Here is a 57,671-nt window from a genome sequence, read left to right as displayed (position 1 = left end):
ATGTGCTCATGGAGCACTTAAAAGAACATCAGTTCTGGCAAGGTGAGTTATGGAACCGTCGTAAAAATGGAGAATTTTATCCACAAATGATCACCGTGACTGCCATCACCGATAGTCGTAATGAGATCACAAATTACGTTGGATCGTTCACCGATATTAGCCGCCATAAAGGCTATGAAGCAGAAATCCGCAATCTGGCTTTTTACGATCCACTCACCCAATTACCGAACCGCCGCTTGCTGATGGACCGGCTGCAACATCTAATTAGCATTAGCAAACGCAATGAAAGTCACAGCGCGATTTTGTTCATCGATCTGGATAATTTTAAAACGCTGAATGACACCCGCGGCCACGATGCCGGGGATATTTTGTTGGTAGAAACTGCCCGCCGGTTACAAACTTGTATGCGTAAATGCGATACCGTGGCACGTCTTGGCGGTGATGAATTTGTGGTGGTGCTGGAAGAACTGAGCCATACACGCGATGAAGCAATCCAGCAAACCGATCGTATTGCAGAAAAAATCCGGCAAGTATTAAGTCAGCCTTACGCAATTATGGATTTTGAACATCACGGATCAAGCAGCATCGGTGCTTGTCTGTTCCAAGGAAATGACGTCACCGTCAAAGACTTATTCAAACGTGCCGATACCGCGATGTACGAGGCAAAAACTTCTGGGCGTAATGCCGTACGTTTCTTTGATCCAGCCATGCAAGCAATCCTAGTCGTGCGCATGATGCTGGAGTCTAATTTACGTCTGGCATTGGCGCAAAACCAGTTCCAGTTGTATTACCAGGTACAAGTCAATTCCGATGGCAAATTGATCGGTGCCGAAGCACTGCTCCGCTGGATACATCCTGACCGCGGCTTTATATCGCCAGCCGATTTTATTCCACTGGCAGAAGAAACCGGATTAATTATTCCGATTGGTCTTTGGGTGATGGAAACCGCCTGTGCCCAAATCAAACTATGGGAGGCACATGAAGATAGTCGCCACCTTAGCCTCGCCGTTAACGTCAGTGCTAAACAATTTAAACAGGCCGATTTCGTCGAGGCTTTTACCGAGATAGTCCATCGGCACGGGATCGATCCGACACGTTTAAAAATTGAACTGACCGAAAGCACGGTGCTGGATAATGTTGATGCCACGACCGAGAAAATGCATCAACTTAAAAAACTAGGTATTTCTTTTTCTATGGATGATTTTGGTACTGGCTATTCTTCACTCGCTTACTTGCAACGCCTGCCGCTCAATCAACTCAAAATCGATCAATCATTTGTACGTGATTTAAGCGACGACGAGAACGACGCAACCATCGTGCGTGCGATCATTTCGCTGGGTGTCAATCTTGGCTTAAACGTGATTGCAGAGGGGGTAGAAACCGACGCACAACGTAGCTTTTTGATACAGCATAATTGTCTCGCCTTCCAAGGTTATTTGTTCTCTAAACCCTTGCCGCTGGACGGATTTTTAAAATTGCTGGCGTTAGACAGTTCTAAAAATCCTACGTAAAAATAGGTTGAAGTATGACAGGATTTTAGTCCGAATACGAACGATAACAAGTTAGGGCGGTTTTTCGTAAGTACTAATTTATATCAAATTGAAAAATCAGAAATATAAGGATCAAATGTGGCTAGTCTGATGGCTTGGATCAAACAAATTTTTATCCGAACGACACCAACATCTGTTCGGACTCCGCTCAGCTCAACAGACACGTCTTACGGCAATAACGGACAAATAAATCTAACAGAGTCAGTGGAAAAATCGGCAGCGTCATTAATGCCAATAGACGACCTCACCGCTAACAATACCACCATCAGTAGCGACATCGATTGGCAGGCAGAATATCTGCTTTGGCTGTTAGAAGATTTGCTGGTTGACGCAGGTTTTAGCTCACCCACTGCTGCCTCCAATCTCAGTGCACTGCAATTACTGCAACAACTACAAGAATTAAGCCGGAGTAAATTTGCAGGCCAAGATTTAATTCCACGCGTGCCCGCGGTGCTGCCGCAACTCTTCAAAAGTTTGCGCGATGAAAACGCCTCAGGCAAGAGCCTTGCCGACATCATCGCAAAAGATGTGGTGCTCGTCGCCGAGGTACTGAATGAAGCGAATAGCTCTTTCTACGGCACCAGTAACAAAATCAATAATCTGGAAAGCGCACTGCTACTGCTAGGACAAAACGGCTTGCGGATGTTATTGGCAAAAGTCTCTTTCCGCCCCATCATACAATTACAATCGGGCAGCCTGAGCAAACTCTTGGCGCCCATTATCTGGGAACAATCCGAAGCCTGCGCCAACGCTGCCCGCCTATTCGCCATAGAGCAAGGCGAAGATCCCTTCCCCGCATTTTTAGCCGGCCTATTGCAAAGCGTCGGCATGATCGTCGCGTTGCGGATCGCCGACCGCACCGGCAAGCGGCAAAGGTTTCCAGACGATGCACGGTTCAGGGCAAGGTTAGTAAAAGATGCCCACCACCTCGCAGCGAGAATCGGAGAGCATTGGGGATTTCCGGCAAACGTCATTAGCGCCATTGATGAGCAACATAACCACAATGCCCAAAATACCAAAGACAAAATCAATAACAGCGACAAAACCCCACGCAGCGCGATGGGGCAAATTCTGCATCAAGCCAGCCAAGTCAGTCAGATTTGCCTGTTACAAAAAGCAGGGCAACTGGCAGAAGACGACGAAGCTCTAATGCTAACCCTGACCACCAGCAGCAAACGCTGCCTGCGTGCGATTAAAAAACGAAATATTGCGAATAACAATCCCACGGATTGAATGTTGATGCGTGGCTATCTGTTGTATATAAAAAGAAGTTCGCTCAACATAATGTAGCTTTTTTTAGTTCGAATGAAGCATTTAATGCGACGCTATATTCTCTATTATTTCAAGCGAGCCTCTGCAGTTCGATTGAGATTATTTAAATATGGCGAGAGTCTGCGGTGAATTACTGCAGAAAAGTTTTTTTGAATCATAGATAGTGAGTTCCATAGCAAGTGTATTAGGATAAAAAGTAAAAACCAAGTAAGCAGCAATTGATCGTACCCATATTGGGTGCTATCATACCCAATATGGGTACTTATTCAGATGCATTATTTTCTAAAACACAACAACGAGTCTTGGCGGTCTTATTTGGCCAGCCAGATCGCTCCTTTTATGCCAACGAAATCATTGCATTGGCCGACTCAGGGTCAGGTGCAGTACAGCGCGAATTAGCACGCCTCGGAGCCTCGGCATTAATCACCATGCAAAAAATAGGTAATCAAAAGCACTACCAGGCTAACCGAGAAGCCCCCATCTTTGAAGAGTTGCGCAGCATCGTCTTAAAAACCTTTGGTGTAGCCGATGTGCTGCGCACAGCTTTACAACCAGTATGGCCGCAAATAGAATTAGCATTCGTCTATGGATCAATCGCAAAGGGCAGCGAACATGCTGGCAGCGATATTGATTTGATGGTGATAGGTGATTTGTCGTCCAATACGCAACTGCTGACAGCCCTGCTACCCGCCCAGACCCAACTGGGACATGTAATTAATCCAACGCTATATACTCAAGCCGAATTCACCCAACGAGTTAGTGAAGGCAGATCATTTATCATGCGTGTACTAGAGCAGCCCAAAATTTTTGTGAAAGGAGCAGAGCATGACATCGCCCGACTCACCGCAGTTAGACAATCTAGCAAAAATAGGTAAGCTCAAGGCTGAACCACCAGATGCACGCGAATTGGCGGGTTTATAACGCCTACGTAAAACATGACTATACCCATGATATACATTTTGTCGAATCTCTTGACAAGTGGTAAGCTAATAGACCTCAATAAGCTGTTTGCAAAAATATTTCCAAATATTCCATTGGATGTTGGAAGGGAAGGTACATATGACAAGTGCAACACTTTCAAGAAAGAAGCCAGAACAATATCGCGCAGAGCCATCTTCGGCACAGATGCGTAAAGATGCTCTCGCCTTCGCTGCAAAATTGCGCAGTGACCCAGTAAAAGCAAAAGAATTCTTTCAGCGTGCGGGTATCTTGAATGCGAAAGGCCAGTTAACTGATCCTTATAAATGACGATTAAAACCACTGAAAAGTGGGCGCTGTATGACACGCAACCCGCGTTTGTTTTAGGGTTTCATGGTTGCGATCAGTCTGTTGGTGAGCGCATCCTTGCGGGAGAAGATCCACATCTTATTCCAAGCGAAAATGACTATGATTGGCTCGGTCATGGTATCTATTTTTGGGAGGCAAATCCGCAACGTGCGCTTGAGTTTGCTCACGATGCTGCAAAAAATGGCAAAGTAAGCAAAGGAAAAATCAACAATCCGTTTGTTCTAGGCGCAATTATCAATCTGGGCGCATGCTTGAATCTGACCAATAGTGCCTCTCTACACCAAGTGAAAGTCGCCTACGAGGTACTCGATATCCTCTGCACTCTTATCGACGACACCGTCATACCGAAAAATAGCGGCGATTTATTAAGAAGAAAATTGGATTGCGCAGTATTTGAAACACTACATCAGCAGCGTGAAGAAGGTAAATTACTCCCCTATAGGAGCGTGCGCGGCGTGTTTTGGGAGGGTGAGGACTTATATCCGGGTGCAGGATTTAAGGAGAAAAATCACCTCCAATTATGTGTTAGGGATACGTCCTGTATTCTGGGATACTTTAGACCGATAGAATTAAGTTAGATTTACTCTATTAATTTTTTGGTGCATAATTTGCAACATTATCAACTGCAATCACGTGCTGTATCCACCTGATCGTGGTTGATATGAAAAAATGTCACTAACTACATCATCGCCCTCGCAGTCAAATCTTGCACTACGTCCCGCATACTAGTCGCCACTGAATAATCCACACCTATGGCGGCAAAGTGCTTTTCGCCGCAGAAGATTTTGTCGTTTTCTTCCTGTCGGCGCTTGGCCGCATTCAAGGTGCTCTTGGTTTCACATACCAGATAGACGCGAGAATTTTTTTCAAACACGATCGCCCAATCCGGGTTGTATGGGCCGACTGGTGTATCAACTTTGAACCAGCTTGGCAGCTTCACAAAAAATTTCACACGCTCATCATCATCAAGTTCCCTCGCAAAGATTTTTTCTGTTTCAGACTGATATTCCACGTAGTCAAATAAGGCCTTGTCTTGATGCGTCACTTGGTACAGATTATCCAGATAGCGCTCTAGTTGCTGTTCTGCCGCGTCTTCCAGCTTATGCATTTCCCATTGCTGACCGGCGATTTTGATGTATTCAATTCCACGCAGCATCAGCGCGTGCAGTGTGTGGTTAAGCTGAGTTGCTACCTGGGTTATAAAAGTTTGCGGATTGATGCGAAACTCGTTTAAGCGTCCTGATCGTTGCAAAATCTCGGCCAGGGTTTGCCTTGTCAGATCGGTCTCGTTTTGTAAATACGCCAGAATATCCGGCAAACTGTGTGGCGCGTTGGCATAGGTGATCTCGGATTGCATGATGCCAGTGGTGGCTATGCCTGCTTGCGTCATCTGTAAACCTACCCGCTCCAGATGCATTTGCAAAGGTAAGATCTTGGGTAGTGCTTGTATCTTGATGACCGCAGTATTGATTAATTCTTCAGTCGAGAAATTCACACGGTAGCGCGTATGCTGGCTGATCTGCTCCCATAAGGCCTTAAAGGTCGGGTCTAATAACATACTCTTACGCAGTTTGACTGGCCCGCGCTTTCTGGCATTGCCGATGCGATTCTTAAAGACAAAACCCTGCATGAGATCGACTACCTGAGCGCGTAATGGCGCAAATTCTTCCGGCACATTTAGTTCAAAATGGGGATACGACGGGTCAAATTTTGCCTGTATCACACCATCGGCATCTAAATAGCCTTGCCGTTGTAAATGCTGATGCAAAGCTTTCGCATGTTCTGGCGTTTCAAGTAACTTGGCAAATGCCTCGACAGTAACGACACCGAATTTCATGTCCAGATCACGCTCGTATTCTTTCTGCAAATTCTCCGCAAAGCTCTCGTACGATTCTTGCGCGATCACCGTCAAACGGTTGATGCTGGCATCATGAATGCGGTCACCGTTTTGATCTACTGGCAAACGTAAGCCGCGCCCTATGGTTTGGCGACGCTCAGTTTCTGAACCGATTTCGCGCAATACGCAAATCTGAAATACATTCGGGTTATCCCAACCTTCGCGTAATGCCGTGTGCGAGAAAATAAAGCGCAGCGGTTGGCTAAGTTCCAGCAATTTTTCTTTGTCACGCATGATCAGGCTATAGGTATCTTCATCATCCTTGGTGCCACCGCTAGTATCTTTATAGCCGCCTTTTTTGTCTTTTGAAAAATAGCCGTTATGAACTTTATCTACCGGATCGCTCAATAAACCTCGATATTCTTCGCTTGCCGTCAGCTCGGTGTACGCTTCCTCAAACCAGCGTCCCAACTTACCCAGATTAGTGCTGCCATCCTCGTTATACACACGATAATTCGCTACCACATCGATGAAGAATAAGGACAATACCTTAATACCTTTGCCGCGTACTTCCCGTTCTTTCTTGAGATGCAGTTCTACCGTGGCGCGTACTTGCAGCTTGAGCAAATCATCATCCATGCCACCCAAAGCCTTGCCCAGTTTCAGGGTGACGCCGTTAGAGAAGCGTACATGCTCAATACCCACTTCAAAATTGATACTTTGAACGATGTAGCCGTTGCGGTATTCTTGCCGATTATTCGATTTCAGCCACAGGTCTTCACCTGCCTTTATCCATACTGTTTTTTGTTTTACCTTGATACCGTCGGCAGAGCTTTCGGCAACATTGATCTTGACTTGTGCGCGTAAGCTTTTCTTGTTATCAACGGCTAACAAAGCGACATACGCATCATTCAGATTGGCCTCACCACGCGCACTGGCGACCTCTATGCGTTTGACCAGACGCTGATCGTAGGCTGCAATCGGATCTAGTTTGTATAGCAAATTGTGGGGATTACGATGTGTGGCTGAATAGCGCAAGGTGCATAGCGGATGTAAGCGTTCTATGGCACGGCTAGACAGCGTCGCACCCGGCCGCGTATCGCCTTCTACGCTTTGTGGCTCGTCGATAATCACGATAGGACGAGTCGCCTGAATAAAGCTGATTGGCTTATGACCGGATAACATATCCGATTCACGATTGATTACGTTCAGTTTTTTCAATTGCTCGGTCGTCATAGCAGCAATATCTTCATCCTCTTTTACATCTTTTTGAAAGGATTGAATATTCATCACCATGATCTGTATCGTATTAGCAGTCGCAAACTGGCGCACCTTCGACAGATTTTTGGAGTCGTACAACACCGCATCAAACGATACCCCATACAGCGCAGTAAAATGCTCGCGCATCTGGTTGATACTGGCAATCGCGCCTTCACGGATAGGCACACTCGGCACCACAATGATGAACTTGCAAAAGCCATACAATTTATTCAGCTCAAATATCGACCGCAAATAGACATAGGTTTTACCCGTTCCGGTTTCCATCTCGATAGAAAAATGCCGTCCTCGCAAAGCCGCATCTTGTGTAAGCTGATTGGCGACCTGCGTTTTTCTCACATTGGCATGCAGCCATTGATTAATACGTGCCTCGCCTTCTGGCGTACCGTCCTCTAATACCAGACGGTTACCCAGACCCAATTCGGTATGCGCCATCCCCATCACGGTGCTTGATGACAGCGAAATAGATAAACCCGATTCAGCCAAAGGTTGACCTTCAAACACCTGAGTGACCGCATCAATCGCAGTTTTTTGATACGCCAACGCGGCGTCGAAATGGAATTTCATTACACCACCTTCAAGCTCATGCTGCTCTGGCGATTACGGTTATGCGCCCGCACGGTTTGCATTGCATTTGCCTTCAACTGATCTTGTCCACTGAATCCCGCATCCAGACAAAGTATCAGCCCGGGGTCAAGCGCTACCATCGCTTCAATCACCTCCAACGAAAGCGCATGCTCAAGACAAATCAACAATGCACCTTCGGCGGCACGAAACACTTGCTTACCCGCTAGCGTCAAGCTGCTTAAAGGCGTAGTCAGAGGGAAGCCAGTCTTCAGCAATAGCTCGTACAAAATATCTTCCGACGTCCGTCCAGGCAGCACATGCTCGGCAAAGAGTTTTAGCGTAGCTCCTACGTCCGTTACTTGGTCAGCGCGGCCATCCCATACTTTGAAATTACTCGAAGTCAGCCGCATGGCCTTGAAGCCTAGATCGGGTGCGGTCTTGTCGCTTGCATCATTCAATAAATCCGGTACAGCTTTTGCGGCTTTTAGCTTGGCGCTGACGCGACGCACCCGTTCGCGCGTGATGTCGGCGATGGTCGGGTAGGCTGGATTGTCTGTGGGTTCCGGGAGTTGGACTAGGATGAATTTTCGGTTACCGTTGTCTGTTTGGTTCAAATCCAAGACCGCTTGTGCGGTCGTACCTGAACCACCAAAAAAGTCCAGACACACATCATTATTTTTACAATTAGAAATACGAATTAACCCTTGAAGCAATTCTTTAGGCTTTGGGTTACTGAACACATTTTTTTCTCCAAATAATTCAGTCATGTCGTCATTTGCGGCCTGATTATGTCCAAAATCTTCATGCGTCCACCAATTAGTTGCTGATTGCCCTTCAGCTTCACGTTCGTGTTTGAAGTATTTTTTTCGAGGCAAGCCTTCTCCGCCTCTTGACCAAATTATTCGTTTATCAGCTAGCAAACTTAGAAAAGTCTTCTCTTCCCCCATCCATTCTTCGATCAAAACTTTTCCAGAAGGATTAACAATTGAATATTTTGACCCACTTTGATCTGAACCTACTTTCCAAGCTTTACTCGCCCAATCACCTCTGACGTCATTATCTGGGTTGGAAAATTCACCCGTTAAAGCAATTTTCCCGACTCCTGACTCTTTGAATTTTTCTTTATTTTTTGAAAACGCCAAAATATGTTCTGCTACCAATCCGATCATCTTATTTGGATCATTCGGTTGATTATGTCTTCGTCTCCAATGTATGTGTCCTTCAAAATTTTCTTCGCCAAATACTTCATTCATTAACAAGCGAAGATGATGCACTTCGATATCATCAATACTCACAAAAATGACGCCATCTTCTCGTAACAGATTCTTTGCCAAAAATAGTCTTGGAAACATTAAATCCAACCACTGACTATGATAGCGACCACTTTTTTCTGTGTCTGAGAAGAGCTTCTTACCATTAACATCAACCTGTTTTGATTTTTCAAAATATTCTGGTAAACCTTCGTGAAAATTATCGGCATAGATAAAATCATTAGTAGTGTTATAAGGCGGATCGATATAAATCATTTTGACTTTACCGTAATAACTCTTTTGCAGCAGTTTTAACACTTCCAGATTGTCGCCTTCGATAATCAGGTTTTCAGTGCTGTCAAAATCCACCGATTGCTCGCGCATCGGTAGTAAGGTGCCGACCGAGGCTTGTTGTATCAGTTTGGAACAGGCCGCCTTGCCCGGCCAGTTCAGACCAAACCTCTCTTTGCCAGGATCAACCCATTCACCCAAGGCGCGTTGCAACGCTTCAAAATCGATTTTGTCTTCACGGAAAACCTCAGGAAAATTCTTGCGCAGTAATGCTTTACGGTCTTCGGCTATGTCTAGCGAAGTCAGAGGTAGATGTTCTGGAGTTGTCATGGTGATTGAATGTTAGTTGGCGCTTTGCTCCCTTCTCCCGCAAGCGGGAGAAGGGCTGGGGATGAGGGAGCTTGAATCGCCCTTGGTTACATTGGCGTGACGGTGCGTGGATGTTAAAAAATTGGCGCTTGTGGCAATTGGATTGTTATTTATATTCCACCCGCCCTCACCCCCAGCCCCTCTCCCGCTTGCGGGCGAGGGGAGTTGGGCGGTTTGCTGTATTGGTCGGTTTATTGCCAGCGAAGCGTAAATAGTGTTTCGGTTTGCCTGTACTGCGCCATACGCTACCGCAATGATCGCGTAGCGCTTAGATACGATCGCCAATTTTCGATCGATTATTTCGACCAAAACATTGCCCTTGCCGCAGGCAGGTTCCAAAAATCTAGAATCAATGCGCTCGGTTTCTGATTTGACGAGATCGAGCATGGCGTTGACTTCGCGTGAACTGGTATAAACCTCGCCGTGGTCGGCGACACGCTGTTTGGAGACGACTTGCCTATTTAATTCGGTCTGTAATACATCTCTATCCTGTGTCTCGCTCAGATTTGACGAGGGAATACGTTGTCGGCCTTCGGTATTTTTTAAAATTTCTGCTGCCTTTTGGTAACCAATAGTGACGGTTTTAAATGGTTGCTTACGCAGGCTATTAGACATTTTTATCGGGACATTAATTTACGTAACCAATAGTTTAGTTTATAACGTAACTTTAATGTTAGTTACGTAACTAAAATCTACAACCAGTAACGTAACTGGATGGATAACAAAAAAGAAAAATTTGCTGGTAGATTAGCCGAAGCTATGAGGGCGCAAGGCTACAATGCAGAGCCTGCTGTACTAGAGAGAGAATTTAATTTACGCCATTATGGTCAACCAATGACGCTACACGGGGTACGTAAGTGGCTGATTGGCGCATCAATTCCACCTTACGAAAAGATTATTACGCTGGCGACATGGTTAAACGTACCGCCAGATGATTTAACTTTTGGATTGGAAGTAAAGCAAAAAATCAAACAAAAAAATGCCAACTGGAAGGAGGCTATTTCGTACAACGAACGAGAAACCTTCGAGGCATTTCTTAATTTGCCAGCACCTCAGCGCAAAATCGTGCGTGAAGTTATCCTTGCCTTTGCTGCGGCTTACCCAGTATCGAGCTGATACCGCAACCGCCGCTTTCTCTTTTTAAATTTTATTTGTCTTGTTTGTCTTCTATCGTAGACAAATCAATCCGCCCATCCTTCATCGGCGGGCACCAGAAATAACTGCCTGTGACTGGTTGGCTGAATTTGAAGATCGCGTCGGCGATGCCGTCTTCTGCTCCGGACATGCGGCGCAATTGTGCGGCGAATGGGTAAAACGTGCTGCCGAAGGAGACAAAATATAAACCTGCTTTGCCTTGTTCTGCCCATGGCATGGAACGGCGCAGCGAGAATGCTTCGGGGTCGAAATCTTCTTGTGCTGTGCGTTTGACGTGAGCAGATTCCGGTGCATCTTCCAGCTCTTCGTTATCGCTTCTGCGACGGCCAACGGCGTTGTCTTGGTCTTGGCTGGACATGGCGTCAAATTGATCGAAATAGTGTAACCATTGCTGGACGGCGACCATGCTGCTGCCGTCGAAGCCTGCGCCTTGTCCTTGTACGATGGCGGCGCTGAATGCGGCTTGGTCTTTCGGGTTTTCGGTGCCGTCTTCATAGCCGGTGAGATCGCGATCCGTATCGTACTTAAAGCCATCAATTGCCTGTTGCAAATCGAAGGCGGGATTTAATGCGAGTCGCACGCGGCGAGTCTGGTGCGCCAGTTCGCCACGCTCGGTTTCTCGCAACCAGCACCATACGGCGGCGGGTGTCGCAGGCAAGCCGACACGGCTGCCTTCAATGCCGACAAATTCATATAGCCCGTCGATCGTCTTGCCTAAAGCGGTGACTAGGGACGCGCCTAAACCTAGCACGACACGCTCACCATCGACTAGCGAAGACAATGCAATGAGCGCGCTGCGGATAGCTGCGATATCGGCTGCGGGTTTGATCGTAAAGCTGAGATACGTCGCGTGCGGAGTGATGTGTTGCAGGATACCGTTTTGCATTTGAGTGACCGAAAGATTTGAATTGGATAATGAAGACGGCAAAGAAGAATTTTAATCAGGATTGACTGAGCTTGCTAACAGTTTTGCGTCAGTAGAAATACTCAATTTTGCAGGCGTGGCGGACGTACATAGTAGATATCCCATTCCGTCTCGTGACTAAGCACAAACCCATGTTTCAGATAAAACAAGCTAGCGTCGCTTTGACGTAAAGCACCTACATATAAGCTCAACCCACGCTGATCTGTTTCGCTAAAAATTTGTTGTAATACCTGGCTGCCAATACCTTGGCCGTGATGAAGAGGATCAAGATATAAATGGTCTAGCATCAACCCGGCATCATAGGGTTTGACCGCCACAAAACCGATGCGCTGATCGCCATCAATCACAATATGGCGTGTTAGCGCAGGGTCATAACTGGCACGTAATCGCTCACGCGCACGTTGCGGGTCAAACCTGCCTATGCGCTCCAGACTGGCTTGCATAGCGCGGATACGCAGTGCTAACAGAGCCTCAAAATCGGCTTCTGTTGCGGGGATCAGCTCTATTGTTTGCATCGTTAGCGGACTGACATTGCGTGTTACTTATTACTCACTTTTTGTAATTACTTTGCTTACTCTTCTGGCCAGGCAGCCATCACGACTTCTTCAATATCGTCAGGATTATTAACTTTTTTTAATACGCTTTGCCATTCTTTAGGAGAAGGCTTGGCACGGGTAGTGAATTTGGGCATTTCATTAGCGCGTTTAAAATCAAACATTTTGGGGGTGTCGATATTCATCTTGATACCAAATACGACCAAACCCCGATCAACAGAAAACGGACCGATTTTTTTGACCGCTTCAATAATTTCATTCTCATAAAATTCATGTAGAGCAGGTTCCATATCCAGCCAGGTCGCTACCTTGCCATCGGAGCGCACGGCGATCACTAGATAACCGCTGGTGGAGGGGATCGATGCTTTTTTTAAGGCTTTCCAAATCTGCGACTGCACTTTGTTAGAGAAGCGAGCTATCTCGTCGGGTTTGATTTGTTTGGACTTCAATACGTCTTCAGACTGGAAGAAATACAGGCTGTCAAAGCGCGTTTCTGCCGCCTGACCTGGGCTGGCCAGCACCGACAATAACAGCAAGAAAATTGATAGCAGTAGTTTCATGTTTGAGCCAATCAATACGCTACATCAGTTGGTTACAAAAACGCCGGCAGCACGATTTTTTTGTACATTATTCCAGTTAAACACCTGACCATTCATGGCAACGTAGACACCTGCTGGCAATAGCTGTGCTACACCGCAGGCAAAGCCGAGATTAAATAAGGCGTCTGAATTGGCGATTTCGTAAGGGATCATCGCACCAGTAAAAACGATGGCTTTATCCAAATTGGCTGCGCCCAATACCTCAGCGGTTTCGCGCATGGTGTCTGTGCCGTGGATGATCACAATCGCATGCTCCTGTGCTTGCTGACACGAGGCCAAAATCCGCTGACGATCCGCGTCCACCATATCGAGTGAGTCCATTAAGTGATCCGCTTCCAAAGCTACAGGCACAGTGATGCGCGCGCGCTTGAGAACATCGGGTAAATGGCTGTCTGCAAAACTTAACTTACCCGCCAGTTCATCATAATGTTTATCGAAAGTGCCGCCGGTGCCAATGATGCGTAATGTCATAATGGTTTTGTCATGAGAAGGTTGATCTGGTGGGTATATTGTAGCGCTGAAGTTTACTCGCAGCGAAATTGGATTAGACTTCTCACTACTTTTGTACTAACTTTGTTGATTAGTCCGGCGGCGGCAACGTCGCTGGTACCTTTAAAACAGACCTCTAAAACAAACCTCTAACACAGACACATATCAGCATGAAACCGATCGCTCCCGGCACCGTCATTTTCCATCGTCATCGCGGCTATGGCGTGCTGACGTCCGTTAATTTACTCACGGGTTGGGTGGCAGCACGGTTTGGCGATGAATCGCGTACGCTGGATTTAAATTTATCTACTGATGATGTGCAACATGCCGATGGCGAAGCGATTTTATTCCGCCGCCAGCCGCCAGAACGCATGCCACATGCGCGCCTGATGGCGATGGTGCGTGACTTACATCAGGCTGGCTACCAAAAATTGTATTTGTACAGCTGGCCGAAACCCTCTGGCCTGCATTGGCGCTGGCAATTATTCACAGGACCGCGGCAATGGATGCAAAGACCGTGGCGCGAGGGCTGGTATGGCTCTGGCGCGGATTACAACTTCAATCCGGTCATGGGGTGGGGCGATGCTCCGGGCGCGAGCACGACAGAATTAATCGACGCTTTCGCCCGGTTTGACCCCGCCGGACTAGCGCAAGCCTTGGGCCGCGACGAAGACCATACGAACTGGTTTGCCCAAATCTGTGAAGTCTTACTCCCTGACTATGCGTACAGTCTGGGAGCCGATACGGCCGACAATCCGCTACCACTGTACCTGCCAACCATGCCGGTACGTCAACGTTTGCCAGAACGCGCCGACCTGCGACTCAGTTACCCACCGGGCTGGGAACAAACCTGGAGCGCCGACAGCTTAAGCCGCCGCCATCAAATGCACGCCGTGGTGCGACATGACGTGATTCCAAGCAGCTTTAACTTATCGCTAACGCCTTAGCAAAAATCACATACTCCCCTTTTAAATATGTAAATATGGTCTATTGCCCAGAATTTTATTGGGCAGTTAAAATGTACCTATAATGAGTATAATTTTCACCCAAGAAAACCGAGCGATAAAAATACGCGGAGAACCTACTCTAGCCTGAGTATTCTTTATCAATACGGCGTCCGAGACCCTGTTCAAGCACGCTACATAAAATTAAGACTTAGGCAAAACTACCCGGCTGCGGGCTCCCTTTGCTGTCACAATTTTGCATAAGTTCTAAAACCATCTTGTTACATCATATACAAGGTTCTCATGTCTTTTTTCGCTGTTAATGCGTTTTCGAAATGTAACATAAGCAACTGATTAAACCTGAGCGGGCTAACAAAATTGCAGCGCTTTTTTGCCACCTTTTTTGTCCGCCTCCGCGCACTTAATTCAGACGAATTGTTACCTCTATATTCACATTCTCCAGAGGTAAAAAATGAAAAAAATGGTCGCTTTTCTATTACTCGTTTCACTCGGTTTGGTCGGCAATGCAAACGCTCAAGGTGGTACACATTTAACCATCCGCAATGAACTTGGCGGTGATCGTTTATGTATGGATGCTAGTATGGATCATAGTATAGGCGATGGGGCGCCGGTGTATGTGTATCGCTGCCATGGTCGTGAAAACCAACGCTGGACAGTGACCCAAAGTATGTACGGTCAAAGTACGATCGTAGGTGTCGATGGTTTTTGCCTAGACGTACGTGGCGCGTCACGCCAGCCAGGTACGCCAGTTGAGCTTTATCAATGCCATTTTGGTAGTAACCAAAAATTTGTAGTGCAGCAAGATGGTCATATTAAAGAAGTAGAAAGCGGTAAGTGTCTGGCATCTTTGGGAACCAGAGACCGGTCACCGATCGTCCTGGATTTCTGTCAAAACTCGCCAAACCAGATCTGGCTGTTTGAAAAATAACACTATAGTAAGTGCATCACTCATTACGCCTTAGCGCAATCTTAACGAAGCTTTAATGCGATTTGATCAGTAACGCCGATTCTGCTGACTTTGACAGATCCAGCGGAATCGGCAATCATCCTTGCCTGTTATTACCGACATGAGCTTCGGTAAATAAACCGTAACCAGGCGCAACCAACATGTATTCCACCCGCAGCAAAATCACTATCGCCACGGCATGGCTGTTGTTTTCTTTGCTGATGGTCTGGGTTGCCGTACAGGACTTCCAGCGCGACGGTGGCAGACTAATCTGGCAGCCGATCTTGTGGGAAAGTTCGTCCGCAATCACTGGTCTGTTTATCTTGCTAATACAACGGCGCCTGACAAAACCGTATGACTACTTGCTCGCAACGCCGTGGCGCTGGTTTGCGCTGCAAATGATGTGCTTGCCAATACAATGGATTTGTTTTGTTTCGATTACATTCGGCATACGACATGGCGTATATGCACTCATGGGTATGCATTACTATCACCGTGACTGGCCAGAATTGTTTTTATACGAATCGAGCAAGCTATCCATATTTTTGAGTATGTTTATGGTGATTTTGTTTGGCCTGCTGTCTTACTTTGAGCTGGTCAAACAAAAACTTCATGCTGAACAATCGAATGCCTTGTTACGGCAGGCGCAGTTGCAAAGAATGACGCAGCAGATGCAGCCGCATTTTTTATTTAATGCACTCAACACGATTTCTTCCCTGATGCATACCGATGTCGACAAAGCCGATGCCACGTTAATTCAGCTAGCAGATGTTCTGCGTGCCACCTTAGAAGTCAGCGAACAGCATGAAGCGCCACTCAGCACCGAGTTGCGCCTAGTGCGCGGTTATGCCAGCGTCATGGCAGAGCGCTATGCTGATCGAGTGACATTGGACTGGCAAATCGATCCCGACACTTTGACCTGCACCATGCCAGTCATGAGCCTGCAACCGCTGCTGGAAAACATCTTTAAGCATACGGTCGAACAGTGCCGTCAAACCACGCATATCCAGATCAGCGCGAAACGTGAGAAGAGACAGTCAGGTGAAGCAGACGGCAACGGCAAGTCCGATATCTTGTTACTGCGCCTGAGCGATGATCAGGGCAAACTTCAGATCAAAAACGCCGATGCCGGCAGCCATTCAGGCATCGGTCTGCGCAACATCCGCGAACGCCTTGCTCTGCAATACCGCGACGACACCGCCAGCCTAACGCTCACTCAACTGAGTCCCGCTGGCGTTCTGGCAGAAATGCGTTTGCCTTGGAGAACCGCATGCGCGTCCTGATCGTCGATGATGAACGCCCTGCACGCGATAAGTTGCGCCGCCTGTTGTCGCAAGAACCGGATATTAGCGCGACGGAAGAAGCGCGGGATGCAATTGAGGCTTTACAGACAATAGCTGAGTTCAAACCGGATGTCGCCTTCTTCGATATCCAGATGCCAGAAGTCAGCGGACTGGAGCTGGCGGCCTCATTGCCCCACCATCTTGATGGTCCTGCACCGCTGATCGTCTTCGTCACTGCCTACGATCACTATGCGATTCAGGCGTTTGACGCCAATGCGATTGACTATTTGCTGAAGCCGTTTGATCAGAGCCGTTTGCAACGCGCGCTGGAGCGAGTGCGGGCTAGATTCAAAGACCGCAGCCAGACGCCAACCTTGCCAGCGATGGTGCCAGTGGCTGGCACTGGTCATGCGGTTCAGCAGCTGTTAATTACCGAGCGTGGCGTCACCCGCATCGTCCGTGTTGAACATATCGAATGGATAGAAACTGCCGATAATTACGTCGTACTGCATACCGCCAGTGAGCATCCCCTGATGCGCCAGACCTTGAGCGGATTAGTGGATCAGCTTGGCGCGCAATTCATCCGTTGCCATCGCCGCGCGGCAGTGCAGTTGAGTTGGATAGACAGCATCGTTACTCTGGAGAAGGGCGACTGCGAACTGTTGCTGCGAGGCGGCGCACGAGTGCCGTGCAGCCGCCAATATCGAGCGGAAGTGATGGAAAAATTACAGACAATTCCGACTCGCCCCGGCTAAATCCCATCTCGCCACATTCCGCTGGCCTCTGCTTGTACATCGATTTAACCTGAAATTGTTCAACCCAGATTTTCCATTTGACAGCGATAAGTGTGCCTTTGGCGAACTGACTGGCTAGACGCGACGACGACGCAAGCTGCATCTTGCTAGGAGGAGCAACAACGCTAGGCAGTTCGCCAAAGGTGCAATTGTCACAGTAACGTTCCCACTCAAATCGCGGTGGTGCTATCCCTCTGAAGACCGCACGCCGTCTGCGTTTTTTGCGAAGTGGTAGCGGTCTAATGGAAAATCTGGGTTCAATCTAAACAACTTCAGAGATCGCTGCCATGAACCCACACGCTGCCAATGCTAATGTTAGCTCCCGCCTGTTTTTTTTGGATTGGGTACGTATTTTCGCCTTCATGCTCTTGATCGTGTATCACACCGGCATGTATTACGTGACCTGGGGTTTTCATATTAAAAGTCCCTTTGCCAGTGACGCGATTGAACCGCTGATGATGCTGTCATCGCCATGGCGGCTGAGTTTGCTGTTTATGATTTCAGGTGTCGCCTCGGCATTTATGTTGAAAAAACTCAGTGCGACGCAATTCATGCGTCAGCGCAGCAGCCGTCTGCTGATACCGCTGCTATTTGGCATGCTGGTGATCGTGCCACCACAATCATATTTTGAGGTGGTCGAAAAAGTCGCCTATCAAGGCAGCTATTTCGACTTTATGCAGCTGTATTTGAAAGCCTACCACGGCTTTTGCGACAAAGACGGTTGCCTGCGTTTGCCGACCTGGAATCACCTTTGGTTTGTCAGTTATCTCTGGGTTTACAGCGTCGTACTTGGTTGTCTGATACTCGCCTTTGGCAAACGCTTTAACGCGATCTCTGACTGGCTGGCGAATTTGCTGACGGGCTGGAAGATCATCGCTCTGCCTGTGGCTATTTTTGCGATCGAACGTATCTGCCTGTTCAGCCGTTTTCCCCAAACCCATGCACTGGTGGATGACTGGTATAACCACGCCAACTATTTCGTCCTGTTTTTATTGGGCGCGCTGTTAGCAACGCAAGCGAACTTCTGGGCAAGGCTGAATCCGCAACGCTGGCTCAATCTGGGCATCGCCATCACATGCTGGGGTTCGTTGATTGTGTATTACGCCATGGGTGAAACAGTGATACCAGCGTCGCAGGTTGAATTTTGGCGTCACTTGCAACGTGTGGTGTATGCCTTGTGCCAATGGAGCGCCATCCTTGCCGTCTGCGGTTTTGCCCATCGCCACCTGCAATTTGACAGCAGCCAGCGACGTTATCTGACACAAGCGGTGTTCCCTGTGTATATCGTCCACCAAACACTGATCATCGTCATGGCTCACTATTTCAAACCAGCTAAACTCACACCAGCGGTCGAAGGTCCTATTTTGATTTTACTTACCTTGACGGTCAGCTTTGGGATTTTTGAAATAGTTCGTCGAGTAGCGGTATTGCGACCCTTGTTTGGGATAGCCGCAGAAATAAAAACCGGCAACGCTAAGGAAGAACCGCAAGCGACCTCAACCGAGAAAATCGGTCCTGGCAACATCACCCAGCAAGTGAATACTCAGGCGGCTATTTAAGCAAGATTTACAGCAAATAAATGGGGAGTATAGGAAAAAAATAATCATATTCCCCATATTTTAATTGGTTTTTTAAATATACCACTAACGAGTATAATTTTCTACATTGCACATCAGGCAAACACTCGGCGTGATTTTAGCTATATTTCTAGCGATACTTCTGGCTACACTTCTGACCGTATTTCTAACTGCCGCCACTGCATTTTTATTCTGGCTGCCGCACCCGCAAAAAACTAGCAAACTTTGGCAAACCCGTTGAGGTTACATCGCGGTAACGGTAAGTCACCGTGCTGCCCACCGCTGGCGGATTGCGCCTTTGCTCATCACTAAAACCCGTGCCTAGCCGGAAACGCACGCCCTCCGGTGTTTGCAGTACCAGCGCACCGAGCATGCCCTGATATTTGCCCTTTCCTGGTTCGTGGCTGACGACGACGGCTTCGGCATCTAACTGCGGTTTTAGTTTGAGCAATACGTCTGATCGTCCGGTCTGCCATGGCGCATCGGCGCGATGGAGCATCAAGCCCTCGCCGCCATCACGTACCACTTGATTGAGTTTTTGTTGCAATGCTGCCTTATCAGCGACCCGCACTTGTGGCAGCACCTGCAACCAGGCAACGCCCACCTGCGCTACGCTGGCTTGCAGGCTAGCGTAACGTTGAGCAAAATCACCCTCACCGTTTGGCAACTCATACAGCTGATAGCTGATTTTCTGCCACTCGGCGTCAACCGGCTCTTGACGCCGCACCGCGGCAGATAGCCGGTCAAAACTATGCCGCTCCATCCACAATTCGCCATCAACTGCATGCTTGGGTAAAGCCGCGATAAACCAGGCAGGTGCGTGGATAGCTTTGCCACTGCGAAAACGTAACTGCTTACCGTCCCACAAGGCGCGTACACCATCGAGTTTTTCGCTCACCAGATACAGTGCGGGATCAAATTTATCTGAAAAATTTTGCGCCAGTAAAATGTCCATCCTAGCGGCACCAGAATCGGTACTAGCGGTCATATGATCTGCAGCCGACGTCTGCGCAAACGGCTGCAAAACACCACTGAGCAGTAACAGCGCCATTACCCGGCGTAAGGGTGGTAATTGGGATGGATTCATATTAGCCTAGGGTGAGATTGATAGAGATCGGCTGATGTTTAGTCAATACAGACATAAGCCTAGGTTATTATAAAGTTAATTTTTTATCCAGCATTTGTCACTACTGTGTTTAATTAATGCGGGACACTACCAACTCCCAAAAGTTTTTTGAAAGAAATATAATGCAATCCCTGTTCAGATTGATCGCCAAATCATCAATTCGAAGCTTCATTCTTCAGTTTAGCGCTGCGCTACTGATCGGTTTTATGCTGCGTTTTGTAGTCAATTTAACGCCTGTCTGGTGGCTGGTATGGATTGCGCCAGTACCTTTGTTGGTCATCGCTTTGCTCTCCAATAAGCGGGATACTTTCTGGATAAGTACCGTAGCCATTTTGTTTGGTCTAAGCAGTAACCTGCACTACTACCAGTTGGTTATGCCAGCGCCAATTGCTCTGCTGGTGATATTGGCACAAAGCTGGCTTTGGGTATTCGTCATCATGACCACGCGGCGTCTTGTGCTGCGTTACCAATCATGGTGGACGGTGCTGGTCTATCCCGTGGTGTGGTCTGCCGTAGATACCTTAATGGCGCATTTTTTACCCGATGGTAATTGGGGCAGTCTTGCTTATTCGCAGGCAGAATTTTTACCAATACTGCAAGTGACTTCCTTGTTTGGTGTGGCAGGCTTATTGTTTTTGCTGGCATTATTTCCATCCGCCATTGCGCTTGCTTTTGTGTATGGCAGGCGTTTGCACCATGCGCCTTGGGCATATGGGTTAACGACCTTGCTCTTGATCACCACTTTTACATATGGCGAATTCCGCTTGCAAGCTCCGTCCGGCACGCAGCAAGTTGTGTTTGGATTGGTCAGTATTGACGATGCCATCGGCCTGCAAGCAAGTGCGACCTATGCCGCCCACATTTGGCAACAATACGACCAGCATGTCGCAACGCTGGCAGCACAGGGCGCGACGATTATCGTTTTACCAGAGAAAATCGCGATGCTGACGCCCGCCAATGCAGAACAATTAAAACGCCATTTAAGTTCGCTCGCTAAAGAACACCACGTCTGGATAACAGCAGGCAGTGCGATTGACAACGGATCAACACGTAGCAATCTGGCCTGGATGTTTTCACCATTAGGCATACTCACTAATAGCTACCAAAAACATCACATGGCACCACCAGAACGTGATTACGCCACCGGAGTCGACTATGAGACGAAGGTGATCGACGCTACGTTATACGGCCTCGCTATTTGCAAAGACATGCATTTTGCAAGTCTGGGTCGCGCCTATGCGGAGAGAAACGTTGGCGTAATGTTAGTACCCGCCTGGGACTTTTACTTTGACCAATGGATCGCGTCCAGAATGACGCTCACCCGCGGGGTAGAAAGTGGCTACGTCGTTGTGCGCTCTGCACGCGACGGCTTGATAACAGTAAGTGATGCCTATGGTCGGGTGCTTGCAGAAAAACCTAGTAGCGGCATGCCGGGACAAACACTGTTCGTCAAAACAAACATAGCTGCGCGCTTAACTACTTTATATTCGACTATCGGTGATCTGTTTGGCTGGCTCTGTGTGCTTTGTGCCGTGGTTGCAGGTACCGTATTAATCTGGGATCGCCAATCAGGCAGCAAAAAATCAAACTAGCATATTTAGTTGATTTGCCGGATGATGCCGTTTAGCAAAAACTAAATGGCGTTTTCTGCACCAGTTCTCTTCTATGCAGGACTTACGCAGATTTATCTGGGCAAGACGCAAGGGGAAAGGTTTTACCTAAGTCTTACTATGAATTTTTGTTATCTTTTTTAAACCGAGAATTTCCATTACGATTTGAGCTGATGGCGGAGGCAGTTTTGATGCGAGTTTGTTATAAATAAGACGCTCATAACGAGCCATGAGCAACGAAGAGCGTCAAAAATGACCGAAAATGCGCCGTCAGCACTCAAGTAGCAACTCTTGTGCACATAATGGAAAATCTCGGTTAACCTAAATACAAACTACCTCAATGACAAATATCCCCGACTTTCCAGAACATGCCTGGGTTTCCTTAGAAACACCGCAAGATGTGGAGGCATGGATGGATTTGCAAAATCGTGAATTACAAGAAGCCATAGGAACAATTTCTACCTATTCCACAAGTAGCGGTCAGGGTATTGCCTTACGTTTGGCTTTGGGCGGCGATGTGTTTATTCACACTAACTCAGACGGAGATGTTTTATTGGACGTGACGCCAGAAGCTGATTGGGTCATTCCGGTGATCAGCGCGGTGACACAGATCAGCACTCCACGGGGGCAAGTCTGGATTTTGCCAGCACATGTACTGACGCAACTGATACTGGGCTTGAATAGTTTGATTGCCTCAAGCTGGCTGGTGCTGGGGCATAAGTTCAGAATGAAATAGCCATTGGTCTGAGCTAAGTAAAAAATAAAGGGTGTAGTTTTTATGACTGCACCCTTTTGACTTTTTGCTGCGTTGTTACTGCATTACTAATCTAGTGTTAGCGCACTACGCCATCTTTATCAACCTTAACAATACGTGAATTGCTACTGTCGCTGCTGCCGTTAGCGGCGTTTTGCTTCACATTCACCTCTGCCACACCGGTACCGCTGGCGCTGATCTTGGCGCGTTCTACTAACAAACTGCTGGCGTTTAAATCACCGCTGCCATGCAATTTGGCGCTGAGCAATTTGCCTTGACCAGATAGTTCTACGCTACCGGTGCCGTCCATGACAATTTCAATCTGCTGTGTTTTTATGTCGCTAGCCTCCAGATCGCCAGAACCGAGTAAGTCTATTTTTAATGTATCCGAAACGCTGTTTGATCGCATATTGCCTGTACCATGACCAGTGAATTGCGCTTTGTCGGATCGTAAATTACTAGCGTCAAAATCACCCGAGCCGTTGACCACAACATCCAGATCGGTGGTTGTGCCATCTAAGGTCAAGCTACCACTGCCGCCCATACGGACTTTGGTACCAGCGGCTTTTAATCCACGAACTTCCATATCGCCAGAGCCATTAATTTCGGCCGAGAACTGCTTGATATCGCCAGTAATAGAAACATCGCCCGATCCCCGGATCGTGGCATTAACCGCAGCCACCTTCAGGTCGTTCGCGTCCAGATCACCGGAACCATTGGTCTGTGACTGCAATTCTTCTGTGACGGTACCTAGTTTTAAGTTGCCAGAACCATTGATCTGGGCATGTGCTTTAGCGACCTGTAATTGACTTACGTCCATATCACCGCTGCCATTAATATTGGCTTGCAGCTCGCCGACAGTACCGTTGGCACGTACATCGCCAGAACCATTAATCGCCAATTCTAATTTGTCGCCTTTAAATCGATCTAGAACCAGATCACCGCTACCGTTGACTTTAATGCGGTTAAGTTTGCTCGCGGCGACCTTAACGGTCAACTGAGTCGGCGTAAAGTTGGTCGATAAATGAATAATCGTTTTACTCTTTGAGCGTATATATAAAGTATTGCCAGTGACGACGGTTTCAACTTCCTTAACGAGTTTTTCGTTACCGACGATCTCTAAGGCTGGCCCGCCCTCTGCGGTGACGACAACATCATAAGGACCTGTCATATCGATTTCAGTAAATTCAGCGACATCGCGCTTTTCCTGAATGACCGGCCCATTGTTAGCAGCGTTGGTGTTGTCACTAAATTCCACATTGCAGCCACCCAGAGCGAGTAGCAAAATTAAACTTGTGCGCTTTAACATGATGTCTCTTTGGTAGAAAGATGGAAAGATGCCAGCATACGGCAGCTATTTGATAAAAGAAAACTTCTTGAGACAGAATGCGTATGGGCAGGGATAAAATGCCAATCAAGCAGACCTGTGGAAACTCGGTTGATATTATTACCCGGCCAAGCGCCTTCTTCAACAGCAGACTAAACACCGGTACTAGCATCAGCGATGCTACACTTAATGGTATCAACGAATCAAAACCCTGAGAACTTACAACAAGCATTCGATCAATATGCAGGGTCACATTGTGCTCAGATATGTTTTTTTAGAAGTTCCACTTACCCTTATTTAGATGAAATACAAGCTCATACACGGTAAAGAACTTGATGCAGCATTAATTGCACGCTGGCTGCAAATACGAGATGGCTCGACTCAAGATCAAAATTCAAGCCAAAACCAGGCTCAAAGCACCTACCAAAGTCCCTATTATCATCCGACATTTACACAGATTGCCGCAGGCATCAGGGACGATACGCGGATTGTGGTTTGTGAAGATGCGGGACAAATCGTTGGCGTGTTGCCATTCCATCGTCTATCAAAATATCAGGCGCGCTCCGTCGGCTTGTTCTTAGCCGATTATCAAGGGCCAATCACAGATAACGGTATCCAGCTTTCGCCAAAAACGTTATTGCAAGCGATGGGCGTGCGCTATATGGGCTTTGACCACATGCCGCAAAGCCGGACGGATTTTAAGCCCTATGCCTGGGCGCATAGCCGCTCGCAAGTGCTGGACCTCGAGGGTGGATTTGAAGTATATGCCGACAAACTGGCGTTGCTGCAAAACGTGAAACAAGCGGGCGTCCTAAAAACCATCAAGCAGATGGAACGAAAAGTAGCGCGTGAAAAAGGTGAGTTGCGTTTTACCATGCAAAGCACAAGCGACCATGATTTTGCCCAGCTTTTACAAGGTAAATCCGAGCAATTTAATCGCACTTTAGGCGAAGGGCACGATACCTTTGCGATCCCTTGGGTGCGGCAAATGCTGGATTCTCTCCGCGCTCACGACGGCTCTGATTTCGGCGGACTACTCTCTACCTTGCATGTCGGTGATGAGCTTGTCGCAGCGCATTTTGGGCTGCGCTCCGGCGGGGTTTTACACTTCTGGTTCCCTTGGTACCGAGTGGATTATGCCGTCTACTCAGTCGGTCTGATCTTACTAAAAGAATGTGCCAGCCATGTACAAAGTTTAGGCATTTCAAGCATAGATCTGGGACGTGGAGAACAAGCCTACAAAACCCGGTTTGCGACCAGTAGCGTTGCTTTATGCGAAGGCGCGATTGCCAATCCCGATCTGATACGGAAAGCGCGCATCAGCTACCTGCGCACCCGCTGGGCAGTGCGCGACTCCTGGCTAGGACATAAACTCAAAGCACTCAAAAGTGCCGCTAAAACCAGTAAGCAAAGCGACTAAGATCGCTCAGATGCTGAGGGTGCGTCATACGCACCAATGATGAAAAAACGATGAGCTTAAAAAGAAACATTACCATATGAATCGGTGCGCATAGCGCACCCTTGCTGTTGATAAGCTGTAATGCTTAAAGCGTTCACGCACTTGGTCAAATAAACGCGATTTTACAGGCGTGATGTTTTTGTCCATTTGGTTATACTGTGTATTTAATCAGTATAACCAAATATAGCTAATGCTCATCAGCGTTTCAAGGGATGTAGAGCAAGCTTGTTATTTTTCTTCCGTCGGTTATTATTGCAAAATGAAAATTAAATCACGTTAGGCTTCCAAAAGCATGGCACTATCGATACGTCGTAAACGCATCAACACCGTTCTCGGTCTTCTGCTTCTCGGCGGCCTCGTCTACATGTTCTGGCCTTTCGTTGTGGGGCGCGGCCAGATGCAAACCTTCTGTGCATCGCTTCCAAACGGTGCCTCTCTGGCTCAGGTTCAAGAGCTAGTATCTGCCCGTGGCTATCGCGTCACATCGCTCATTGATGGTCACGCGTTCGTTTACGACACGCGGTAAATGGCACGGTTCAATTGAGCGTTGCAGTTTGGTAGCAATGGTCTCGTGTCAGCGCTATATGCTGACAATCCGTAGGCCTAACATCTCGTTCAAGGCGGACGGCTTCGCCGCCGCTTAACTCCAGCGTTAGGCTGAACAGAAGGGGGCATCGTGGTCTGTACTGAACCCGCTAACACGAACCATTTTGCAGAAGTTCTCGCATGGCTCAAGACTGAAAAGGAGCTAGGCGGAACGGGGTTCTACTGCAACGGGAACGTTATTGAAAAATCGTTTGCTTCCGGCGAGGGGCTTTGCGCCATCGCAGAAGGAAAAGTCATCGGCTTTGCTGTCTTCCAAATGTCCACAGATGGCGGCGGTGAAGTTCACATTATTGAAGTGGAACCATCCGCTAGAGGTCAAGGGTTTGGCTCTAAGTTGCTGCTTGCGGCGGTGGAAACGCTGCGTGGGCTCGGAGCCAAGTACGTCCACGTTGAGTGCACGTCCGCCAAAGGAGAGGCTCTTTGTCGTCGTCACGGATTTGAAACTTACGTTGATCCTCGTAACTACCGCAGTAAATGGGACAATCCACTGCTAAGGCACTATCTCTCCGAGTGGAGACCTCGACCACCAAACCCATGGGCATAGTGCAGCCTAACACTGCGGTCAAGGCAGCTCCCTTCGGTCGCTGGACGCTGCACGATAAAGCTCCGCGCAGCCAGCGTAGGTGCGATTAGCACAGCGTAATCGTACGCATGCAAACCTGACTGATTACTTAAAACTGAGATCTAAGCCATGCGCAACTATCGCCGTGTACTCGCTTCCTGCTGCACATGCTAACGACTAACATGCGTACGATTACGCGGACTTATTAGTACCTATTTCCTTCGGCAGAAACTTGGTGTTGCTGCAATGGAAAACTAATAAGTCACTCAAGCGCAGTGCAAGAAATAGCTCGCAAGGCCGACATTACCTTTTTTATACACCGCTTGCAGCCAAACAAATACGTTGTCCTTCGACACATTTTTCATCACCTAACTGGTTACGTTGCCGACCTTCAGGCTGTCTTGCCAGCGAAGATCGGTGCGTCACTCGCACCAATGATGGAATAGCGAACGGCTTAGAAAGTGAATATATTCGGTGAAGCGGTACGCCGTGTAAACGGACGCAAGCTACGCTTGCTGTTGTTTTGCCTCACGTCTGTCTGGTATCTGCCTACTTTATAAGCAAAAAAAACGCTAATTTCCGCTTATTTAAGCCGAATTGATTGCACTTCAGGATTTAAATGTTGTACGATACTCAGTAGGGTATAAGTATATTTATTGTAATCCCCCAATTTAATTCATCACAGGAGCAACACCATGGCAGATACTCCCCCGCTAAAGATCGTTCAAGGCACAGCATTAACCGACCAACAGAAAAAAGATTTGTTGCATAGACTGGCGCGGGTAGAAGGTCAGTTACGTGGCATCCAAAAGCTGATCGCCAAAGCCGCTGAGCCTGATGATTGTGATGGTATTGCACAACAAATGTCCGCAGCACGCAAAGCTCTGGATCGCTCTTTCGTGACATTGCTGACTAGCTCGATGCTGACACATTCTGAAAAATCTGCGAGTGTAGAAGAAGCTCATGCACGTGCAAAACATCTGGCTGCATTCCTGGATAAATTCGCCTAAAAATGTTAGCAGACCCTATCGGTCTGCAACAAAAATTAAGCCGCAATTAAGCAGCAAGAAAATAGCAACACAATAGAAAACGCCACGAGGTTTTAATGATCAATTTTAAATTCCCCGTGGCGTTTTTGCGCGCGGGTTTATGCAGCACAACGCTTGTCGTCTTATCCATAACAGCGATCTCCACCCAGGCACAAACAATCAAAGAAGCGCCCTTACGCGCCCATCTGGCTTTTCTGGCAGATGATTTACTGGAAGGTCGCGGCACCGGCCAGCGCGGTGGCGATCTAGCGGTGCGTTATCTGGAAACCCAAGCCGCCGCCATTGGCTTAAAACCCTTATCCGGCAACACTTATCGCCAATCCGTGCCCTTAGTAGGCGTCACCGCCCAGCCCACTAGCAGCCTGCAGTTTGAGGTTAGTGGCAAGATCATGAAAACCGAATTTGGCACGCAAGCGGTGTACGGCACGGGTGGCAACCAAAGCAATATCGCTTTTAACGCACCCGTGGTTTTTGTAGGCTACGGCATCCGCTCTGAAGAAGAACGTTGGAACGACTATAAAAACGTCGATGTCAAAGGCAAGTTGCTGATCATGATGGTCAACGATCCGCAACCCACCGCCGAGGAACCAAACCGTTTTGGCGGAAAATCGCTCACTTACTACGGCCGCTGGACATATAAATACGAACAAGCTTTGCGCGAAGGTGCCTCAGGCGTTTTGCTGATCCACACTACGCCGTCAGCCTCCTATGGCTGGAGCGTGCCGGTGAATAGTTTTAGTCACGAACGCTTCCATCTGGACGGTGCTGGCAATCCGATTGAAGGCTGGCTGCATGACGATACCGCCAAAGCCTTGTTTAGCGCTGCGGGTCAAGATCTGGATGCCTTGCGCGCCAAAGCAGAGAGCCGTGATTTCCAACCGGTCATCATCAACGCAATAGCACAAGTGGATTTGAAAACTACTGTGCGTAAGGTAGAACAATTCAACGTCGTCGGCATGGTGCCGGGTACCGATCCCAAGCTGAAAGAAGAAGCCGTGATCTATTCCGCTCACTGGGACCATCTGGGCAAGATCGCCGCCTCCGGCACTGAAAAAGCAGATCACATCTGGAACGGTGCAATTGATAATGCCTCCGGTGCGGCCTCACTGATCGCCATGGCACAAGCCGCGGTTGAGCACCCTGCCCGTCGTACTTTGATTTTTTTATGGCCTTGCGCTGAAGAGCAATACTTGCTGGGCAGCGCTGCCTATGTCAAAAACCCGCTATGGCCGCTGGCAAAAACTAGTGCTGATTTAAATCTGGACAGTATGAACTTTGTCGGCAAAACACTGGATATCGGCGTGGCTGGCAGCGAGCACAGCAGCCTGAACCAAACCGCCGCCGTGGTTGCCAAAAAAATGGGCATGCATCTGGCACCGCGAGTGCCAGATTTATCAGGAAGTTTTTTCCGCGCAGATCACTTCAACTTCGCCCGTGCTGGCATACCGGCATTCAACGTAGGCTCTGCCGTTTTCTCGGGCGACGGACATTTTGAATTTGAAAAAAATGATCAAGTCTCGAATAGCGTCATGCATAACTTCACCAAACACTACCATCAAGAAACTGACCGCTACGACCCTAACTGGGATTTATCCGGCATGGTGCAGCAGGCACAATTTACGCTGAATCTTGGTTATGCGGTGGCAAACGCCGCTGGCATGGCGACATGGAAAACAGGCGATGCGTTTAGTGAAATAAAGCGTTAGAGGTCAAGTTTTAAAGTCGTCGCCAACGTAGTGGCAATTTAATCTTCAATTTGAACACCAGCACGTGTAACCAATCTTGTGCTGGTGTTTCATATTTAGGACTTACGCAAAACCGCCATCAAAAAACAAGCGCCAAACAATCCGAAAAATAAATCCGACAGCGTGTCTGAAACGCCTAAGTTCATTTTCGTACCCAAAATTACATCTGACAAATACTCCCAAAATTCCCAGACGACAGCGGTTACCGTCGTCAAGCCCAATGGCAGAATAAGTTGAATTATTCTGGGAATCGGCTCGATAAAGACTTGCGAATAGCTCGCTGTAATCAAATAAAAATAAGTAATAGCCATGCCCCCAAAAAAATGTGTAGGCATGTCTAACCACGGATAAATAAGATAAGCATTAAAGCCTTTTGCTACAATAGCGTAAAACGCAAAGACACTCAACGGTGCCCATGCTGCATGCCGGAAAGAGCGAAGTAACCAGATTTTCATTTTCAATCCCATATTTAAGTGGGGGAGAGGTCCAATAAAAACGGACTTGCTGGCATGAAATTGCCTGTTAAGCCTTATAAATATTGGACCTCTTATTTTTGAACTTCTCTTTTGATCTTCAGACAATTAGCCAGGTATCACCACAGAAGATTTACCCAACTGATACCAGTCAACTTTGCGAGTAATCACCATGATCGCTGAGAGTACGCTGAACAATAAAATGCTACCCATAATTAGCGCATTACTTTCTGATTGCAGCAGGCCAAATAAGACGCCGTACAGCAAGGTCAGGCCGCTGCCAAATCCCATGCCGCGCTTCCAGCTGCGTAAAACATGGCTCAGATAAAAACCGATCAGTAAAATGCAAGCACCGCTCGCCAGCAGATAGGAATGTACAAAACTCATATGCTCCGACAAGCTCACCAGCAATAAAAAGAACACGGTGAGTGCCAGACCAACCAAGGTGTATTGCACCGGATGAATTGGTAATTGCTTGAGCACTTCAAACAAAAAGAAAGCGGCAAACGTCAGCGCCACAAACAACAGGCCCTATTTGATCGCTCTATCCGCTTGAGAATACACATTAACTGGCTCAATAAAAGCGACGCTAAAACTATCTAAAAAGGCCGTTAAGCTTGTATTGCCATAGGCTGCATTTTGTCCGGTCGACGTACCTGCTTCGCGCATGCCCATTTGTTGTTGTGCACTGCTGGATAGGGCCGATATATTCCATGTGGCAACAAATCCGTTTTGATCTATCTTGCGATCTTTGGGCGAAGGTAAAAAGCGGCCGCCAAATTGAGGATGAGGCCATTTAGACGCAATACTGATTTGATTATTCTTCGCAATCGGGACAAAGCACATACGCTCAATACCGTCAATCGCCAGATCCAGACTAAATTTGATTGCCTCTGGCGTTTGTAACTCCATCACATCCAGCGGCGCATGCAAACCCGTTTGTAGTGAACGTAGCTTGCTCTCTTGTTTAAATTCATAATATTTCTCGCCCCAGTTTAATCTTGGAAAATTATGTAAGCCGCGTGTATCGCTCAAACCAAGTGAGATGTAAGGTGTTCCCATTTTGATGTGTGACGCAAGTTTATCTTTGGGTAGACTCTCCAGCAATGGCAATACAAAATCGCCAGAGATTGCATGTTGACCGCTGTAGACCAGTACCTTGTGGATGCCGCGATAACGACGATCTGTGTCGATCACCCCTTTGATATTCAGAGTGTTGGGATAGACAAATACTTGATGAGCCAACGAATATTTGCGCACCACCGATTTTTTAGTCGCCACATCAATTTCTTCTTCCTCATACATTTCGCTATAAGGTAAGGTCAGTACAGGCCCCAATAAAGTTTGTTCGCTGACAGAATCGGCTGCAATACTTCTGACTGCGTCATCACGAAAGCGCATCCGCTCGGCAATGGTCGATTCGATCATCATGAGAGGTACGCCAATCAACAGCATCAAAACAACGACGATAATGGCCTTGAAGAGTAAAGTTTTTTGCATAGAAGACTCTGGGTTGAGGGAGTTGCTACTGTAAAAAACTTGTGTGCGTTATTGATGCGTTTTGTGTGAAGTGAAAAATGAATTCTTTATATCTTTTCATTCAATTAGATATTTAATGCCTAAGTGCGGACTTTCGGTAATTAGCTAATGTGATATCTAAAGCGATGTATTGCTATTACAAAATTAATGCAAGTATTGATCTGGAAAACTCAAACAAGCACAAACCCCACCATCAGTACGATTGCTGACAGTCACGCTCCCGCCATGTAATAAAGCAACCTCACGTACAAACGGTAAACCTAAGCCTGTACTCTTGGCTGCATCTGGTCTTTCCAATGAATAAAATCGCTCAAAAATGCGTGCCATAGCGTAGTCAGGTATGCCTGCACCATGATCTTTTACTTGGATTTGTATCGTCTCTTTTTGTTGGCTGACATCAATAATGATAGTGCTACCAGAAGGAGAAAAAGCGATGGCGTTATCGAGCAAATTACCGATAGCCTGGCGCAATAGTAGGGCATCGCCCATTACGGTGATTGCGGGCACATCTAACCTCAATTGCAGTAATTTTTCCGTCAGACGGGTGCTGGCATCCGCCTGCACTTGTGTTATCAGATCGGGTAAATCAATCTTGCTGACACTATCGAGTATCTGCTGTTTTTCAATTTTGATCAGGGCTAATAGTTTGTCGATCAGTTGCTTCTGACGTTGGTTTTGTTCGATGATATTGCGCAAAAAATGCTGTCGGTCTGCTTCTGGCATTGTTTCTGTTAGCAGTTCGGCCGAACCTTGTATGGCGGCAATCGGGCTTTTTAATTCGTGCGCCAGAGTGTGCATCAGTTGTTCTACATATTGTTTGCCTTCCAGCTTGTTACGCATGGATTCTAAGGCGCGGCCAAGGGCACCGATTTCGTTATCTCCCAGTTTTGGCAGGCTGACTTTTTCGTCGTTTTCTACGCTGCTAGCGTAGCGTTGTAATGTGCGTAAAGAATGGCTGAGCCAGAACGAGAATCCTATGCCGATCAGTAAAGAGCCTAGAATCAGCCAGCCACTGCGGCGCAAAATCTTACGTTGACTACGTTCGATAAATGGTGTGATGGTAGAGATGGGTTTAGCGACTGTGAGTGCTCCAATAATGCGTCCGCCGTCCAAAATAGGCGCCGCAACATGCATTACGTTGGAATTGTTATCTGCCGGATCAGCGAGCGTATTACGCGCACCGTATTTGCCCTGCAAAGTCAGGTACACATCATTCCAGCGCGAATAGTCTTTGCCGACATCTTTATTGTCCGAGTCAAACACGACGATGCCATGGATATCCGTAATATAAATACGATAATCCAGCGTTGCTTTCTGGACGCCGCTGATGTTGACATCGACACTACGATGTACATGGTTCTGTAATCTGCCGATTAAGGCAGCGTGCGGCAAATCGCCAGCTTTGACATCTTCGGCCACTAGCTGCGCCAGCAATTGTGCGGTATCGACTAAGGTATCTTCCAGTGTCGCACGGACACCGGGTTTGACTTCTTCTACAAACACATTTAGTACAAACCATGCCGCAAGACCGACGACTAAAAAGTAGCCGAATAGTATTCGTAACCCGATTTTCATAGGCTTGAAAAGCTATAACCCATGCCACGATGGGTTTGTATCGGATCATCTTCTGGGGCGATCAGGCGCAGCTTGGCGCGCACCGACTTCACATGCGCATCGACCGTACGCTCTAAGGTATCGCTGGCGTCTGTCCAGACCATATCCATCAACTGCGCACGAGAAAATAATTGCCCCGGATGATCGATAAAGGTTTTTAACAGCAGGTATTCATAGCGAGTGAGAGGGAGACTTTGACCGAGATACATAATCCGCCCTTCTGCTGGTCGCACTTGAAAACGGTCGGTATGATTCTGTGTGCCGCTCTCTTTGAGGATTTGTGTATGACCCGCTTCCAGACGGCGCAACACGGCACGGATGCGGGCTACTAGCTCCCTTGGTGAAAATGGTTTTGTGACGTAATCATCTGCGCCCATTTCTAGCCCCACGATGCGGTCAATTTCATCACTGCGCGCAGTTAAAAAAATCACCGGTATGTTGGAAGATTGGTTTGAAAACTGGCGCAAGCGGCGGCAGACATCGAAGCCGCTCATGTCGGGCAAGCCGATATCCAGCACGATCAAAGCGGGTGCGGGTGAATTTGGCGAGGATAATAAATCCAACGCATTTTGCCCCAAAGTGACGTGGTGTGGCGTAAAGCCATCGGTGGCGAGCGCATAGGCTACATTGTCAGCAATCGCTTTTTCGTCTTCAACAATGAGGATAGATCTGGACATAAGCCTTCAATATAAATAAGTATGACGATGTAGCGGACTTGACGCAGTATTCTGTAAAAAGAGACTTACGTCGTGACAAGCTGATGCTAAGTGCAGCCCAAGTTCATGCTAGGTCTTTGGGTACGTTGGGCATAAACGCTTTGCTTTGTAAAATGCTATACGCCATCCACAGCATGATTGCGCCGTACACAATCCGTGGCGCCCAATCGGCCGCCTGTTGCTGGAAATGTGACAAAGACGCCGTCTCCATCGCGGCGTGGCGTAACAGCATTTCTGGCAAAGTACCGCTAGCTTCACCAGTCTGGACCAGACTAATCACTTGCGGATTGCCGATATAAATACAATTTTCTAGCGCATAGGCGAGGGTAGCGCCTTGCTGCATGCTGGCAAGAATCCTGGCAAAGTCTGCCCGTATCAATTGATTGCTGATGGTCTTAAAGGCTTTGGGCAATGCCTCAAACATCGGCAGACCTGCTTCCAGCATCAAGCCCAGACTTTCAAAAAAATCTCTGGCATTGCGCCGCACATGCATCGCGCCAAATAAGGGGATTTTGGTTAGCGTTTTTTCTATGCATTCACGCAGTGGTGATGCTGATGCAGTTTGCAGCCAGTGGTGGAATTTTTTAAAACACACAGCGCCTATGCCGATTGCCAGAAATGGCCGCACTACGCTCCAGACATAGCCTCCGCCTGTCAGGCTGCCTGCCACTAAGGCGGGTAGAGGTTGGATCAATAACGATAAACCTAAAATCATCAGCGGCAGTTTTAAGCGTGATTTAACCGCTTTGCTGAGACGATCTTTTTCGGTGTACGTATCGGCCAGCCGCCGGTACATCGTTGCGGGACTACCTGCGCTGGTAGCGGCGCGGAGCAAATGCACCTCCAGATCGCTGAATAAACCTGACTGTTGTCCGGCTACCGGAATATCTTTGCCACGCGCCAGCAGTTTGCGCATCGCAACGACCCGGCTTTGCGCTGGTGCCGGCAATTCCAGCAAGCCATACGCTTTGTCGGTAGGCAAGCCGGCTTTTTCCATCGCGGCTAAGTGCGTGTACAAATTGGCGCGGACGGCAAAGCTGAGCGGTTTAAGTTGTAGGCTGGGCATAGCCGCATTTTAGTGGAAAGACGTTGAACAGGATGGGATTGTTGTGTCAGATTTGAGGATTGCCCAAGGCGGCTAGCAAAACTACGCACTTTTCGCATCGTTATTTGGCAAGCCTGGCTCACAAATTAAATATACTCCCATCAAGTATATTTAATTGTCCAAGTAAAGTCTGGACAATAGGCCATATTTTACAAAAATGGTGGGGAGTATATTAAAAATACTGGGATTTTTATGTAATCACAAACATCATGGATGATTCTTTTACGCGTTTAAATGTCTTGGAGCAGTTCACTTTGCCTGGCATTTATGCATACAAACTCTCTTTAAATCATCATTTTATTGCACTTTTAAAATACTTAATATACATTGAGTGCACTAATAATTGAATTTAACGATAGTTAATCTCCAAAATGAAAACATCTAAGTCCCAGCAAGAGCAAACCCGTCGCCATGTCATACGGACTGCGGTCGATATGATTACCGAGCATGGTTATGAGGCGACGACCATGAAGCAGATCGCGCGCGAGGCTGGGATTGGTGATGCGACGATTTATAAATATTTCCCCAGCAAAGAGAAACTGCTGCTGGCGTATTACGAGTTGTGCATAGAAATAGTCTTGGAACTGACGCTAGAAACGCCTGGTCTGGAGCAGTTTGGTCTGCAAGAACGTTTGCAGCGATTGGTTGATGCCTTACTGGAGTTGTTGCTGGCGGACCGAGAATTTGTTGAAATCACGCGCACCATCGTTGGTAAATCGCCGCTGTTGATGATGCGCGACAACATGCCCGGGCAGCAGGCATTGCGGGAGCAGGTGGTCAAGTTTATCGACGCGGCGGAGCAGAGCGGTGAGATTGCCGCCTGTGATTTTAAAAATTTATTGGGTGGTCTATTTGCCGATTATTTGTTTGCGGTGATTGCTTATTGGCTGAAGGACGAATCCGAAGAATTTTCTGATACCACGCAGTTAGTCGATCTGACCTTGGCGGTGTTGGTGCTGGCCTTAAAGAGTGGCGTGGTCAATAAGCTGTCAGAACTGGCGGGATTCTTAATCCGCAATCAGTTATCACGCCTGATGCAAAACGGCTCAGGTTTACTAGACATGTTGAAGCTGGCCAAACGTGGTCTTGGTGCGTGATGAATAACACGCCACCAACCAGCAAGCTCAGTCGCAGCGCCATCAGTGGTTTAGCCCTAGCGCATGCCGGCATTAACCATGTCGGGCATAAAGCACGCCAGCTGACCCGCGATGAACAACAGCAAGCAGCAGCAAAAGATCAGCATGAAGCCGAGTTAGGGCGGATTTTATTTAAAGCCTTAAATCAGTTGAAAGGTACTGCCTTAAAAATCTCGCAGTTGTTGAGTATGGAAGCCAACTTTTTGCCAGAAGGCATACGACGTGAACTGGCAAAAGGCTGTTACCAGGTGACGCCGCTCAACCGCGCTTTGGTGCATAAAGTATTTACCCGCGAATTTGGGCAAGCGCCCGAACACCTGTTTGCGCACTTCGATCCGGTATCGTTTGCTGCTGCGAGTTTGGGACAAGTGCATCATGCCAGCTTGGCAGATGGTCAGGCGCTGGCAGTGAAGGTCCAATATCCGGGCATCGCTGCCTCAGTCAGCAGCGACATCCGCATGCTAAGCGGTCTCTTGCACACGATGGCATTTGGTTCTGATCTAGTCCCTCGCAAAGAATTGTTAGATAGCATCATGAGCGAGCTGGAACATAAGCTCGGCGAAGAACTCGATTATGAACACGAGGCAGCACAATTGCGCTGGTTTGGTGAGCGCGTACGCTTGCCCGGGATTGTGATCCCGGCTGTCGTAGCAAGCCATTCTAGCCAGCGGGTTTTGAGCATGCAAAAGCTGGACGGTCTGCATCTTGACCAGTGGCTGACCACTAATCCTAGTCAGGCTCAGCGCGATCACTATGGTCAATTATTGTTCGACTGGTTCTGGCATAGCGTTTGTGATTTGGGTCGCTTGCATGCCGATCCCCATCCTGGTAATTTTTTGTTTATGGCAGATGGTCAGTTAGGCGTCATTGATTTTGGCTGTACCAAATCAATCTCAACCGGGTTTTGTACATCGATGGCTAAAGCATGGCGAGGGCTGCTGGACGCGGGTGCAGTTTCTAACTCATTTTCAGGCTCAAGCTTAAACACAGACAAAAATACAAATCCAAACTCGGCAGCCTCTTTTGCTGCCGTACACCAGGCATATATCGAGCTTGGCTTAATACGACCTGAGTTGAGTTTGCATGATTGCGAAACGCTGTTACTACCTGCTGCTGCAGCTTTGATTGACTGGCAACTAGAGCCTTTCACAGTGCAGCAGTTTGATTTCAAAAACAAAACACCATACCCCGCACCCGATACTGACCATGGCAAAACCTTGGTGAAATTAGCCTTAGGCTACCATGAAGATATGCCCTATTTTGATCGTGCTTACATGGGCATGATGCACATGCTGTACAAAATCGGCGCGGTGGTAGATACCAGCAATCCTTGGCTTAATGCTGACACAGAAAGTCGATACTGTCGAAGCGCTTAGTCGCTCCGCATAAATCCTAGATTGCCGCAATACGGATTGTTTATCTTTCAGGTTTTCTCATACGGGAGTTCATCATGCAATGTGCCTACCAGCAGGTTGTTGCCAGTCCCTTGCCCGAGCAATCGCGCATCACCCACCTGTACGATCAGCCGGATCTGGCAGACGCGTACTCGGTACGACTACCGCCAGATGCCAGTGACGATCCAGAAGTGCTGGCGCGCTTTGTCCTCTCGCAACAAGCGCCATGGGCACATCAATTGATGCGCTTACGTGATGTATTGGTCGCTGGCTTTGGCATCAAAACTTCTCAGCAGCTAGTAGAGTCATCTGACAAAGATGTCAGGCGGATTTATATCTTCAAAATCTATGAAAAAAGTAGCAATGAAATTGTGCTGGGAGAAAACGACAAGCACTTAGATTTTAGATTGTCTGTGATGTTGCAATCTCAGCCAAATCATCCCGAGCCAGTACGCTATCTAACGATCTCAACCGTGGTCCATTGTCACAATCATCTGGGGCGAGCTTATCTCAGATTGATTGCCCCTTTCCATCGCCTGATTGTGAAATCTTATTTACTCCGTGCGGCAGGTTTTGGCTGGCCACTGCAGAATGCTTAGTTAATTAATCAGCTCTACCAAATGCTGCCGGTTAGCATGTGCCGGATAAGTCTCTGGCAGGATTGCTGTTGTGGCGTGAAAATCGTTCGTCGCCATCAGTTACCAGAACTGTTTGACAATGTTTACAGCAGAAGTGATGGTGCCGCTCATGAGCTAATCAAGGCAAAGGAAAAATCAAACAAGTCGTCGTTGCATGTGCATACACCTTGCCTAAAGAATCTACGATACGGCCTTCGGCAGTACCGACTTGTCGTCCGACCTGAATGACCTTACCCTCAGCGCGTACCGGTCCAGTTTTATCTGTCAGTGCGCGGATCAGATTGACTTTGATTTCTAGCGTGGTATAGCCTATCCCTTTGGGTAGCATCGATTGCACTGCGCAGCCAACGGCAGAATCAAGCAGGGTACAGAAGTAGCCGCCATGCACACTGCCCAGCGGGTTGTAATGCTGACGGCCAGGCGTGCCCTGGAACACGATACGTCCTGCTTCGCCTTCGACCGGAAAAAAATCCATAGTCTCGCCGATATGTGGTCGTGGTAACTCGCCGTTGAGGATGCCTTGCAAAAACTCTAATCCACTGAATTGCTTCATCTGCTCCAGCGGCACAACCCCAGTTAGCTGCAGTCTGGCGCGGATTTCAACTTCTTTTGCCAGCCATTGTTGTAAGACCGGGTTGCTGAGATCGCTCATTTTACTTCCTTAGGAAATAACACCATTTGTGTACAACGGAACAGCGCGATGGTTTTGCCCTGATGGCTGACAGTCGCGTCCCAGACTTGGGTCGTGCGCCCGACATGGACGGCGGTGGCGACGACTTCTACAATGCCATCGCGTGCTGTGCCGAGGTGATTGGATTTGAGTTCTATCGTGGTGAAGCTACTCGCGCCGGCTGGCAAGTTGTTGATGCAGCCGTAGCCGCAAGCGGTGTCTGCCAGGGTGACGACGCTGCCCGCATGTAAAAAGCCGTTAGGTGCCATTAGCGACGGAACGACAGTCAATTCAGCACGTACGGTTTTGCCTTCTAATTCTGTGATGCGGATACCCAAATGCCCTGGCAAAAATTGACTACCGAATTGGTTCAGACTGTCTGCTGTTAAGCTGCTAGCTGATGTACTTGGTGTGGCTGATGTTGTGCTTGGTATGCTATTCATATCGATGCAGTAATAAGATCAAGGTTAGGTGACGCAATGAGCAGATGCAATTAAGCAAACGTAAGTCCACAAGCTGACAAAGATGGTTTAACCCGGACTGAACCCGCTTAACTTTGTTATTTCGACTTTGTTATTTTGACTTTACTATTATAAAGGCGTCCACTGTGACTGGTTTAGTTGAGATTTAAGCGACAGAAAATGAGCAAATTTGTGGTGCTTACCACACCGCAAAGTATCAAAGTGCAATGCAGCAATTTTTGACGTAATATGATTAACAGATATCGACGTTGTGGCAATCAACAAAAATCTCTTAATGAAAGAATAAGCTTAAGTGATTTGATTACCATAGCTTGTTCGAAACTATTTATCTGATTCAAAATTTTCTTCATGTAAAACTCTGTTACGGTAGTTCTGTGCTATTGCTATCTGTCATTATGGGCAATCTCTTTTTAGGCTGTCTGCTAACAGGTTTGCTCATAGATTACTGTCTCGAATTTGCTTCAAAAGCATCGCACCGTCTGCGATGACGTCACATTCTTATCATGGGGAATCACGATGAATCTACGCAACCTGCGCATAGGAACCCGTCTCAGTATCGGCTTTGGTGTGATCTTAGCGATGCTGATTTTGTTGTTGATTACCGACAGTATTTTTAGTGCCAGCAATCGACATCAGATGATCGCCGGAGTCGAATATTCCAATAATAAAACCGCTTTAGCCGCTGCCATGAAAAGTGGTTTGTTAGAAGGCGGCCTGGCGCTGCGCAACATTGGTCTACAAACCGACATCGCCGAAATCGATAAACAAAAAGCCATCGTCAAAGTCCAGCGTGCCCGCTTTATTGAGGCGCGCGACAAATTGGTGGCGGTTGGTTTAAGCGATAGCGAAAAAAAGATCATCGACAGTATTAATCAGCTTGATCAAAAAACGGATGAGCCTTACAAAGAGGCTTACAAGATGATTCTCAACTTCAACAGCGAAGAAGCGGTCAAAGTCATCGCCAGCAAAATCGATCCCTTGCAACAGCAAGCGCTGGTAGAAATCAATAAACTGGTTGATCTGCAAAATAAGGCCGCGCAAGAACTCTCTGGCGAAACCGAGAGCAAAGGCAAGCGTCTGTCCACCTTGCTGTTTGGTATTGGCGGCGTGATGTTGTTGATTGGCGCCGCGTTTTCTATCGTCCTCAGACGCAGCATCACAATACCGTTACAAGACGCATTGGTAATCGCTAAACGAGTTGCGGCTGGTGAACTCTCGTACCATCAAGAGACCTCTGGCTCGGACGAAATCAGTGAATTACTCAATGCCTTAAAAGAGATGAACGATAGCTTGCACCGCATCGTCAGCGAAGTCCGTACTGGCACCGACGCGATCGCCATTGCCTCGGCAGAAATCTCCAGCGGTAACGCTGATTTGTCTTCACGTACCGAAACTCAGGCAGGCGCGTTGGAAGAAACCGCCAGCTCGATGGAAGAAATCACTGCCACCGTCAGACACAATGCCGACAATGCGCGACAAGCAAATACGCTGGTCGTATCTGCTTCTAATTTTGCGGTCAAGGGCGGTAAAGAAGTTGGTCAGGTGGTCGACACCATGACCTCGATTAAAGAAAGCTCACGCAAGATTGTGGACATCATCGGCGTCATCGACGGCATCGCTTTCCAGACCAATATTTTAGCGTTGAATGCCGCAGTCGAAGCCGCCCGCGCCGGTGAACAAGGACGTGGTTTTGCAGTGGTCGCATCCGAAGTACGTAACCTGGCGCAGCGCAGCGCCGGTGCGGCAAAAGAGATCAAAACGCTGATCGGTGATTCGGTAGAAAAAGTCAATGCCGGTGGCAAGCTGGTTGATGCCGCAGGCAAGACCATGGATGACATCGTTAAATCGGTCAAACAAGTCGCCGACATCATGGCGGAAATCACTGCCGCCGGGCAGGAACAAAGTTCTGGGATTGAAGAAGTCAACCGCGCCATCACACAGATGGACGAGATGACACAGCAAAACGCCGCCTTGGTAGAACAAGCCGCCGCCGCCGCCGAAAGCATGGAAGATCAAGCCGCAACGCTGGCAAAAACTGTCTCCGCCTTCAAGCTGGAACAAGGGATTATGCCGCAACGAAAAACACCAGTCTCGGCATCGCCAGCGGTTTCACTTGAGGACGCACCCTCTGCAATGGGCAAGTTTATGAAGGTCTTGAAACTGAATTAGGACTGACTCAAAACTGCAGCATCGACGCTGCAGTTTCTTATTGTGCCCGAATGTCTACGCCAACAATAAATACTGAATTTAAGCTTGAATTTAACGCTAAGCTCGGCGTTGAACTTAAAAATCTGCTATTGGATGATTATATATACTCACCTCATGTATATTTAATCGCCCACGTATTTTATGGTTCACAAGGCGATTTTTACAGAAAAATAGGGGAGTATATTTAAATATTGCCTGTATTCAGCTTAGACTTTGATCCAAGTGGGATTGATATTCAGAAGTGGGGACATTATTGCGGCGAGGTTTTAGCCGGAATCCAGCGACGTTTGTTGCCCCATACCCCCTGCTTAAAAGCGACGCCGTTCTCACGATAACAACTACGGTGTGTTGACATATATTTGAGAATGCGAATCAGTCCAAACGCTATGTAGCCGTTTAGGCTACTCCCGAAGGGTTCAAACCAAAAGGCCCGATGGATTGCGCGGTGGCGTTCATTCTAGCTCTTGCTAAGGCGTCAGAAAAATCAAGCTCCCGCGTATTGTCGTCAAAAGCAGAATTCTAAAAACTTCGGCATAATGCATCCACGCTATTTTGCGCATCTTCGGAGATAAAAACGTGACAACCGCCCGTATTTTGCGCGCCAGTACTTTGGCGCTGATGACTGCTACAGCCGCATTCACTTTAGTAGGTACAAGCACTGCCAACGCAGCTGCCCCTATGGTTAAAACTTCTGCCCCCGGTTACTACCGCGTCATGCTCGGTGATTTTGAAGTGACTGCCTTATCAGATGGCACAGTTGCCTTGCCAGTGGATAAATTATTGACCAACACCACTGCTGACAAAACTAACAAAGCGCTGGCAAAAGTACATCAGCATAGCCCGCTGGATACCTCGGTCAACGGCTACCTGATCAACACGGGCAGCAAATTAATTTTGATCGACACCGGCGCGGCGGGTTTGTTTGGCCCAACCCTGGGCAAGCTGGCAAATAACCTGAAAGCATCCGGTTATCTGCCTGAGCAAGTCGATGAAATCTACATCACACACATGCATCCCGATCACGTCGGCGGCTTAATGAACGGCGATAAACTCGCCTTCCCTAATGCGGTTGTCCGTGCAGACAAACATGATGCTGACTTCTGGTTAAGTCAGGCCAATCTGGACAAAGCGCCAGCCGATTCCAAAGGCTTCTTTCAAGGTGCAATGGCATCCTTAAACCCTTATGTCAAAGCCGACAAATTCAAATCGTTTGACGGCAATACCGATCTGGCGCCTGGCATCAAAGCCATCGCCAGCTATGGCCATACCGCAGGTCACACCACTTATCTGGTAGAAAGCAAAGGACAAAAGCTGATGTTATGGGGCGATCTGATGCACGTAGCAGCAGTCCAGTTTGACAGCCCGGCAGTCACAATCGGTTTTGATTCTGACAGCAAATCCGCCGCTGCAGAACGCAAAAAAGCCTATGCCGATGCAGCAAAAGAAGGCTACATGGTCGCTGCGGCACACTTATCTTTCCCGGGTATGGGCTATGTCCGTACTGAAGGCAAGGCCTACGCATGGGTACCATTGAACTACGCACCAGCCAACTAAGCCTGATACCTAATTAGTCTCTGGCTAGTCCATAGTATTGACACCAAAAGGAATCCGACGGGTTCCTTTTTTTTGGTCTGGATTTTCTCGATATAAGATGACTCAATGACCGGTTTAGCCTGATGTGTCATGCAACAACAGTCGCTAGATTCCTGCGGAAACCACGCCGGAATAACGACCGCGTTCTTTTTGAAAATCGGTAAAACGAGCATCCATAATCAACCGGAATAAAGTTGAAAATATCACATACTCCCCAATATATTTTATAAAAATACCCAATTACCTAGACTTTAATTGGACATTCCATATATACATAGTGGTGTATATATTCAAAGTGTAGAAAATATCTAGCGAATACAGCAAACAATTCGCCATAAAAATCAATAAGCCCCACCTGCGTAAACAGTTTTTTATCAGGCTGTTATGATTGCTGACCTCGGCTTCACCCGCTAATTCACTAACCACCTCACTCGCTTTTTGGAGATCACTATGTTGAAACTCAATAAGATATCCGCCAGCCTCATTGGCACATTGGTTTTGCTGCCTTTTTCGCTCCCTTCCCTATCGGTGCAGGCAGAAGAATTGGCTAAAGACGCGCCACAAAAAGCCATCGTCAAGCAAGCGATGGTCGAACATATTGTGCAAGAAATTTCGGCTCAACGGATCGACGCTTACATCAATAAACTAGTCAGTTTTGGTACACGGCACACCATGTCGGACACGAAGTCCGATACTCGTGGCATCGGTGCAGCAAGGCGCTGGATCAAGTCTGAATTGGAACGCTGCGGTGCGAATGGCAAACTCAATGTGAGCTTTGATAGCTATACCGAAGCCGCTGGCCGTAGGCTGACGCAAGCGACCGACATCGTCAACGTAGTGGCCGAGCTAAAAAGTGTAGTCCCCAGCGATCGCTACTACGTCGTCAGCGGACATTACGACACCCGCGCGACCGATGTGATGGATGCCACCTCCGTGGCACCCGGCGCCAATGACGACGCCTCCGGCACGGCGGCCGTAATGGAAATGGCGTGCGTCATGGCGCAATCCAAATACAAGTTCAACGCCAATCTGATTTTTATGGCGGTAGCAGGTGAAGAGCAAGGCCTGTTCGGCGCGGCACATTTTGCAAAATCCGCCCGGGCAAAAAATATGAATATTGCAGGCATGTTCACCAACGACATCATCGGCAGCTCGCGCGCGGATGACGGCCATATTGACAATAACCAGGTGCGTTTATTTGCAGAAGGTATTCCAGCCCTCGCTGAATTGCCAGAACCGTTACGCACCTTGATTTCTACCGGCGGCGAGAATGATTCTATCTCGCGCCAGCTGGCACGACAGGTCAAGCAGATCGGTGAAACCTATGTACCCGATTTTAAAATCACCATCGTCAACCGCCGCGACCGCTACCTGCGCGGCGGCGATCATATTCCGTTTTTAGAACAAGGCTACGCCGCCTTGCGCTTCACCGAACCAAATGAAGATTTCAATCATCAGCATCAAGATGTACGCACGGAAAACGGCATCAAGATCGGCGACCTGCCCGAGTTTGTCGACGTCAATTACACCGCACAAGTAGCACGAGTAAACGCCGCAGCCTTAGCCACACTGGCACTTGCACCGGCATCACCTGCGCAAGTCAAAATACAAACCGCACAACTCGAAAACAGCACCAGCCTGGTATGGCAAGCCAATTCCGAAACCGACCTGGCAGGCTACCGCATTCTCTGGCGCGAGACCACCGCAGCCAACTGGCAACACAGCCTGGACGTCGGCAACGTCACCAGTTACACGATGAAAAATGTGTCGAAGGACAATGTGTTTTTTGGAGTGCAAGCCGTAGATAAAAAAGGAAATGCAAGCGTTGCCAGCTATCCCTTGCCTTTGCGCTGATTTCTTTAAAATGGATTGTCGAAAAAAGGCATCGCCTTCATCTTATGAACAGTCTTAAGGACGCAACGTAGACGATTTCACATCGGGAACAAACCAATGGATTTGTGGTTCACTTCCGAAGAATTCTCATCATGGCAACAACGGTGACGACCATCGCAAATGGCAGTACCCAGCCAAATAAACCCAATACTGCGCTTGTGTCTCGTAACGAGAAGCCGACAACACCAAACAGCATCCCTCCGACTCCCAACAACAAGAGTAACCAGTTCCCAACGGACGCACTGGCCTCGCCGAACATATCCTGATCCGGATCTTTGGTGGTGATTAAGGTCAGAAAAAACGGCGCGGCTGAGAGAAAAATCAGCCAATTCGGAAGGCTATGATGTGCTCTCTCGTTAAAGTGGATAAGCAATATAGTCGGTATCGCCAGAAGAAACAGAATGATCGCTTTTTTCATTGCTGGGTTTGGTGTGTTTTGCTTGCATCTAAAGCTGAATTAAAAATAGCACACGCTCTCAGAAAATTTATAGGAAACGTTTATTCATATATCGTTTTTGAGTAAGCAGGTACGATCGCGCTACGCTCCAAGAGTTCTTCGCACGATTTTCATTTGCAAGTCTCCGCGGGTCTAACGTTTGACATGAGCGGCTCGCTAAAGCAGGCCGCACGGAACGGAAAATAGACGAGAGAGTGTAGCGCGGCCTGCTTTAGCGAGTCCGCTCGATGGAAGGGTTAGGCGCCAAGTGCCTGTGACACGCGCAAATGATATGGAGCCTCTTCGAGCTTGACCGCCTGCGGCATAGGGTAGGAGTTCGCACAGTAGTCAACTTCAATGGCAGCCAGACGCCCCTGACCATCCGCAAACACTGCTAACTCGACAGAACCGTTCTTGTCTTCGGATTGAAACGATATCTCAAAGACGCACCCGTACCGCCCATCTGCGGTTGCTAATAGTGGGACGTTTGGTTCGTGCGTTGGATCGAATTCATAGCTGTTGCAGCCGCAATCGCATAGGCTCCGTATCGAGCCGGCGTGAAACTGCGCAAGCAACTGCGGACCTACCGGAAATTCGGGCCGTGACGCAATGAACTGAGTCCAGTAGTCAGCGGCTGCAGGGGTGTTCTTCATGGGGCCTAACGTGATTTAATTTTCATTTTGCAATAATAACCGACAGAAGAAAAATAACAAGCTTGCTCTACATCTCTTGAAACGCCGATGAACGTTAGCTATTTTTAGTTAAACTGATCAAATACACAGTATAAGCAAATGGACAAAAACATCAGTCGTGTAAACCTCGTTTACTTGACCAAGTGCGTGAAACACACCCAACGCCTGCTTGGTAACAACGCAATGCCAGATCACGTTTTGTATGTTGACGGATGAGGTCGTTGTAACTGGACGATTTTGCTGATGTCCCGTATGACTCAAGGATTTAAAACATTCTTTGGCGTGCCGTTAGCAAAGTCGACGATATTCTGAAATGCAGCGCGGAAGTAAATCTCGTAGCTGTCTTGTTCTACATAGCCCAGATGCGGTGTGGCGAGGACGTTTTCCATTTGTAATAGCGGATGCTTGGCGGGTACTGGTTCTGTCTCGAACACATCAATCGCGGCAAACCCTGGACGACCTAATGGCAAAGCCGCCTCTAGCGCGCCGCTGGCGACCAGTTCAGCGCGGCTGGTGTTGACGAACAGGGCGTCCGGTTTCATCAATGCCAGGTCGGCGGGGGTGACGATGCCGCGGGTTGCGTCGTTTAAGCGCAGGTGCAGGCTGAGCACATCGCTTTCCGCAAAAAAAGCTTCTTTAGACATGGCAGTCTGATAACCATCTTGTTGTGCCTGAAGTCGGCTTGGCTCGCGCCCCCAGACCATGACTTGCATGCCAAACGCTTTGCCAAAACCGGCAATCATTTTGCCAATTTTGCCGTAGCCCCAAATCCCCAACGTGCGGTTTTTTAATACCCGTCCTAGGCGGTTGCGGGTCGGGTCGATGGAGGCGGTTTGCCATAGGCTGTGCTGCAAATTATTGGCGTAGTGCGGGATCTGGCGCGAGGCTGCCATGATCAGGGCCCAGGTCAATTCTGCAGGCGCGGTGGGGTCGCCTATGCCCTCGACAATCTTGATCCCTCGCTCTGTGGCTGCGGCAATGTCGATATGTCCTGCGACTTTGCCGGTTTGTGAAATCAGCTTGAGATTCGGTAATTTTGCCAGCAACGCTTTGGATAAAACGGTACGTTCGCGTATCAATACCAGCGCATCAAACGGTGCGAGCCGGATCGCTAACTGACCGACACCCACCGCGCTGCTATTGAAGATTTTGACCTCGTGGCCTTGCAGTAAATCAAAGCAGGATAAGTGGCGAACGGCGTCTTGATAATCATCGAGGATGGCGATTTTCATACTGATTTTTTTCCTGAAATTACGACGTTAATTAGAGAATTGCTTTCTCAATTAAACATCATAAAAATTATTTAAATAATAAGGTTTCTGAAGCAAATTAGCGATTGGCGGGTGGCGAGTGTACAATACCAGCCCACGTAGCTTTTTGATTCTTGCGCCTGCCGCATCGTGCAGTGTGTGAGTCTGAATGCAATATTACATTGTTGCTTTCGTAAGAGTTTGTTTGGTGAGCATTTAAAAACAAAAGCACACCAGACTGATTTTTTATCCGACAGAACCGCCGTCATCGTGCCTGTCCGCGTTGTGCTTGAGCTGGCTTATGTTAAGTCAAAGTTCGCACCGCTGGCATCCCCTAACGACGATCCTGCCGTGCCGCTACACAGATTTCTATTAAATGGCATTGGAGGTAGTATCGTGAATCAACCTATCATGGGCGGCGTGGCAGCAATCAACGCACCCGCATACGTAAAGCAACAAAAATTAATCAACTGGGTCGCCGACATGGCGGCACTGACAAAACCGGACAGCATCTACTGGTGCGACGGTAGTACCGAAGAATACGACCGTCTCTGCGCCCAGATGGTCGCTGGCGGTACCATGAAAAAACTCAATGAAGCCAAGCGCCCTAACAGCTATCTGGCTTGCTCTGATCCTACCGACGTGGCCCGGGTAGAAGACCGCACTTACATTTGCAGCGCCAACGAGGTCGATGCAGGTCCGACGAACAATTGGATGGCGCCAGATCAAATGCGCGCAACTTTAAATCCTTTGTTTGATGGCTGTATGCGTGGCCGCACCATGTATGTGGTGCCATTCTCGATGGGCCCGCTGGGTTCTCCTATCGCGCATATCGGTGTGGAATTATCGGATTCGCCTTACGTTGCAGTCAACATGCGCATCATGACGCGTATGGGCAAAGCAGTGTATGAAGTGCTGGGTACGGATGGCGATTTTGTCCCGTGTATGCATACTGTCGGCGCACCTTTGGCCAAAGGTCAGCAAGATGTTGCATGGCCATGCAACGCGACAAAATACATCGTGCATTATCCAGAGACGCGTGAAATCTGGTCATACGGTTCTGGCTACGGTGGCAATGCACTGCTGGGCAAAAAATGCTTCGCTTTGCGTATCGCGTCCACCATGGGTCGTGATCAGGGCTGGCTGGCAGAACATATGCTGATCCTTGGTGTGGAATCGCCAGAGGGCAAAAAGCATTACGTCGCAGCGGCTTTCCCGTCTGCTTGCGGTAAAACTAATTTCTCCATGTTGATTCCGCCAGCCAGTTTCGACGGCTGGAAAGTCACAACGATCGGTGATGACATTGCTTGGATTAAGCCGGGTAAAGATGGTCGTTTATACGCGATCAATCCTGAGGCGGGTTATTTTGGCGTGGCACCTGGTACCAACGATAAAACCAACTTTAATTGCATGGCCTCAGTACGCGGCGATACGATTTTCACTAACGTCGGTTTAACGGATGATGGTGATGTTTGGTGGGAAGGCATGACCAAAGAGGCGCCAGCCCATTTGATCGACTGGCAAGGTAAAGACTGGACACCTGCCATTGCTAAAGAAACAGGTCGTAAAGCAGCACATCCAAATTCTCGTTTCACGGTTGCGGCAACACAAAATCCGGTGCTGGATGCAGCATGGGACGATCCTGCTGGCGTACCGATTTCTGCCTTCATTTTTGGTGGTCGTCGTTCTACTACCGTGCCGCTGGTAACCGAAGCCCGCGACTGGGTAGAGGGCGTATACATGGCAGCGACGATGGGATCAGAAACCACGGCAGCAGCTGTCGGTCAGCAAGGGATTGTGCGTCGTGATCCGTTTGCGATGTTGCCTTTTATGGGTTATCACATGAGTGATTACTTCCAACACTGGTTAGAAATCGGCAAAAAAATCGCTGCTTCCGGCGCGCAACAACCAAAAATTTATTGCGTCAACTGGTTCCGTACCGATGCCGATGGTAAATTTGTATGGCCTGGTTTTGGCGACAATATGCGTGTTCTGTCGTGGATGCTGGGTCGTATCGACGGTACTGCTAAAGGCGTAGAAAACATCTTCGGCGTGACACCAGAATTTAGCGATCTGACTTGGGATGGCCTAGATTTTACGCAAGAACAATTCAACACCATTACCTCGATCGACAAAGACGCCTGGATCGCAGAACTGGCTTTGCACGCAGAATTGTTTGATAAGTTGAAATACCACTTGCCAGCAGAACTGCAAGCAACCAAAGCTGCGCTGGAAAAACGCTTGGCAGCATAGTTCAGAGATAAGTTAGCATTAAACCTCAAAAAAGCCGCTACTCACGTTGCGGCTTTTTTTTGCTTGCTCAATTGAGTTCGACAAGGTTTTAGTTCGGGCGTATATTAAGCACTCTGCCTCAATTCCCTCTCTCGAAGTTGCTGCAATTTTTCAGTTAACCCCTTTCAGGAGTTGCACATGAAATTGTTTTATAACTTGCGTATCGCCTCCAAACTGTATGTTGGTTTCGTTCTCCTTCTCGTTCTCACTAGTTTTCTTGGGATCTTTGCTGTTATTCAACTGGCGAGAGTCAATAGTGCGACCTATGAGCTGGGGACCAATTGGATGCCTAGCGTCAACGCGGCTATGGGGATCAAAGAGCGCATGTCACGTTTGCGCACACAAGAAATGCAAATCGTCCTCTCCAGCGGCGATGCTAAAAATATCGATTTTTACTCAAAGCGCTGGAATACCTATTTCGACGAGTTGAAAAGCTATGAAGACAAATACGTCAAGTTAATGACAACTGAGGATGAGAAGAAAAAATACGCAGAGTACTTGACTCTTTGGGAAAAATATAAAGTCGAAACAAAAAAATGATCGAACAGGCACGTCAGGGACAGCTTGAAGAATCACGGACAACACTGCGAGGTGAATCTTCCAAACTGAATGGTGCCATATTAAAAATTGCAGACGGCCTGGTGGATGCTAATGTGGATGGTGGCATTAGAGCCTATAAAGAAGGCGAAGAGATTTATTTGTCGTCACGAACATGGATCATCGCTGTTTTGGTCATCAGTATTGCTTTGGGCTTGATCTTGGCCTACGTGATTGCAAAGATAGTCGCAACATCGTTACAAGCCGCAGTAAGAATTGCAAAAACCGTTGCTGCAGGTGATCTCACCAGCGAGATTGAGTCCAACACGACCGATGAGACAGGAGAATTGTTGGCGGCATTACGTGACATGAACGCGAAGTTATTTGCTGTCGTAAGTGAAGTACGCAACGGTACCGATTTGATTGCCACAGCATCATCCGAAATTGCTAACGGCAATATGGATTTGTCGGCACGAACAGAGAGCCAGGCTGGTTCCTTAGAAGAGACTGCGTCGTCGATGGAAGAACTAACATCTACCGTTAAACATAATAGTGATAACGCCCGTCAGGCCAATCAACTGGCACATTCTGCATCGAGTGTTGCGCAAAAAGGTGGGCAAGTGGTTTCTGAGGTTGTCGCAACGATGGGCTCAATCAACGAGTCTTCTAAAAAGATTGTCGATATCATTAGCGTGATCGACAGCATCGCGTTCCAGACAAATATTTTGGCATTGAATGCCGCGGTGGAAGCCGCAAGAGCCGGAGAACAAGGTCGAGGTTTCGCGGTGGTAGCCTCCGAGGTACGTAATCTGGCGCAACGATCGGCCAGCGCAGCAAAAGAAATTAAAGAGTTAATTAACGATTCTGTGACTAAAGTGGGGGTAGGTTCCAAACTAGTGGATGAGGCAGGAAAAACCATGACGGAGGTAGTCAACAGCGTAAAGCGGGTCAGCGATATGATAGGTGAAATCACCGAGGCAAGTTCTGAGCAAAGCGCGGGAATAGACCAGATCAATACCGCAATCGTACAAATGGATCAAATTACGCAGCAAAACGCAGCATTGGTCGAAGAAGCAGCGGCAGCGGCAACTGCGCTACAGGAACAGGCCGACAATTTGAGTCATGTAGTCAGTTTATTCAGACTAGACGGTGGACCATCTGGCGGTATGCGCCTGCGCTTGAACTAGTGTTGAAGAATCGGGAGCGGGACACCGCTATCAAAAATATTCAGGACGCAATCAAGCAAAGATATATGGCGCAATGTTCATAGACTACACACGCAAAAATAAAAAAAGCCGCGAGCAAATGCTTACGGCTTTTTAGTTTTTTTTGCTTTGTGCTTACTTACTTAAATATTTACTCAAGTATTTATTCAAGTACAGACTTAATTAGTTAGCTTCCGGGCCAGCTGATTAACGACCGGCTTAATCATGTAAGCAACCGGGAAGGCGATAGACCAGGTAATCAACCACGCCTCCATCCATGCACCAAAAAAATTATTGTCTACACCAAGCCATACTAAACGCATTACGGCGGTCACAACTAAAGTGATAATCCCGCTGCTGATCATGGTCGGCAACATCGATGCCAGGCTCTTAGAACCAACAACAGCACGCTGTTGGCTTTTGCTATTTTTGCCGTGTTGCAGCAATCTATTGCTAGAATACTTCAAAATTAACGCTATTTATTAGTTACGACCAGCCATTGCGCGCAGTTCTGCAGCCAGATTTGGCGAACTGGAATCAAACTCACTGGCGATTCGGTGGATCGTCATAACGTTGCGCAAATTGCGTTTTGCGGTTTTTTCTTCACGTGTCAGTTTTGGCTTCAAAACCAGCAATGCTGCGCGCAACATGCCGACTAGCATAGGTTTAAAGACGATTGCCATCGTTGCCAAAATGCCTAAGCCCAACAATGGGCGAGCTGCACCAACAACGGTTGAAATTGCCATTTGTGCTACTGGGACGGCGCTGGTAACTGGGAAAGCGATATCAAGGAAAGCCATTTTATTCTCCACATTTCTGTCTATATTTGCGATGATAGAACTATATTGCAGTGCAATATATAAATCTAATTATCATTTCTCATATCTACTATGGTATTTGTGAATAATTGTAGAAATGATAGGATATTTAGGCTGGTGCTTTCTGAGGCGTTTTTGCTCAATTTTGCGTAGTGTTCTCTTAAACTGAACTGGCCTTTATCTGCAACATCTACACTCATAGGCGGCTTTGATGAACTTTCTAACTCTCGACCTCAATCTGCTGCGGGTATTTGATGCTGTCATGGTGGAGCAAAACCTGACTCGCGCAGCGGACAAGCTGGCGATGACGCAACCGGCGGTCTCTAATGCCTTAAAGCGTTTGCGTTATTCGCTGGGCGATGAGTTATTGATCCGCACCGCATACGGCGTAAAGCCAACCCCGCGCGCCGAGACCTTGTGGCCAGCAATCCGTCAGGCACTGTCGAATCTGGAGGCGGCTATTGCCCCCACACATTTTGACGTGTCCAAGGCGCAAGTGACCTTTCGCATGGCGATGGCGGATGCGACGGCGGCGCTCTGGATGCCAAATCTGGTGCGCTTCATTGAGCGCGACGCCCCTGGGATCAACGCCCGCATGGTGCCGCTGACCACGCGTGAGCCACGACCTTTGCTAATCCGCGGTGATATTGATATTGCGGTTGGCTTTTTCCCTGGCGTGGTGGCACAGATGATTGCGGGGCAAGGCGCCGCCAGCAGTCCGATACGGCATGAGCGCCTGTATTCTGGCCACTATGTTTGCGTGATGCGCAAAGGACATCCGATGGCGTCGGAAGAATTGACGCTAGAAAAATACTGTAAATGTAATCATTTGCTGGTCAGTTTTTCGGGCAGAGCGCATGGTCTGGTCGATGAAAGTCTGGCTCAGATGGGTTTGGAACGCCGCATTTTGCTGACCGTAAATCAGTTCTTTACCGGCGGCAAAGTGGTCGCCAATTCTGATCTGCTGACGGTGTTACCACGCCATCTGATTGAATCTACTGGCATGATCGATGCCTTGATATGGAAAGAATTGCCGCTTGAGATGCCAGAAGTCCACGTCGATATGCTTTGGCACGAAAGAGATGCCCGCAATCCGGCGCACAAATGGCTACGTGATAGCCTGATCACGATGACCAACGACGCCTTGTTGCCTGAGTTAAGTCATGAGAAGAATTTTGATGGTTATTGATGAGGGACCTGTGTTCAGGGTTTCTGCTGATGATTTCTGCTACGTGACCTGCTGCTTTGCTGCCTGTAGAAGCCAAAAAGCTCCCTCTCCCGCACGCGGGCGAGGGGTGTTGTCCGGTGTAGTTCAAATCAATACTTGCCGCTAACAGAGTCAATGAATAAATATACTCCGGTTGGGTATATTTTAGATGCCCATATAATATATGGATAATACGATATTTTTAAAAAAATTAAGGGGGAGTATATTTAGCCCGGTAACACTTAAGCTTTTCTGAAAGTAAATTCTTCTACACAAACGCCTCGCTACCATTTGCCTTGTCGTACCGGTTTATGCTGATGTCTTCAGCGCCGAATTAACTGCCGAACTAAGCCCAGATTTTCCATTAGACCGCTACTACTTCGCAAAAAAGGCAGAGGGCATGCGGTCTTCAGAGGGATAGCACCACCGCGATTTGAGTGGAAACGCTACAGCGACAATTGCACCTTTGGCGAACTGCCTAGCGTTGTTGCTCCTCCTAGCAAGATGCAGCTTGCGTCGTCGTCGCGTCTAGCCAGTCAGTTCGCCAAAGGCACACTTGTCGCTGTTCCAATGGAAAATCTGGGCTAAGTGCTAAATCACTCATAAAACCTTTGTTGTAAACTAGGATTCTTTTCAGTTGCGCACGGCACTAAATCTTGTTAGTCTAAAATCTTACTTTGCCAAGACCGAACAAGGTCTAGCCAGCGTTGTAGTCTCTTAGCCGGCCAGAGCAAAAGACCAGACAGACAACGCAGGTGTTTAAGGAAATAACCAGAGTCAGCACATGATGATAGGGAGAAAATTCAACATTTGCCTGCGGATATTTTTCAGCTGCCTACTCAGCTATCTCTTGCTAGCCGGCATGCTCAATCACGCTGCCGCTGCCACTCTGCAATTAGACTCTGCCACCACGCAACGTTCGCTTAATTCTGAGTTTGAGGTTTTTGAGGATAAAAGCGCGCGACTTTCTATCCACGACATTCAGCAAGCCGCCATCGCCGCCAAGTTTAAGCCGCTGGCGGGCAATTTGAGCGCTTCTTACACCCGCTCTGTCTACTGGTTACGGTTTAGCCTGCAAAGAAGTGATATTCGTAGCCCACAGGACTGGTGGCTAGAAATGACGCCCGTCATGCTGGACGATATTCGTCTGTACGAAACCACTGGCGACGGTCAATTCATTGAGCACCAAGCTGGCGATCGCCGTCATTTTTCTGCGCAAGAAATGCAGCACCGTTATCCGGTATTCCGTCTTCATTTGTCGGACACCGCGCCACAAGTTTTTTATGTGCGGATAGAAAGCACCAGCTCGCTTTTTTTCCGCGCCACATTATGGACGCCACAGGCGTTTGCGGAAGCCTCCAATGTATTGTCCAGCCTGATGGGTTTGTTTTACGGTTTGCTGCTTGCCATGATTGCGTACAACCTGGTGCTGTTGATGTCGTTCCGCGACAAAACTATGCTGTATTACCTATTGCTGTCTTTCAGTATTTTATTAGCTGGCATGAGCGTGAACGGTCATATCGGTCTGTACTTTGCGCCGGACTGGCCTTGGCTGGTGGATATTTTGCCCGCGCTGACGGTGTGCTTCATCATCTTGTGGGACTCCCTGTTTATCACGCACTTTTTGCATCTGCCTAAAAAGATGCCCAAAGTGTCGTGGTTGTTTCGCGGATTTCAGGTTTTTTCAGTGATAGCGGCGGTGATTGTTCTGGCTGGTTACAACCATGTGATTGCGCCAGTTGTCCAGTTAATTGGCTTTACTCAGGTATTGCTAATCTTGCCGGTCTGCTTGCTAAGTGCGACGCGCGGTTATCGGCCAGGCTGGATTGTGCTGATCGCGTCCGCTGCCTGGGTGGCTGGCGCGATGATGACGTCGCTACGGAATCTGGGGATCATCGAATCAAGCTGGCTATCCGATTTTGGCTTTCAGATCGGGTCTGCGCTGGAAGTGATTTTGCTCGCCGTGGCGCAAACTAATCGTATCAATATTATTAAACAAGAACGCGCGCTGGCGCAAAAACAACTGCTGGTAATGGCGCAACGTGCAGAGCAAGAATTAGAAATCAAGGTTCAGCAACGGACGACAGAATTAGCCGATGCCGTGGCGCGCTTGCAAAAACTCGACCAAGAGAAAAATGATTTTCTGGGGATCGCTGCCCACGATTTAAAAAATCCGCTCACCTCAGTGATCCGGATGAGCGACCTGTTACGCAGGCTAGATCAGCAGATGCCGGTTGCCCAAAAACACGATTATTTACAACGCATCAGCAATAGCGGGCAACGCATGATGCACATCATCACTAACCTGCTGGATGTGAATGCCTTAGAGACCGGGCACTCGCGTTTTAACTTGCAGGCGCTGGATCTGGCGCAGGTTTTAACTGAAGTCACACAGCGATATCAAGACAGCCTGCAAGCTAAAGATTTGCAGTTAATACTGTCTGTCAATCAGCCGGTATTAGTCAAAGCGGACGCCGATGCGGTGAGCCAGATTATGGATAATTTATTGTCCAACGCGATTAAATATTCTCCTTTAGGCAAACAGATCTGGATTCAAATTTCATCAGACAATGGTGCTGGTCGCTTCATGATTAAAGACGAAGGACCGGGTTTGTCAGAAGAAGATCAGCGGCATTTGTTTGAAAAATTCTCACGCTTATCGAGCAAGCCGACTGCGGGTGAACATTCTAGCGGTTTAGGACTTTCTATCGTCAAAAAACTCAGCGTGGCGATGGGTGGTGACATCGATTGTCAAAGTGCGATCGGTGAGGGTTGCTGTTTTACTGTCCGATTACCACTTATAGTCTTTCATGAACCGCCGACCACAGTAGCCATAAGCTGACAGGTAAGAGTAAAAGCGAAGGCAATGAGGTAGCAATTCTGTAATTGCCAGATCGCTTACAATATTGAGTACTAAAAGCGGTACTCGTATAACACCGCCCCCACCCTCAGCTCATTTTATTTCGACACTATTCCCATGTTTACTGGCATCGTACAAGGCATCGCCCGCATTGCATCCATCACCGACAAACCCGGCCTGCGCACCTTTACACTGGATTTTCCAGAGGGATTTTGTGAAGGCTTACAGATCGGCGCCAGCGTCGCTGTTGACGGTGTTTGCCTGACCGTCACCAGCTTGCATGACCATCACCGCGCCGAGTTTGATGTGATGCAGCAGAGTCTGGCGATCACCACGCTTGGTGAGTACGCGCAAGAGGGACGCATCAATGTAGAAAGAGCCGCCAGAGATGGTGCAGAAATTGGCGGACATCCCCTCTCTGGCCATATTGATTTTAAAGCCACCATCGCCCGAATCCGCGAGCTGGAAAATAACTACGTCATCCGCATCGCCGTGCCGCCAGAATGGCTGCGCTACATCTTCGCCAAAGGCTACATCGCCATCAACGGCGCCAGCCTGACGGTAGCAGAAGTGAACCGGCAAGAGGGCTGGTTTGAAGTCTGGTTAATCCCGGAAACCTTGCGCATGACCGTCTTCGCCGAAAAGAAAACCGGCGCAACACTTAACATAGAAATCGAAAGAGCGACCCAAGTGGTGGTTGATACGGTACGCAATATGCTGGCAGAAACCTTGGGGCCTTTACTACCTGCACTGGAGGCTCTACTCAAACAGCAGAGCGTTGTGGTGGTGGATTTGGTTAAGCCTGCCAATAGTCAAAAATAAGTCGCTTGAAGATTTGCCCTAACTTCTCATAAAATATAAATGTTATTTGCAGGACTTGGTTTTAAGCTTGCTCCACACTGTTACTGGTTAATAAGTGAGCTAATTTGTTGCACAAAAGAGCCTATAGTCGCAATGCTTCCTAAGTTTGCTAGAGATCTATCGATAATAGTTTTGTCTTTATCTTTCGACTCAATCGAGCGTTTTATATCGCTGATAGCTATTGAAGCTTTAATAGCCTGGCTTTTGGTAACTTCAGAATCTGCATCAATTTTTTTCAAAATTAATTCAAGTTTTTCTAATATTAAATCATTATTGTCTTTTACTAGATTAGTATTTGTTTGATTGCCTATTATTTGATTCGAAACCGTTGAGTTAAAGTTATTGATAGTCGCCATTTAATTGTTCCTTTATTTGCTGATTAGTAATCTCAGATTCAAAATTATTTATAGAACTATCACCACCAACATTTACTGTGTCAATAGATATGTAAGTTTCACCATGTTTTGTTGCCTCCATAGCCGACTTAATGCTGGAGTGAGCATTTTTAATTTGTGCGCTGTCATAAGAGTAGACGATTGACCTGCTGGAAGCTGAGGTTTCAAGTACAAGTCCAAAAAGGATTGGCGGATTTTCTTTTTTATAAACCCAAATTTTTAATTGTTCATCAAAGATGTTTTTTTGCTTTTGCCACTCACAAAGCGTTTGCAGAAATTTTTTTTGAAGCCGCTTGTAAAAAATAAATAATATGAATGCTGAGCAAAGCAAAAAACCAACAAATAAATATTTACTGAGGTTCTTGCAAAACGAAACACCGGAGAGTAATTTTATTGCGAGAAGCGCAAAATAGATGAGAAAGGAGCGGCCA

At 47.9% G+C, this 57,671-nt stretch carries 52 protein-coding genes and 1 pseudogene (1 of these 53 running past the window's edge); 30 read left to right on the top strand and 23 right to left on the bottom strand.

Annotated features, from left to right (window positions below; translation table 11 throughout):
- The 5 genes from QN395_RS05705 to QN395_RS05685 all read left to right on the top strand — a co-directional run.
- A protein-coding gene (locus QN395_RS05705; protein WP_323491743.1) for an EAL domain-containing protein crosses the window boundary here: on the top strand, nt 1-1,511 show its 3' portion. 1,465 nt of this gene lie to the left of the window's left edge; 1,511 of the gene's 2,976 nt are visible here — the last part of the coding sequence; its start codon lies beyond the left edge, outside the window; its stop codon occupies nt 1,509-1,511.
- Nucleotides 1,512-1,640: 129 nt separating this feature from the next.
- Complete coding sequence (locus QN395_RS05700) at nt 1,641-2,783, top strand: HDOD domain-containing protein (RefSeq protein WP_323493098.1); 1,143 nt, start codon at nt 1,641-1,643, stop codon at nt 2,781-2,783.
- A 293-nt stretch (nt 2,784-3,076) separates the two neighbouring features.
- Nucleotides 3,077-3,697: a nucleotidyltransferase domain-containing protein gene (locus tag QN395_RS05695; protein WP_323491745.1), complete on the top strand. Its 621-nt coding sequence runs from the start codon at nt 3,077-3,079 to the stop codon at nt 3,695-3,697.
- 184 nt (nt 3,698-3,881) lie between these two features.
- Nucleotides 3,882-4,070, top strand: coding sequence for a hypothetical protein (locus QN395_RS05690; protein WP_323491746.1), 189 nt, complete (start codon nt 3,882-3,884; stop codon nt 4,068-4,070).
- Nucleotides 4,067-4,687: a hypothetical protein gene (locus tag QN395_RS05685; protein ID WP_323491747.1), complete on the top strand. Its 621-nt coding sequence runs from the start codon at nt 4,067-4,069 to the stop codon at nt 4,685-4,687. The genes QN395_RS05690 and QN395_RS05685 overlap by 4 nt, the downstream gene beginning before the upstream one ends.
- Nucleotides 4,688-4,788: 101 nt before the next feature.
- Here QN395_RS05685 and QN395_RS05680 read toward each other — a convergent pair whose 3' ends face one another.
- From QN395_RS05680 to QN395_RS05670, 3 genes are read right to left on the bottom strand one after another with little or no spacing between them, the layout of a single operon-like run.
- Nucleotides 4,789-7,791, bottom strand: a complete 3,003-nt coding sequence (locus QN395_RS05680; protein WP_323491748.1) for a DEAD/DEAH box helicase family protein — start codon at nt 7,789-7,791, stop codon at nt 4,789-4,791.
- Nucleotides 7,791-9,662, bottom strand: coding sequence for a site-specific DNA-methyltransferase (locus tag QN395_RS05675; RefSeq protein WP_323491749.1), 1,872 nt, complete (start codon nt 9,660-9,662; stop codon nt 7,791-7,793). Before QN395_RS05675 ends, QN395_RS05680 begins: the two co-directional genes overlap by 1 nt.
- Before the next feature lie 12 nt (nt 9,663-9,674).
- Complete coding sequence (locus tag QN395_RS05670) at nt 9,675-10,316, bottom strand: hypothetical protein (protein WP_323491750.1); 642 nt, start codon at nt 10,314-10,316, stop codon at nt 9,675-9,677.
- Between the two features lie 99 nt (nt 10,317-10,415).
- On the opposite strand from QN395_RS05670, the gene QN395_RS05665 reads away from it, so the two are divergent.
- Nucleotides 10,416-10,817 (top strand): XRE family transcriptional regulator, encoded by a 402-nt coding sequence (locus QN395_RS05665; RefSeq protein ID WP_323491751.1) that lies wholly within the window; start codon nt 10,416-10,418, stop codon nt 10,815-10,817.
- A gap of 31 nt (nt 10,818-10,848) precedes the next feature.
- On the opposite strand, the gene QN395_RS05660 is transcribed toward QN395_RS05665, so the two are convergent.
- The 4 genes from QN395_RS05660 to QN395_RS05645 form a co-directional block, all read right to left on the bottom strand.
- On the bottom strand, nt 10,849-11,742 hold the full coding sequence (locus tag QN395_RS05660; RefSeq protein ID WP_323491752.1) for a Dyp-type peroxidase: 894 nt from the start codon (nt 11,740-11,742) through the stop codon (nt 10,849-10,851).
- A gap of 101 nt (nt 11,743-11,843) precedes the next feature.
- On the bottom strand, nt 11,844-12,296 hold the full coding sequence (locus QN395_RS05655; protein WP_323491753.1) for a GNAT family N-acetyltransferase: 453 nt from the start codon (nt 12,294-12,296) through the stop codon (nt 11,844-11,846).
- 56 nt (nt 12,297-12,352) lie between these two features.
- The gene (locus QN395_RS05650; RefSeq protein WP_323491754.1) at nt 12,353-12,895 is read right to left on the bottom strand and encodes a hypothetical protein; all 543 of its coding nucleotides are present in this window, start codon (nt 12,893-12,895) and stop codon (nt 12,353-12,355) included.
- Between the two features lie 24 nt (nt 12,896-12,919).
- Nucleotides 12,920-13,405: an asparaginase domain-containing protein gene (locus QN395_RS05645; RefSeq protein WP_323491755.1), complete on the bottom strand. Its 486-nt coding sequence runs from the start codon at nt 13,403-13,405 to the stop codon at nt 12,920-12,922.
- Between the two features lie 188 nt (nt 13,406-13,593).
- Between QN395_RS05645 and QN395_RS05640 the strand changes: the two genes are divergently transcribed.
- The 5 genes from QN395_RS05640 (at nt 13,594) to QN395_RS05620 (ending at nt 18,970) form a co-directional block, all read left to right on the top strand.
- Entirely contained in the window at nt 13,594-14,370 is a 777-nt protein-coding gene (locus QN395_RS05640; protein ID WP_323491756.1) for an L-asparaginase, read from the top strand.
- Nucleotides 14,371-14,839: 469 nt separating this feature from the next.
- Nucleotides 14,840-15,316 carry an RICIN domain-containing protein gene (locus tag QN395_RS05635; protein WP_322120714.1) on the top strand — a complete coding sequence of 159 codons (477 nt, stop codon included), beginning with the start codon at nt 14,840-14,842 and terminating at the stop codon, nt 15,314-15,316.
- Between the two features lie 179 nt (nt 15,317-15,495).
- Entirely contained in the window at nt 15,496-16,617 is a 1,122-nt protein-coding gene (locus QN395_RS05630) for a sensor histidine kinase (protein ID WP_322120713.1), read from the top strand.
- The gene (locus tag QN395_RS05625; RefSeq protein ID WP_322120712.1) at nt 16,605-17,372 is read left to right on the top strand and encodes a LytR/AlgR family response regulator transcription factor; all 768 of its coding nucleotides are present in this window, start codon (nt 16,605-16,607) and stop codon (nt 17,370-17,372) included. Before QN395_RS05630 ends, QN395_RS05625 begins: the two co-directional genes overlap by 13 nt.
- Nucleotides 17,373-17,698: 326 nt before the next feature.
- Entirely contained in the window at nt 17,699-18,970 is a 1,272-nt protein-coding gene (locus QN395_RS05620; protein WP_322120711.1) for an acyltransferase family protein, read from the top strand.
- A gap of 205 nt (nt 18,971-19,175) precedes the next feature.
- Here QN395_RS05620 and QN395_RS05615 read toward each other — a convergent pair whose 3' ends face one another.
- Nucleotides 19,176-20,075, bottom strand: a complete 900-nt coding sequence (locus tag QN395_RS05615) for a DNA ligase (protein WP_323491757.1) — start codon at nt 20,073-20,075, stop codon at nt 19,176-19,178.
- A 161-nt stretch (nt 20,076-20,236) separates the two neighbouring features.
- Between QN395_RS05615 and QN395_RS05610 the strand changes: the two genes are divergently transcribed.
- Both QN395_RS05610 and QN395_RS05605 read left to right on the top strand, forming a co-directional pair.
- Nucleotides 20,237-21,706, top strand: coding sequence for a nitrilase-related carbon-nitrogen hydrolase (locus QN395_RS05610; protein WP_323491758.1), 1,470 nt, complete (start codon nt 20,237-20,239; stop codon nt 21,704-21,706).
- A gap of 358 nt (nt 21,707-22,064) precedes the next feature.
- Nucleotides 22,065-22,460 (top strand): hypothetical protein, encoded by a 396-nt coding sequence (locus QN395_RS05605; protein WP_322120708.1) that lies wholly within the window; start codon nt 22,065-22,067, stop codon nt 22,458-22,460.
- Nucleotides 22,461-22,557: 97 nt separating this feature from the next.
- On the opposite strand, the gene QN395_RS05600 is transcribed toward QN395_RS05605, so the two are convergent.
- A complete protein-coding gene (locus tag QN395_RS05600; RefSeq protein ID WP_322120707.1) occupies nt 22,558-23,787 on the bottom strand; it encodes a GIN domain-containing protein in 1,230 nt (409 codons plus the stop codon).
- Between the two features lie 319 nt (nt 23,788-24,106).
- On the opposite strand from QN395_RS05600, the gene QN395_RS05595 reads away from it, so the two are divergent.
- The 5 genes from QN395_RS05595 to QN395_RS05575 all read left to right on the top strand — a co-directional run bounded on the left by QN395_RS05595 (nt 24,107) and on the right by QN395_RS05575 (nt 29,187).
- Nucleotides 24,107-25,225 (top strand): GNAT family N-acetyltransferase, encoded by a 1,119-nt coding sequence (locus QN395_RS05595; protein ID WP_322120706.1) that lies wholly within the window; start codon nt 24,107-24,109, stop codon nt 25,223-25,225.
- 436 nt (nt 25,226-25,661) lie between these two features.
- Complete coding sequence (locus QN395_RS05590) at nt 25,662-25,790, top strand: hypothetical protein (RefSeq protein ID WP_323491759.1); 129 nt, start codon at nt 25,662-25,664, stop codon at nt 25,788-25,790.
- Nucleotides 25,791-25,940: 150 nt separating this feature from the next.
- Nucleotides 25,941-26,414, top strand: coding sequence for a GNAT family N-acetyltransferase (locus QN395_RS05585; RefSeq protein ID WP_323491760.1), 474 nt, complete (start codon nt 25,941-25,943; stop codon nt 26,412-26,414).
- Between the two features lie 713 nt (nt 26,415-27,127).
- Nucleotides 27,128-27,442 (top strand): metal-sensing transcriptional repressor, encoded by a 315-nt coding sequence (locus tag QN395_RS05580; RefSeq protein ID WP_322120704.1) that lies wholly within the window; start codon nt 27,128-27,130, stop codon nt 27,440-27,442.
- 95 nt (nt 27,443-27,537) lie between these two features.
- On the top strand, nt 27,538-29,187 hold the full coding sequence (locus QN395_RS05575; RefSeq protein WP_322120703.1) for a M28 family peptidase: 1,650 nt from the start codon (nt 27,538-27,540) through the stop codon (nt 29,185-29,187).
- A 95-nt stretch (nt 29,188-29,282) separates the two neighbouring features.
- On the opposite strand, the gene QN395_RS05570 is transcribed toward QN395_RS05575, so the two are convergent.
- From QN395_RS05570 to QN395_RS05550, 5 genes and pseudogenes are all read right to left on the bottom strand, one after another.
- Nucleotides 29,283-29,807 carry a hypothetical protein gene (locus tag QN395_RS05570; protein ID WP_323491761.1) on the bottom strand — a complete coding sequence of 175 codons (525 nt, stop codon included), beginning with the start codon at nt 29,805-29,807 and terminating at the stop codon, nt 29,283-29,285.
- A pseudogene (gene creD, locus QN395_RS05565) lies at nt 29,808-31,199 on the bottom strand (cell envelope integrity protein CreD). It abuts the gene before it with no gap.
- A gap of 183 nt (nt 31,200-31,382) precedes the next feature.
- Nucleotides 31,383-32,813, bottom strand: coding sequence for a two-component system sensor histidine kinase CreC (gene creC, locus QN395_RS05560; RefSeq protein WP_322120701.1), 1,431 nt, complete (start codon nt 32,811-32,813; stop codon nt 31,383-31,385).
- Nucleotides 32,810-33,529, bottom strand: a complete 720-nt coding sequence (creB, locus tag QN395_RS05555) for a two-component system response regulator CreB (protein ID WP_322120700.1) — start codon at nt 33,527-33,529, stop codon at nt 32,810-32,812. Before creB ends, creC begins: the two co-directional genes overlap by 4 nt.
- Before the next feature lie 103 nt (nt 33,530-33,632).
- Nucleotides 33,633-34,634, bottom strand: a complete 1,002-nt coding sequence (locus QN395_RS05550; RefSeq protein WP_322120699.1) for a type II secretion system F family protein — start codon at nt 34,632-34,634, stop codon at nt 33,633-33,635.
- Nucleotides 34,635-35,044: 410 nt separating this feature from the next.
- On the opposite strand from QN395_RS05550, the gene QN395_RS05545 reads away from it, so the two are divergent.
- The 3 genes from QN395_RS05545 to QN395_RS05535 all read left to right on the top strand — a co-directional run bounded on the left by QN395_RS05545 (nt 35,045) and on the right by QN395_RS05535 (nt 37,802).
- Entirely contained in the window at nt 35,045-35,770 is a 726-nt protein-coding gene (locus tag QN395_RS05545) for a TetR/AcrR family transcriptional regulator (RefSeq protein ID WP_322120698.1), read from the top strand.
- Complete coding sequence (locus QN395_RS05540; protein ID WP_322120697.1) at nt 35,770-37,185, top strand: AarF/ABC1/UbiB kinase family protein; 1,416 nt, start codon at nt 35,770-35,772, stop codon at nt 37,183-37,185. The genes QN395_RS05545 and QN395_RS05540 overlap by 1 nt, the downstream gene beginning before the upstream one ends.
- Before the next feature lie 74 nt (nt 37,186-37,259).
- On the top strand, nt 37,260-37,802 hold the full coding sequence (locus QN395_RS05535) for a DUF2867 domain-containing protein (RefSeq protein WP_322120696.1): 543 nt from the start codon (nt 37,260-37,262) through the stop codon (nt 37,800-37,802).
- A gap of 157 nt (nt 37,803-37,959) precedes the next feature.
- Here QN395_RS05535 and QN395_RS05530 read toward each other — a convergent pair whose 3' ends face one another.
- Together QN395_RS05530 and QN395_RS05525 are read right to left on the bottom strand one after the other, a co-directional pair.
- On the bottom strand, nt 37,960-38,493 hold the full coding sequence (locus QN395_RS05530; RefSeq protein ID WP_322120695.1) for a PaaI family thioesterase: 534 nt from the start codon (nt 38,491-38,493) through the stop codon (nt 37,960-37,962).
- Nucleotides 38,490-38,954 (bottom strand): PaaI family thioesterase, encoded by a 465-nt coding sequence (locus QN395_RS05525; RefSeq protein ID WP_322120694.1) that lies wholly within the window; start codon nt 38,952-38,954, stop codon nt 38,490-38,492. The genes QN395_RS05530 and QN395_RS05525 overlap by 4 nt, the downstream gene beginning before the upstream one ends.
- A 555-nt stretch (nt 38,955-39,509) precedes the next feature.
- Here QN395_RS05525 and QN395_RS05520 point away from each other — a divergent pair.
- The 3 genes from QN395_RS05520 to QN395_RS05510 all read left to right on the top strand — a co-directional run bounded on the left by QN395_RS05520 (nt 39,510) and on the right by QN395_RS05510 (nt 44,648).
- Entirely contained in the window at nt 39,510-41,162 is a 1,653-nt protein-coding gene (locus tag QN395_RS05520; protein ID WP_322120693.1) for a methyl-accepting chemotaxis protein, read from the top strand.
- Between the two features lie 657 nt (nt 41,163-41,819).
- Entirely contained in the window at nt 41,820-42,755 is a 936-nt protein-coding gene (locus QN395_RS05515) for an MBL fold metallo-hydrolase (protein ID WP_322121662.1), read from the top strand.
- 489 nt (nt 42,756-43,244) lie between these two features.
- A complete protein-coding gene (locus tag QN395_RS05510; protein ID WP_322120692.1) occupies nt 43,245-44,648 on the top strand; it encodes a M28 family metallopeptidase in 1,404 nt (467 codons plus the stop codon).
- Between the two features lie 109 nt (nt 44,649-44,757).
- Here the strand turns inward: QN395_RS05510 and QN395_RS05505 are convergent, their stop codons facing one another.
- From QN395_RS05505 to QN395_RS05495, 3 genes are all read right to left on the bottom strand, one after another.
- Nucleotides 44,758-45,105: a hypothetical protein gene (locus tag QN395_RS05505; protein WP_322120691.1), complete on the bottom strand. Its 348-nt coding sequence runs from the start codon at nt 45,103-45,105 to the stop codon at nt 44,758-44,760.
- 275 nt (nt 45,106-45,380) lie between these two features.
- Entirely contained in the window at nt 45,381-45,776 is a 396-nt protein-coding gene (locus tag QN395_RS05500; protein WP_322120690.1) for a hypothetical protein, read from the bottom strand.
- A 296-nt stretch (nt 45,777-46,072) separates the two neighbouring features.
- Nucleotides 46,073-47,047, bottom strand: a complete 975-nt coding sequence (locus QN395_RS05495) for a D-2-hydroxyacid dehydrogenase family protein (protein ID WP_322120689.1) — start codon at nt 47,045-47,047, stop codon at nt 46,073-46,075.
- Nucleotides 47,048-47,461: 414 nt separating this feature from the next.
- Between QN395_RS05495 and QN395_RS05490 the strand changes: the two genes are divergently transcribed.
- The 3 genes from QN395_RS05490 (at nt 47,462) to QN395_RS05480 (ending at nt 51,081) form a co-directional block, all read left to right on the top strand.
- The gene (locus QN395_RS05490; protein WP_323491766.1) at nt 47,462-49,318 is read left to right on the top strand and encodes a phosphoenolpyruvate carboxykinase (GTP); all 1,857 of its coding nucleotides are present in this window, start codon (nt 47,462-47,464) and stop codon (nt 49,316-49,318) included.
- Nucleotides 49,319-49,495: 177 nt separating this feature from the next.
- Entirely contained in the window at nt 49,496-49,897 is a 402-nt protein-coding gene (locus QN395_RS05485; protein WP_322120688.1) for an MCP four helix bundle domain-containing protein, read from the top strand.
- Nucleotides 49,894-51,081 (top strand): methyl-accepting chemotaxis protein, encoded by a 1,188-nt coding sequence (locus QN395_RS05480; protein WP_322120687.1) that lies wholly within the window; start codon nt 49,894-49,896, stop codon nt 51,079-51,081. Before QN395_RS05485 ends, QN395_RS05480 begins: the two co-directional genes overlap by 4 nt.
- A 197-nt stretch (nt 51,082-51,278) precedes the next feature.
- Here the strand turns inward: QN395_RS05480 and QN395_RS05475 are convergent, their stop codons facing one another.
- Both QN395_RS05475 and QN395_RS05470 read right to left on the bottom strand, forming a co-directional pair.
- Nucleotides 51,279-51,566 carry a DUF2798 domain-containing protein gene (locus QN395_RS05475; protein ID WP_322120686.1) on the bottom strand — a complete coding sequence of 96 codons (288 nt, stop codon included), beginning with the start codon at nt 51,564-51,566 and terminating at the stop codon, nt 51,279-51,281.
- Between the two features lie 15 nt (nt 51,567-51,581).
- On the bottom strand, nt 51,582-51,899 hold the full coding sequence (locus tag QN395_RS05470; protein ID WP_322120685.1) for a hypothetical protein: 318 nt from the start codon (nt 51,897-51,899) through the stop codon (nt 51,582-51,584).
- Nucleotides 51,900-52,128: 229 nt separating this feature from the next.
- Here QN395_RS05470 and QN395_RS05465 point away from each other — a divergent pair, with 229 nt between their 5' ends.
- The 3 genes from QN395_RS05465 to QN395_RS05455 all read left to right on the top strand — a co-directional run bounded on the left by QN395_RS05465 (nt 52,129) and on the right by QN395_RS05455 (nt 56,806).
- A complete protein-coding gene (locus QN395_RS05465; protein WP_322120684.1) occupies nt 52,129-53,106 on the top strand; it encodes a LysR family transcriptional regulator in 978 nt (325 codons plus the stop codon).
- Between the two features lie 880 nt (nt 53,107-53,986).
- A complete protein-coding gene (locus tag QN395_RS05460) occupies nt 53,987-55,966 on the top strand; it encodes a sensor histidine kinase (protein WP_323491762.1) in 1,980 nt (659 codons plus the stop codon).
- A gap of 135 nt (nt 55,967-56,101) precedes the next feature.
- Nucleotides 56,102-56,806 (top strand): riboflavin synthase subunit alpha, encoded by a 705-nt coding sequence (locus tag QN395_RS05455; protein WP_323491763.1) that lies wholly within the window; start codon nt 56,102-56,104, stop codon nt 56,804-56,806.
- Between the two features lie 80 nt (nt 56,807-56,886).
- Here QN395_RS05455 and QN395_RS05450 read toward each other — a convergent pair whose 3' ends face one another.
- Nucleotides 56,887-57,201 (bottom strand): hypothetical protein, encoded by a 315-nt coding sequence (locus tag QN395_RS05450; RefSeq protein WP_322120681.1) that lies wholly within the window; start codon nt 57,199-57,201, stop codon nt 56,887-56,889.
- The coding region (locus QN395_RS05445) for a hypothetical protein (RefSeq protein ID WP_323493097.1) at nt 57,185-57,671 on the bottom strand (487 nt) is incomplete at its 5' end. The genes QN395_RS05450 and QN395_RS05445, both read right to left, overlap by 17 nt.

The organism is Undibacterium sp. RTI2.2, from assembly GCF_035018705.1.
In the GTDB taxonomy this organism is placed as follows: domain Bacteria; phylum Pseudomonadota; class Gammaproteobacteria; order Burkholderiales; family Burkholderiaceae_D; genus Undibacterium.
The sequence above is the reverse complement of the archived record's forward strand: the minus strand, read 5'-3'. Positions and strand labels throughout refer to the sequence as shown.

Coding starts and splice junctions, on each gene's coding strand:
- QN395_RS05500 (WP_322120690.1), bottom strand. CDS start 45,776: ATGAAGAACACCCCTGCAGCCGCTGACTACTGGACTCAGTTCATTGCG.
- QN395_RS05650 (WP_323491754.1), bottom strand. CDS start 12,895: ATGAAACTACTGCTATCAATTTTCTTGCTGTTATTGTCGGTGCTGGCC.
- QN395_RS05575 (WP_322120703.1), top strand. CDS start 27,538: ATGATCAATTTTAAATTCCCCGTGGCGTTTTTGCGCGCGGGTTTATGC.
- QN395_RS05605 (WP_322120708.1), top strand. CDS start 22,065: ATGACAAATATCCCCGACTTTCCAGAACATGCCTGGGTTTCCTTAGAA.
- QN395_RS05630 (WP_322120713.1), top strand. CDS start 15,496: ATGTATTCCACCCGCAGCAAAATCACTATCGCCACGGCATGGCTGTTG.
- QN395_RS05700 (WP_323493098.1), top strand. CDS start 1,641: ATGGCTTGGATCAAACAAATTTTTATCCGAACGACACCAACATCTGTT.
- QN395_RS05655 (WP_323491753.1), bottom strand. CDS start 12,296: ATGCAAACAATAGAGCTGATCCCCGCAACAGAAGCCGATTTTGAGGCT.
- creB (WP_322120700.1), bottom strand. CDS start 33,529: ATGTCCAGATCTATCCTCATTGTTGAAGACGAAAAAGCGATTGCTGAC.
- QN395_RS05640 (WP_323491756.1), top strand. CDS start 13,594: ATGAAACCGATCGCTCCCGGCACCGTCATTTTCCATCGTCATCGCGGC.
- QN395_RS05580 (WP_322120704.1), top strand. CDS start 27,128: ATGGCAGATACTCCCCCGCTAAAGATCGTTCAAGGCACAGCATTAACC.
- QN395_RS05620 (WP_322120711.1), top strand. CDS start 17,699: ATGAACCCACACGCTGCCAATGCTAATGTTAGCTCCCGCCTGTTTTTT.
- QN395_RS05515 (WP_322121662.1), top strand. CDS start 41,820: ATGACTGCTACAGCCGCATTCACTTTAGTAGGTACAAGCACTGCCAAC.
- QN395_RS05480 (WP_322120687.1), top strand. CDS start 49,894: ATGATCGAACAGGCACGTCAGGGACAGCTTGAAGAATCACGGACAACA.
- QN395_RS05695 (WP_323491745.1), top strand. CDS start 3,077: ATGGGTACTTATTCAGATGCATTATTTTCTAAAACACAACAACGAGTC.
- QN395_RS05540 (WP_322120697.1), top strand. CDS start 35,770: ATGAATAACACGCCACCAACCAGCAAGCTCAGTCGCAGCGCCATCAGT.
- QN395_RS05460 (WP_323491762.1), top strand. CDS start 53,987: ATGCTCAATCACGCTGCCGCTGCCACTCTGCAATTAGACTCTGCCACC.
- QN395_RS05495 (WP_322120689.1), bottom strand. CDS start 47,047: ATGAAAATCGCCATCCTCGATGATTATCAAGACGCCGTTCGCCACTTA.
- QN395_RS05615 (WP_323491757.1), bottom strand. CDS start 20,075: ATGAATCCATCCCAATTACCACCCTTACGCCGGGTAATGGCGCTGTTA.
- QN395_RS05590 (WP_323491759.1), top strand. CDS start 25,662: ATGCAAACCTTCTGTGCATCGCTTCCAAACGGTGCCTCTCTGGCTCAG.
- QN395_RS05485 (WP_322120688.1), top strand. CDS start 49,496: ATGAAATTGTTTTATAACTTGCGTATCGCCTCCAAACTGTATGTTGGT.
- QN395_RS05545 (WP_322120698.1), top strand. CDS start 35,045: ATGAAAACATCTAAGTCCCAGCAAGAGCAAACCCGTCGCCATGTCATA.
- QN395_RS05645 (WP_323491755.1), bottom strand. CDS start 13,405: ATGACATTACGCATCATTGGCACCGGCGGCACTTTCGATAAACATTAT.
- QN395_RS05625 (WP_322120712.1), top strand. CDS start 16,605: ATGCGCGTCCTGATCGTCGATGATGAACGCCCTGCACGCGATAAGTTG.
- QN395_RS05510 (WP_322120692.1), top strand. CDS start 43,245: ATGTTGAAACTCAATAAGATATCCGCCAGCCTCATTGGCACATTGGTT.
- QN395_RS05450 (WP_322120681.1), bottom strand. CDS start 57,201: ATGGCGACTATCAATAACTTTAACTCAACGGTTTCGAATCAAATAATA.
- QN395_RS05465 (WP_322120684.1), top strand. CDS start 52,129: ATGAACTTTCTAACTCTCGACCTCAATCTGCTGCGGGTATTTGATGCT.
- QN395_RS05660 (WP_323491752.1), bottom strand. CDS start 11,742: ATGCAAAACGGTATCCTGCAACACATCACTCCGCACGCGACGTATCTC.
- QN395_RS05635 (WP_322120714.1), top strand. CDS start 14,840: ATGAAAAAAATGGTCGCTTTTCTATTACTCGTTTCACTCGGTTTGGTC.
- QN395_RS05675 (WP_323491749.1), bottom strand. CDS start 9,662: ATGACAACTCCAGAACATCTACCTCTGACTTCGCTAGACATAGCCGAA.
- QN395_RS05470 (WP_322120685.1), bottom strand. CDS start 51,899: ATGGCTTTCCTTGATATCGCTTTCCCAGTTACCAGCGCCGTCCCAGTA.
- QN395_RS05550 (WP_322120699.1), bottom strand. CDS start 34,634: ATGCCCAGCCTACAACTTAAACCGCTCAGCTTTGCCGTCCGCGCCAAT.
- QN395_RS05525 (WP_322120694.1), bottom strand. CDS start 38,954: ATGAATAGCATACCAAGCACAACATCAGCCACACCAAGTACATCAGCT.
- QN395_RS05595 (WP_322120706.1), top strand. CDS start 24,107: ATGAAATACAAGCTCATACACGGTAAAGAACTTGATGCAGCATTAATT.
- QN395_RS05520 (WP_322120693.1), top strand. CDS start 39,510: ATGAATCTACGCAACCTGCGCATAGGAACCCGTCTCAGTATCGGCTTT.
- QN395_RS05505 (WP_322120691.1), bottom strand. CDS start 45,105: ATGAAAAAAGCGATCATTCTGTTTCTTCTGGCGATACCGACTATATTG.
- QN395_RS05670 (WP_323491750.1), bottom strand. CDS start 10,316: ATGTCTAATAGCCTGCGTAAGCAACCATTTAAAACCGTCACTATTGGT.
- QN395_RS05685 (WP_323491747.1), top strand. CDS start 4,067: ATGACGATTAAAACCACTGAAAAGTGGGCGCTGTATGACACGCAACCC.
- QN395_RS05530 (WP_322120695.1), bottom strand. CDS start 38,493: ATGAGCGATCTCAGCAACCCGGTCTTACAACAATGGCTGGCAAAAGAA.
- QN395_RS05690 (WP_323491746.1), top strand. CDS start 3,882: ATGACAAGTGCAACACTTTCAAGAAAGAAGCCAGAACAATATCGCGCA.
- QN395_RS05600 (WP_322120707.1), bottom strand. CDS start 23,787: ATGTTAAAGCGCACAAGTTTAATTTTGCTACTCGCTCTGGGTGGCTGC.
- QN395_RS05535 (WP_322120696.1), top strand. CDS start 37,260: ATGCAATGTGCCTACCAGCAGGTTGTTGCCAGTCCCTTGCCCGAGCAA.
- QN395_RS05665 (WP_323491751.1), top strand. CDS start 10,416: ATGGATAACAAAAAAGAAAAATTTGCTGGTAGATTAGCCGAAGCTATG.
- QN395_RS05610 (WP_323491758.1), top strand. CDS start 20,237: ATGCAATCCCTGTTCAGATTGATCGCCAAATCATCAATTCGAAGCTTC.
- QN395_RS05680 (WP_323491748.1), bottom strand. CDS start 7,791: ATGAAATTCCATTTCGACGCCGCGTTGGCGTATCAAAAAACTGCGATT.
- creC (WP_322120701.1), bottom strand. CDS start 32,813: ATGAAAATCGGGTTACGAATACTATTCGGCTACTTTTTAGTCGTCGGT.
- QN395_RS05455 (WP_323491763.1), top strand. CDS start 56,102: ATGTTTACTGGCATCGTACAAGGCATCGCCCGCATTGCATCCATCACC.